Below are 57,671 nucleotides of genomic sequence, written 5' to 3'. Positions count from 1 at the left end.
CTTTAAAAAATAATTAAAATATTCAGATTCAGTCTCAGCTTCTACCAGTTGAAACTCCTCCTTGGTGTTATAAATGTTATATAAAAAATATAAATTTATAAACGCTATCCCAATATTCATTAATGCTGTAGGCAGGGAATGGATTAAAAATCCAAACGTCGCAAACAATATACACCCCACAAAGTTAATCCATCTAAGTTTAATGATTGAACTCATAGTTAAAGATACAAGAACTACCAATGAAGCTAAGTAACCAAACCAGTCAATCCAGTTAATTTCCACCTAATAACCTCCTATAAACAGTTTTTATATTATACTAAAATTTAAAGAGCAAGTCAAAGCTATTCCACCTATTCACGCAAGATTTGATGTCATAAGTGCACACTAATGAAATTTCAGCTCTTATTCTAAACAAATAATACTGTTTAAAAACAAAAATAAAAAGGACATGAGTCCTTTTTATAATTCGATTTTTAAAATTACGAATGTCATATCATCTATTTGTTCTTTTTCTTCCACAAAATCATTGAGGGAAGTCAGTAGTTCAGCCTTTATTCCTTCGGCACTGAGATCATAATTCTTTTCGATAACTTCTTTCAGTCTTTCGGTTCCATAGAGTTCTTTCTTTGGATTTTCAGCCTCTGTCAGTCCATCGGTATAATATAAAAGAACATCTCCCTTCTCTAACTTTATCTTCCCCATCTTATATTCATAAAATTCCAAAAATCCTATTGCTACCCCTTTGACATTTTCCTCTAAAACCTCTCCCGTTCCGGCTCTATACAAGATAAGGGGGTTGTGCCCTGCATTGGAGTAATAAAGTGTCTTAGTTAAGAAATCATACTGGCTGTGAAAGATAGTTACAAACATATCTTCACTTATATCCGGATAGATAATATCGTTTAAATCTGTTAAAACTTCAAGCGGGTACGAATCTTTATATTCCAATGTTTTCAGCACAGACCTTATTAAGGCCATCAAAAATGCAGCAGGAACTCCTTTCCCGCTTACATCTCCTATAGTTATCCAGAGTTTATTCTCCCCTGAAAGGGAATAATCGTAATAATCTCCCCCCACTTCCTTGGCCGGATTAAAATACTGGGCTATCTCCACACCATTTATATCCCCCAATGACTGGGGTAATAATTTTTTCTGAATATTTGAGGCAACTTCCAATTCATTGTCCAGACGTTCCTTTATTATCAGTTCTGAATATATTAACGCATTATTTATAGCGATAGCTACCTGGATAGCCAGAGCTGAAATTGTAGCTTCATCACTATAGCTTAATTTATCTTTATCTTCAACTATATAGATTACTCCCAGTTCCTTACCCTTTACCACCAGATCGGAAATAACTATACTTTCATCCTCTGTAGCTTCTATAGATTTAGATATCTGGGCATATACGTTTTTATAATCACGTCTATTATATTTAGCTAACTCTTCCAATGAAAAATTTACATTCCCTGTATTTATAAACTTACCTTTAGTCTGTTTCAGCTCTAACTCCCCGTTTTTCCACAGGTATATAGCTATTTTTTTTACCCCTGTCAGAACAAAGTAGGCATCCAGGATAACTCCTATTATCTTATCTAATTCCAGGGTTGACAGGACAGTTCTTGCCACTGCATTTATATTGGACAAATTAGCTACTTTTTTTTCCAGTTCCTCATTGGAATATTCCAGCTGGGCTGATTTTTTTAAGAGGGAATCATAGGTAGCGTTCAGTTCTTCCTTAAATTCCTTCAGCTCCTTAACCGAGTTATTTAATTGTGCCTCTTGAAACCTTATGGTTTTTACCGTTTCTTCATAGGATTCCTTGAGCTCATCCATTATTTCCGAATAATCTTCCCTCTTACCTATTTTTTCTATGAGGGTGTGCATCTCATCTATACTTTTTCTTTCAAGTTTTTTCAGCAGGATCAGTGATAACACTCCCGCTATAAAAACAATTAAAACATATTCCATTATTTTTCCTGCCTCTCTTTATAAGATTTTGGGTTTAAAAAATCATCTATCAAAATTTCTTCATCTACAGTCAATAAGTCTTTTAAGGATACCTCTTTCACCTTTATCTCCAGATTATAACCGTTATAATAGCTAATCCTGTATTTTCCCCCGTAAAAAAAGATATACTTTCCAGCTGAAACTGTATAACCATTGTATAATCTATTTTCCACTACTACAATTTTCGAATCAAAATTTAACTGGTTCCCCATTATTTTTTTTACATCTCTATCCTCTACATCACTCAGGTAGATATATCCCTGTTCCTTGAAAACTTTAGGAGTTAAATCTGTACTCCTGTCTATATAGACATCTTTTTCCTGCCAATATTCATTTTCATCATGGGAATAGGGATCCTTTATCTTTAGAATTAAATTTAATTCTACCTGCTCTGCTACTTTAAATAGTTTTTTCCTCTTATCTTCCATCTGTAAAATAAGTTTTTCCTTATCTAACTCTGTATAAGTTGCCTCACTGTTAAATTTCTCATCACTGTTCATTATTTTTTTCCAAAAATAAACCTGTTTATTCAGGTAATATTGAGTTCTTCCGATTTTTTCATCCAATTTTACTGCCACTTTTTCATCTATACTGTCTCTGTCTACCTGTGACAGTTCCGATGCAGATTTTGAAAATGCTGCCTCTTCCGGGAGGATATAGCTGTTTTTCAGATGGATAATATCATCTTTAAATTTTTGAGAATACATCATATTTATCGTTGAATCATAAACCAGTAATTTCCTCATGAGAATATCAAAATCATCATAAAATTTTATTTTTTCTTCATAGTTCTGGGGATAATTAATACTATAGAGAGTCAGCTCATAATCTCCTTTTTTTATCTCCTTTTCAAATGGTGCCCTATGATATCTTTCCTTTACCTTGGATACTCCTGTACAGGAAGCAGTGCTTAAGGCCAGTACTAAAAGCAATATATATTTATACACTATTTTTCTCCTTTCTTAATTTTTTATAATTTTTTAGCTATAAAGCCTTTTAGGCGTTCAGTAAGTTTAATTTTTTTTCCAATTGTCCATCGTTATCAGCCTCTACCTGTTTTTTTATCTTCTCGGCTAATTCATCTATATCAAAGGGTTTCTCTATAAATCCCTGGATCTCTACTCCCAGGTTTTCAACGACCCCCTCCAGGTGACTAAATGCAGTCAAAATAAACACCGGAGTATCTGCTAACTCCCTTAACTTTCTCATGGCATCCAGCCCATTCATCTGCGGCATCTGGATATCCATTATAATCAGGTCAAATTGCATCTCTTCCAACATCTGTAAGCCCACTATGGCTGTCTCTGCTTCAAAGACCTCCATATCTATGTCTTCAATTATCTCTCTCAGTAACAATCTAATACTCAATTCATCATCTATAACCAATACCTTTTTCATCTCTCTCCCCCTTATTGCCTTTAGCAAACTTATAACTTATTAATTAAAAACTTAAAAAGGTAAATTCAAAACACTTTTTCATCGCAGATTTCTCAGATTAACTCTGATTTTTTAGTTTTTAAATCCATGAAAATTTGTGTAATCTGTAACAAAAGATTTTTTCACCTTTTTTTAGTTATTGTTTTTAATCTTTTTCAGCTGCCTTGCTATTCTCTCTGGTACTACTTCTAATAATTCTTCCAAAGTTGCTTCCTTTATCCTTTTTACCGATTTAAATCTTTTTAGGAGATCCTTTTTTCTTTTTGGACCTATCCCCTGTATTTCATCTAACTCACTAGATATTACCCTTTTTTTACGTAAATTTCTATGGTAGGTTATTCCAAATCTATGAGCCTCATCCCTTAACCTCTGTAATATCTTCAGAGATTCTGAATTTTTAGGAAAGATATAGGAGCCTGTTTCCCCGGCTTTAAACACTTCTTCTTCCCTTTTGGCTATACTGATTATATCCACCAGATGATCCTTTCTCAGCCTGAAAAAAACTCCCTCCACTGCATTCAGCTGCCCTAATCCTCCATCTATCAGGATCAGATCGGGCAGATCTGTCTGGGCTAATTTAGAATACCTTCTTTCTACCACTTCTCTCATCATATGGTAGTCATCAGGAGTGTCCTTGGTTTTTATTTTAAACTTTCTATAATACTTCTTAGCCAGTCTTCCTTCCACAGCCACACTCATTGCTCCTACAGCATCCTTTCCGGAAATATTAGATATATCAAAACATTCTATTTTCCGGGGAAATCTATTTAAATTTAAAGTTTCATAGAGAACTTTCATCCCCTCTTCCAACACATTTTTTTGGTTATGATATTTTTTGATCTCTTCCTCCAGGTTAAGATATGCCATCTCTAAGAGTTTTTTCCGCCTGCTCTTCAATATAGGAAAATATAGTTTTAAATTTATATCCAGGAAACTTTTCCCCCATCCCTCTAAAATTTCTTTTTTCCCTATGAACAAACTGTCTAAGATTATATTTTTAGGCATTTTTTCATTGGAATAATATCTCAAAAAACTCTCGACCAAAATATCATCTTCTATGAGTATATCTACCTTTAAGTTATTTACCCCTATGATCTTCCCATCCCGGATTTTTAATATAGTCAAAAATAATATATCTCCATCCTGTCTGCATACAAAGACATCCTCATCTATATCTTTCAAAACTTCCGTTACCTGTGTTTTCAATGAATTTTCAATGGCTGTAATCTGTTCCCTGTACTGTATGGCTTTTTCAAACTCCATAGAGGTGCTGAGTCTATTCATCTCCTCTTTCAGCTGTTTTAACAGTTTGTCTCCCCTGCCCTTCAAAAAGTATTTTGCATTTTCAACACTTTCTTTATATGTTACCTCTATATCTTTATAAGCACAAGGCCCCATACACCGGTTCATATAATACTTTAAACAGGGTTTAGGATAAGTTTTTTTCATATCCCTCTTACAATCCCTTATTTTAAATATCTTTACAAGGGTCTTTAATAAAAAACCACTCCCATTTGGATAGGGTCCGAAATAATCTCCAGTTTTAACATCTATATCCCTGCTCCTCCTGATAATGGAAATCTTAGGAAATCTTTCTATGGATATCTTGATATAAGGATAGGTCTTTTGATCTTTTAGGAGGATATTATATTTCGGCAGATATTTTTTTATTAAATTATTTTCTAAAATAAGTGCATCTAATTCACTCTTGCACACTATAAATTCAAGGTCTTCTATATGATCTACCAGTTCCATTGTTTTTTTATCTGTATGAATCTTCTTAAAGTATGAGGAAACTCTTTTTTTTAAATTTTTAGCTTTTCCTATATAGATTACTTCTTTTTTCCCTCTCATTAAATAAACTCCAGGAAGATCTGGAATCTCATATTTATCTATTAAAGGTTCCATTTCTCCTGCTCCCTATGATTTAATAATACCTTAATATTTTCCTTTTGACTAAAATATTCATAAAGTTTCCTGGCTATAGTCACCGATCTGTGTTTTCCCCCGCTGCATCCTATTCCTACAGTTAAATGGGTCTTCCCTTCTTTTATAAAGTGGGGCAGCAAAAACTCCAGCATCTCCTCTATCTTCTTCAGGTATTCTTTACTTCCACTTCCATTCATTACATATTCCTGAACCACACTATCATTTCCATTTTTAGGCCGCAGTTCATCTACATAATACGGATTCCGCAGTGATCTTGTATCAAACATCATATCCAAATCTATAGGTGCTCCATATTTAAATCCAAATGTAGTTATGGTTAATACCAGATCCCTTATCTTTTCATCTTCCAATCTTACCTTTAAATTTTCAATCATTTTTTTCGGGGTAAAATCACTGGTGTCTATTATTATATCCGCTAATTCCCTTATTTCGGACAACATCCTTCTCTCTAAAGAGATATTTTCAATCATAGAATTGGATTTTTCCAAGGGGTGGTATCTTCTGGTCAGGTTATACCTGTTTAAAATCACTTCATCCTTGGCATCCAAGTAAAGGATCCTGTAAGAAACCCCCTTCCCTTTCAGGCTCTCTAATAGTTCTAAAAATTCATCTGTACTTTCAAAGGACCTTATATCCATCCCTATGGCGATTTTTTTTATCCTTTCTTTATATACAGACAGCTTAAATCCATCTATAAAAAAACACGGCATATTATCTATGGTCATATACCCCCGGTCTTCAAAATAATTAAGTGCTGTTGACTTTCCGGCACCACTCATCCCCGTTATAATTAATATTTCCACTATTTCACCTCAAATAATTTTATACCTATATACTATCAAAATAAGGCTCAATTTAATAGATAAAAAAAAAAGACCTCATAGAAGTCTTTAAACAAGCCCTGACCTACAGCCCTCTGTATAGTTTTGGTCGCCTGGTTCAAAAAGTGGTAGTCAGATATATACAATATACAGTATCCGTAGGGGCTCGTTATACCCTCGTGATTTTTCTGATCTATCATACACAGCGCCAACCCCGGCGACGACATTAGGCCCAAAACATCAAGATGGTCGCTAATAGGTAAGGTCTCTTGTTAATTAAATAATACTACAAGATATAGGTGATGTCAACAGTTTTCTTAGAGGTTTGTCAGGGGTTAAGTCTTTTTTATATACCTAATAGGATTTTTTAATTTTCCCAGTAAATTATATTTATATAAGCAAAATAAAAACAGTTTAAAATTGATGTTTCATGCTTACTAAGCACATAATAATATTAAGATGTAATTCTTATTTATTGATTAAAGTATAAAAGGTCTCTAAATATCACTAGATTAGTATCATTAGCATTATTGCGGTTAAAAAAAGTTAGACAAGATAGAAAAAAAGGGGGGGATTTCTATGAAATTAATATATACTAAAAATAATATTTTAAGGGGAATATTGATCTACTCTGCCGGGGATACCATAGCAACTCTCATAAGAGGGGAATTTCATCCCCTGAGGATATTGGGGATGATGCTGCTTGGAGGAACCATCTACGCCTTTGAAATCCCAAATTATTTTATCTGGATCGACCAGAAAGTTACCCATTTCAAACATAAAAAAACCATAAAAACTGTCTTAGCTCTCTGTTATTTCAACCCCATTTGGATAGCCAGACATATTTTTTTCATCCGTCTTTTTTCCCATGAAAAAATTGGATGGTTTATTTTAAATATTGGGTTAAAAAGTTATATAGGAGCTCTGCCCATAAGTATTGCAGGTAATTTTATCATACAAAACCTTATTCCCATAAGATTCAGATTTTTTTCCAGTGCTGTTTTTTCCAGCCTGCTGGCTATCTACTATGCTCTCAGTGCTATATATTTTTCCTAAATCTTTTTTACTGCAATTTCACTAAACTAATAAAGACCTATTTTTCATATTCATTGCACCATTCTTAGTATTAAAAAAGCTGGAAAATCATTTTGATTTTCCAGCTTTTTTGTTTCTTCGAAGTTTATCTCTCGAGTTAATATAACTCAGGAAACATTATTCTTTCTACACCCTCTATGATAATGTGTAGGATCATCATATGGATCTCCTGTATCCTATCTGAAGTTTCCCCCGGAATGATAAATTCATAGTCACACATTCCCTTTAACTTTCCTCCGTCTTTTCCAAGGAGCACACAGGTAGTCATCCCCATTTTTTTGGCTTCTTCCACCGCTCTTATTACATTGGCAGAGTTTCCACTGGTAGATAATCCGATAAAGAAATCTCCCTTCATGCCATAAGCTTCTACACCCCTTGAAAATATCTCATCGAAACCAAAATCATTTCCCACACAGGTAATGTGAGATGAATCTGAAAGTGAGATGGCAGGCAGTGCTCTCCTGTTTCCCCTGAATCTTCCTGTAAATTCCTCTGCAAAATGAAGGGCATCACAGTTACTCCCACCATTTCCACAGATAAGCACCTTCTTTTTATTTTCAAAGGCTTCTGTCAGTTTTTCAGCTACCTTCTCTGTCAGTTTTTCTTCTTTTTCCTTCTCTATAAAATCTTTCAATAGATTTAATTCTATCTCATATGATTCAATTAAATTCATTCTTTTCTCCTTTTCTTATATAATTTTAAAATTTTTCGTGAAATTTATAAATTTAATTATTTCCAGTAAGCTTCTTTTATCCTTTGTGATAGCTATTTGATATCCATCTGATACTTCACTTACCTTTTCGATAACCTTAAATTCCCCTGATTTAACCTCATCATAAACCGTATAAAAAGGCAGTACTACATTTCCTACTCCTTCTCTGACGAAAGACTTGATCACACTTAAACTTCCACTAATTGGAATTTTAGTTTTAAATTCTATTTCATGGTTATTTTCTATGGCTGTTACCGCCTCATTATGTTTTAATATTTGTTTACGTACAATAAGGGGAGTGTCAGCAACTTCCTTGATATCCCTATAATCCCTTGCACTGACCAAACACAGCGGGAACTTCCCTACATCTATAATTTCTAAATTTACATCTGTTATATGAGTTTCATCGATGATAGCTACATCTATATCTCCGTCTCTTAATTTTTCCAAAATTTCCTTTTTTGAGGCTATCACAACATCATATTCTATTTCCTGATATATCTTAGAAAATTCCTTCATCAATTTTGGCAGCAATGGTTCTCCTATAACAGTGGTAGCACCAATACTTATCCTGGCTCTGTCTACTTCTACTATTCTTGCCATTTCTTTCTCTACCCTTTTAACTTTCTGGAAGATATCCTCACTCATCTTATACAAAACTTCTCCCGAATAAGTTAATTTTATCTTTTTTGAACTTCTGTCAAACAACTTAGTTCCCAGCAATTCTTCAAACTTTTTTACCTGTATAGAAACTGCCGATTGATTTATGTATAAATTATGTGCCGCTTTTGTAAAACTACACTCTTTGGCAACTTCATAAAATATTCTTAAATAATGTAAATCCAATTTTCCCCACCTCAATAATTTAATTATATTTCAGTATACTACACATCTATATTCTTATTCAATAATTAATTTCAATAATACAGGGCTCTTTATTAAGTTTTCCTAAAGATGTTTTTTTCTTTTAAGTTTCCATGCATTTTTTTCAATAAAATGATATAATTTATTTAATACCAATCATTTAGGAGGAGAGTTCATGAAAAACTCAATATTTTTCTTTTTTTTCTTAATCCTGATAAATATTACTGCCTTTTCCAACGGGACAATTCCCTCTAAAGGTATTAAAATCATTGAGATCAAGGGACAGTATATCGATCTTACCATTTCACCCTATGGTGGAGAAAATATAGTATTAAATCAGCTTTCGGACAAAAAAAACCCCATAATAAAAAACAATATAACTAAAGATAGTTTACAATATAATTTAAACAACGATAAAAAAAACAGTTTTTTTAAAACCAAGGTTAAATTCGACCTTTTGATCCCCCAGAATACTAATTTTAAATACCTTATAAAAACTACAAACAGTTCTATCTCTGTACATGGAATAAATGGAAAACTTTCCATAGATAACTCCAGGGGGGAGGTTGCTATAGATAACCTGGTAGGAGATCTGGACCTTCTGAATTCAAATAAAGATATTACATTATCCAACATTGTAGGAGATATTTCTGTAAAAAGCTGGTTCAGCCGGGTAACTACTAAAAATACCCTGGGCACCCTCAATATCCGAACTACCAATAAAAAAATTAAGATAAAAAATGCTGAAAAAATAGGAGAGATTTCCACGTCTAATGCCCCTATTTCAGCTGAATTCCGGAGTATTACCTCGGATTCAAAAATAGTTACATCAAATCAGAGTCTCACTATAAAGATACCTAAAAAACATAATTTTAATTTTTCTATTTTCGGTGACCTGATCCATGTAAAAAATGAATTTGCAAAATTAAAGACCAATAAATTTTTAATCCTGGGAACATCCAACGGGACTATAAACATTGAAAAGGAGTAGAAAATGGAATTTATCCGTCTTCCGCTTCTTTTTTTTACCCTTTCGCTTTAACTCTCACTGCCAGAGTTTCATATGGTCTCAGCCTGCCATTTTTTTCTGTTTCATTATAATTTGAGATAATTATTTCCCCGTCTTTCACCCCTGTCATCTCCGGGATCACTATACCTTTATCTGTCATATTGGAAAAAACATAGAGTTTTCCCCCCCTATATTCCCTGACATATGAAAAATGCTCCTTAGATTTTTTATCTATCAGATCAAAGGTCCCATTTTTAATAAGATCCATTTTTTTCCTTATTTTTATCAGCTCCTTATAAGTATAAAATATAGAGTTTTTATCCCTGAGTGCACCTCTGACATTTACTGTTTTATAATTTTCATTGACTACAATCCAGGGCTTTCCTCCTGTAAATCCGGCATTTTTGCTGTCATTCCACTGGACAGGTGTTCTTGCATTATCCCTGGAAATATTACCTATTTTTTTGAGTACCTCTGCCTCATCTTCTTTTTCTGCTGCCATCTCAAAATAATTTATAGCTTCCACATCCTGCATCTCTTCCCTGGTCCAGGATCTGTTGGTCATTCCTATCTCTTCCCCCTGATAGATATAGGGGGTTCCCTCCATCAAATAAAGGAGGATTGCCAGCCCCTTTCCTGAAATCTCCCTGAATTTCTCCCTGTCATCCCCAAATCTGGATATTGCCCTGGGCAGATCATGGTTGTTATAAAAAAGTGAGTTCCATCCCTTTCCATGCAGTCCTTTCTGCCACTTTTCAAAAATCTCTTTTAACTTCAGCAGATCGATAGATGATTTCCACTTATCTATTCCAAACATGGTGTGTTCAAATGTAAAGATCATTGAAAATTCACTGTTATCCGGATTGGAGTATTTTTCAGCATGCTCTAAATCAGCCGACCAGGTTTCCCCCACAGTAAAACTATCATCATAATTTCTGTAGGTAGCATCTGCCATCTCCTCTATATATTCATGGAGTTTCGGCCCATTGGACATCTCACACCTTTCCCAGACCTTGCTGATCATGTCTATTACATCAAATCTAAACCCTTTCACTCCTTTCTCCAGCCAAAAATTCATCATCCTGTAGGTTTCTTCCCTTACTTCTTTGTTATCCCAGTCCAGATCAGCCTGGGTTTTATCAAAGTTATGCAGATAGTACAGGTCTAAATTCTCAATATACTCCCAGGCATCTCCTCCAAATATTGAAGTTACGGGATGATCCTTTACAAACTCCTTTCCCCTGAAGACATAATAATCCTGATGTTTTTTACTCCCTTCAAGGGCTTTTTTAAACCAAGTATGCTCTGTAGATGTATGATTAGCCACTATATCCATAAGGATTCCCAGCCCTCTTTTCTCTGCCTCGGATAAAAGCTCCTCAAAATCTTCCATAGTCCCAAAGTCCGGATCAATCTGGTAATAATCGGCAATATCATACCCATTATCGTTTTTAGGAGAGCTGTATACAGGGGTCAGCCATAGAAGATCTACGCCTAATTCTTTTAAATAGTCCAATTTACTTATTATCCCCCTGATATCCCCCATCCCATTTCCGGTGGTATCCATAAAACTCATGGGATATATCTGGTATACTACTTTATCTTTAAAATTTTCATTCATATTTTTTATTTCCTCCCTATGTTTTATCCTTGGTGCTATTATACCTTATAGACTAAAAAAACTTGTAAAAAAAACACTTTTTTTAATGTTTACAAGTTTTAGTTGTAGATTAAAATCATTTAGGACAGATCTACATTTTTACATCCAAACAGGTATGTAAGGATAAATCCGGAAATATATGCAACTCCTAATGCTGACATATACAGAATTATTGCTGTCAGCACCCCGCTCTTAGATGTCATAGCAAATGATCCCAGGATCCCTGAAGATCCAAATACAGTGTTTAATCCAAAGGTAAATCCTATCTGAGACATTATACCTATATATATTCCTCCAATGGCTCCTCCTGCCATAGATGTAAAGAACGGCTTTACCCTGGGCAGCGTCACACCGTAGATCAACGGTTCTCCTATCCCTAAGAAACCCGGTACAATGGCTCCCCTTATATTTTCACGCAGACTGGATTCTTTAGGAGATTTCACATAGAGTGCCAGTGCTGCTCCTACCTGCCCTGCTCCCGCCATAGCTAAAATCGGAAATAATGAGTTCATCCCAGTTGTCTGTAGTAATCCCTGATATACCGGCACAAACCCCTGGTGTATTCCCATCATCACTGAAGGAAGGAATAGTCCTGCCAAAATACCCCCTCCAATTGGATTCCCGTTTAGATTTGCAAAGGCATAGTTCATGAGACCGAATAGTTTAAAGGACAATGGCATGATCAGTGTATAAGCCAGGGTTCCCATGGCCAACAGGGTAATTATAGGAGTTGTAATTATATCTGTGGGTTCCCATGAAAATTTCTCCCTGATAAATATTTCAAATTTAGCTGCAATAATTGTAGTGAATAATATCCCTATCATTCCCCCGCGGGGTTCAATAGTCCGACCAAAAAACTCTGTCATACCGCTGTTTCCGCCATCACCATATCCAAGTAAGAACAGCCCCGATAACATCCCCCCTATTACTCCTGACCCTCCAAATGCTTTAGCAGCATTGAATCCTATCATTATATACATAAATTTAGTCAGTGATTTATTAAATACACTTATATAGTCAACCCAGTCACCTGTTATATTTAATTCCCTGCACAGCCCTGCTAATCCTGCCAGCATCCCTGCTGCGATAAATCCTGGAATTAACGGAACAAATATATTGGAAAACTTTGCCATAAATCCTTGAAACTTGCTTGTTCTCCTGGCTTTTACAGTACTTTTTTGATTTTTTACCGTCTCTTGAAAACTTTCTTTTTCACCGATTTGATTTTCAGCTGTTGATTTATAGAGTTCATCCAGAGCTGTATATGCTTTTTTGACCTTCCCAGGACCGAATATTAATTGCAGTTCATCACCATTTTGATTTAATCCCAATACCCCCTCGATAGCTTTTAACCCTTCCAGATCAACTTTCTCCAAATTCTTTACCGATATCCTCAGACGCGTCATACAGCTGGTATAACCACAAATATTTTTCTTTTCCCCTGCAAGCTTCATTATTTTTTCTGCAATTTTCTTATAATCCATCTCTTCCCCCTTTTCGCCTATGGCGAAATTAAAAACTTAATGAATCTGGGCAATTCGTGAATTTAAAACCTCTATTTCAAGACTGATTTAACTGTTTTTAACGCCTCTCGGATAAATCCTTTTTTTTCCGACAGGAGCATTTCAGCCTCCTCTGCCTCTAAACCTCCCAAGATCATGAGAATGGCGGTCTTACAATGCCCCCCTGTATCCCTTAAGGCATAGATGGCTTCTTCCCTGGTGCAATCAGTGGCTTCCATTACTATCTTTTTTTGTCTTTCCACCAGCTTTTCATTGGTAGGTTCTACATCTACCATTAGATTTCCATATACCTTTCCGATCTTTATCATGGATCCGGTGGTCAGCATATTCAATACTAACTTTTGTGCCGTTCCAGCCTTTAACCTTGACGACCCTGTCACCACTTCCCCTCCTACTACTGGAGAGATCGGGATATCTACAGATTCGGCCAGTATACTACTCGGATTACAGCTTAGGCCCACTGTGGCAGCTCCTAATTCCTTGGCATACTCAATTCCACCCATTACATATGGTGTTCTTCCGCTGGCTGCTATTCCTACCAATATATCTTTAGAATTAAAACCGATACCTTTTAAATCATCCACACACAGCTCTTTATTATCCTCGGCATTTTCCACCGCTCTCAGAATCGCATTTTTTCCTCCTGCAATGAGTCCTACCACTAATTCTGCCGGTGTTCCGAATGTAGGAGGGCATTCGCTGGCATCTAGGATCCCCAGCCTTCCAGATGTTCCGGCACCTATATATATGAGTCTTCCCCCATTTAAAAATGCATAGCTTATCTTATCGATAGCTTTTGCAATATTTTCCAATTCTTTTTCAACTGCCAAGGCAACTTTTTTATCCTCATCATTTATTACCCTTACCATCTCCATGGTATTCAAGAGATCTATATTCATGGTATTTTTATTTCTGCTTTCAGTTACCATCTGTTTTAAATTTAATTCCATAATTGCCTCCATTTATAATTATAAATTCCCGATGAGAGTTCCATCTTTTTCAGTAATAGATTATACTGTGATAAAAAAAAAATCTTTTAAAATAACAATGAGTTTTTTATTCCACAATAAATTTCTTATCACCTTGTGATTACCTGAAAAACAAGTTATACTAAAATAATAATAAAAATATATACGGGAGGAATTCAATGAAAAATGAAATTTTAAAATATATAAAATTATTTCTTGGTTTTTTTGTACATGCTTTAGGAATTGTTCTCATTATAAGATCTAATCTGGGGTTCTCCCCCTGGGATGTTCTCCATCAGGGTGTCTCAAAAATTGGACATATTACAATCGGTCAGGCAAGTATCCTTGTTGGAATAATAGTAATAACTGTAGATGTAATGTTAGGAGAACAAATAGGCAGCGGCACCATATTTAATATTATATTTATTGGAATTTTTATGGATTTAATTCTTTATTCAAAGATAATCCCCCTAAGTCATAGTGTTCTTACTGGTATTCCTATGATGTTTTTAGGGATATTTGTATTTGGGATAGGAACTTACCTGTATATATCTCCTGGTCTTGGGAACGGGCCGAGGGATGCATTGATGGTGGCTCTCACCAAAAAAACTAATTCTTCTGTGAGATTTATAAGGAGTACTATTGAAATTACTGTTTTAGTTATAGGATATTTTTTAGGAGGATATGCCGGAATGGGAACAATAATTACGGCAGTTTTAATCGGAGGTTTTATGCAGAGAATTTTTAATATGTTTGATTTCGACGTTAAATCTGTGGATCACAGGAATATAAAGGATGAAGCGATCCTTTTAAAAGCATATATTTCGAAAAAATAAATTTAAAAAAAATGTATATACGGGAGGCCTTTAATGAAAAATGAAATTTTAAAATATATAAAATTATTTCTTGGGTTTTTTGTCTGTTCTTTAGGAATTGTTCTCATTATAAGATCCAATCTGGGGTTTTCTCCCTGGAATGTTCTCCACCAGGGTATCTCAAAAGTTGGAGACATTACAATCGGTCAGGCCAGTATCCTTGTTGGAATCTTAGTCATAACTTTGGATATTTTATTGGGAGAACAAATAGGCAGCGGCACCATATTTAATATCATATTTATTGGAAGTTTTATGGATTTAATTCTTTTTTTAGAGGTAATCCCCCTAAGCCGCAATCCTCTTATTGGTGTTCCTATGATGTTTATGGGATTATTTATCTTAGGTATCGGCTGTTATCTCTATATCTCTACCGGTCTTGGCTGCGGTCCCAGGGACGCACTTATGGTTGCTCTCACGAAAAAAACTGATTTTTCTGTGAGATTTATAAGAAGCTCCATTGAAATTACTGTTCTAGTTATAGGATATTTTTTAGGAGGATATGTAGGAGTGGGGACGGTCATCACAGCAGTCTTCACCGGAACTTTTATACAGGGAGTTTTTAAGATCTTTGATTTTGACGTTAAATCGGTAACTCACAGGAATATAAAAGATGAAGTGATCCTCCTAAGAACATATATTTCAAAAAAAGCAACGTGACGTTGCATCCAGATAGGCATAATCTAGACTTTTATCTCAAGATTCTTAGATTATGTAATAATCTCTATCTCAAAATTCTATGTTTACAGAGTAAACTACTAGCATTTTGGTGATGCCACTTGCTGGTATAATTTTCCAAACTATAAAAATGAGGCTAAAAGGATCGGCCTCATTTTTTATTTAAACCTATTTAATGTAAGTTAACCATGAATTATATTTAATGTTTTTCCCCTCGGTCATCTCAAAGAAAGCTTCTTGAATTTTTTCTGTAATAGGCCCCCTTTTACCAATTCCAATTTTTATCTTGTCCACACTGGCTATTGGTGTTATCTCAGCTGCAGTCCCGGAAAAAAAGAGTTCATCTGCCGTATATAGTGATTCTCTGGAGATTGTTTCTTCCACAACTTCGTAACCTAAGTCACGGGCTATTGTTATCACCGAATCCCGGGTGATACCGATAAGTGCAGATGACCCCGATTGGGGAGAATATATCTTCCCGTTGGAAATCACAAATAAATTTTCTCCGCTTCCCTCACTGACATTCCCTGAATAATCCAGTGCTATCCCTTCATCGTACCCATTTTCCAGTGCTTCCACCTTAATAAGCTGGGAACTCAGATAATTTCCTCCGGCCTTGGCAGCTGTGGGCATTGTATTTGGTGCTAATCTTCTCCAAGATGAAACACAGACGTCCACTCCCTGAGTCAATGCCTCCTCCCCTAAATATGCTCCCCATTCCCAGGTGGCAATCATGGTTTCCACGGGGCAATTAGACGGATTTACTCCTAAAGAATTATATCCCCTGTATACCAATGGTCTGATATAGGCTGTTTTTATCCCGTTGATTTTTATGGTGTCAGATATTGCTTTTTTTATCTCTTCTTTGGTATACGGGATCTCTGTTCTGTATATTTTACAAGAATTGTACAGTCTGTCAATATGTTCATCCAGTCTGAATATAGCTGTTCCTTCCTCTGTTTTATATGCTCTTATTCCTTCAAAAAAACTGGTTCCATAGTGCATTACATGGGATAAAACATGAACATTGGCATTGTCATGATCGATCATCTCCCCATTCATCCATATTTTTTTAGTGTTTATCATCTTTCCTCCTAAATATATCATTCATTAAATATTTTTCACGATCAAACTTACCATCTCCTCGGTCCCAACTAATTTAGTTGAATCTGTATGGATATCCCTTGTCCTTATCCCGTCATTTAAAACTTTTTCTACCGCTTTCTCTATGGCTGTGCCTTCCTCTGGGAGTCCCATAGAATGCTTAAACATCATAGCAGCCGATAAAATAGTGGCTATGGGATTGGCTATATCCTGCCCTGCTATATCCGGTGCAGATCCATGGATGGGCTCATATAACCCGTATTTTTCTCCTATGCTGGCTGATGGCAGCATCCCAATGGAGCCCGTTATCATACTGGCTTCATCGGATAATATATCTCCAAACATATTCATAGTTAAGATAACATCAAACTGAGTCGGGTTTATCAGTAACTGCATAGCTGCATTATCTACATACATATGGTTTAATTCTACCTCTGGGTAGTCTTTGGAAACCTCTATCACAACTCTTCTCCACAACCTGGAACTTTCCAATACATTGGATTTATCCACACTTGTCAGTTTTTTACCCCTCTTCATGGCTGTTTCAAACCCCTTTACCGCTATCCTTTTTACCTCCTCCTCATTGTAGGAGAGGACATCATATGCTGTCCCGTCTTCCTTTACTCCTTTTTCCCCGAAATAAATTCCTCCGGTCAGTTCCCTGACTATACAGATATCAAGACCCTCTCCTATTATCTCCGGTTTCAATGGAGAAGCATTTTTTAGGGGTTCATATACTATAGCCGGTCTTAGATTTGTATAGAGACCCAATTCTTTTCTGATATTCAGCAGTCCCCTTTCCGGCCTGTCTTCCCCCTTGAGACTATCCCATTTGGGTCCTCCTACAGCCCCTAAGATTATCCCGTCACTGTTTTTGCACATCTCAATTGTTTCTTCCGGCAATGGTGTCCCATGATTATCTATGGCTATCCCGCCAATATCGGCATAGTTTATATTAAATTTATGGTTGTACTTTTCTTCTATTTTTTTTATTACCTTTACTGCTCCTTCTACGATTTCCCTGCCTATTCCGTCTCCCGGCATCACAGTTACTCTATATTCCATCTTTAGCCTCCTAATTTAATATAAATCTATTTAGATATAAATCCATTCTGTACAGCATAATTAAATATCCCGCCGGCTGTTATTATCCCCTCTATATCTCCTAGTTCTCCCAGGATATATTCTTTATCTGCAGTTATATTTTTTAATAAATTTCCTGTAATTTCTATCTCATCTCCGGTTTTAATCTCATCTATCAGTCTGTCTTTGCTTTCATAGGGGATCAAAAATCCCCCGTCTACAGAATTCCTGTAAAATATCCTCGCATAGCTCTCGGCTACCACTGCTTTTATCCCTGCCTTATCAAGGGCTAGAGGAGCATGTTCCCTGGATGACCCGCATCCAAAGTTTTTTCCTGAAATCATTATTGTATAGTCCGATTCATATCTGTCTCCCTCTATGAAGGTTTTTTTTACAGCACTGGGATCCATCCCGGACATGGCGTATTTACCGTAATTTTTAGCCTCTTCCTCTATATCTGTTCTATACACCAAATGAATAGCTGGAATTATCTGATCTGTATCGATATTATCCCCTACTACATATGCCTTTCCCCTTATCTTATCCATCTATTTCCACCTCTATTTTTTTTATGTATTTTCTCGGGTCTGTTATCTTTCCTGTCAATGCCGATGCTGCAGCCGTATAGGGAGAGGCCAGATATACCTTGGAATCCATAGATCCCATCCTCCCATGAAAATTTCTGTTGGTTGTGGATATAACCACCTCATCTGCGTGAGTTCGGCCAAAGGTATCCTCTGGTCCTCCTAAACATGCTGCACATGATGGAGGCCCTATCTTACATCCGGCATTTTCAAAGATCTCTTTCAGTGTTTCCCCGCCTATCCTGATCTTTTCAAAATTTCTTTCTACGTTCCTTGTAGCAGGGACTATAAAGGTTTCTATCTTTACCTTTTCCCCTTTCAGTATCTTGGCTGCTGCTACAAAATCTGTAGTTTTTCCCCCTGTGCAGGATCCTATATATGACCTGGTTACCTCTATATGGGATAAGTTTTCTGCCGGTTCTACATTCCCGGGGGAATAGGGTTTTGCAACTACCGGAATTATCTTACCGGCATCATAGGTATGTACAGAATGATAAACTGCATCTTTATCTGAGTTATGGATCTGGTAATCTGTTACTCCCCTTTCCTCTAAATATTTTTTAGTTATTTCATCGGCGGCTATTATTCCGCACTTTCCTCCGGCTTCTATGGCCATATTACAGATGGTCATCCTCTCTTCCATATTTAATCCCGAGACGGCATCTCCCCCGTATTCCATACATCTGTAGGTACCACCATCAAAACCTATGTCTTTAATTGTCTGAAGAACTACATCCTTTCCCATGATATAGCTTGGAAATTCGCCCTCAAACTGAAATTTTATGGATTCGGGCACCCTCACCCATAGTTTTCCCGTTCCCATAATAAACCCTGCATCTGTATTTCCTATCCCAGAAGCAAACTGCCCGAAGGCTCCTGAGGTACATGTATGGGAATCTGTTCCAAACAATACATCTCCCGGTTTATTGTGTCCTTCTTCTGCCAGAGCTACATGGCATACACCTTTGTAGTCATCGGTAAAGGGTTCATAAAAATGCACAATCTCCTGTTCTTTGGCAAATTTAGTCACATAGTCTATATTTCTCATGGCATATTTATCTTTTGTAAATATATAATGATCCGGTATTAAAACTATCTTTCCTTTGTCCCATACCCTGGCATCTTCACCAAAATTTCCCTTGAATATCCCCATGGTTCCCGGCCCGCATACATCATGGGTCATGAGGATATCCACATCTACCCAGATATTATCTCCAGGTTTTACCTGGTCTTTATTGGATCTGTCTGCTAAAATTTTCTCTACTATAGTCATCTATCTTCTCCCTTCTTCGTTAAAATAATTATTTATAGCTCCCATATATGCCATGATACTGGCTTCTACTATGTCGGTACTTGTATACCTTCCGTTATAATTTTTCTTATCTTTACCCAGCCTTATGAATACCTCTCCCTGGGCATCGCTTCCCTCTGTTACTGCCTTTATCACATATTTATTCAGTTTAAATTCCACATTTACAATCTTATCGATAGCCTTAAATGCTGCATCTACAGGTCCGTCTCCAATGGCTACATTTTCTATGCTTTCTCCATTTTTATCCATATTTATGGATACTATAGGAGTGATTGTATTCCCTGTATTTACAGTGTATCTGTTCAATCTGTAGGTCTTGTCTTTTATTTCCTTTGTGCCGTCTATGAGAGCTTCGATATCTTCTGTGGATACATCTTTTTTCTTGTCTGCCAGTTCTTTGAACCGTATAAAAATTTCTTCCATTTTCTCCCTGCTCAGTTCATAACCGCATTCCTTCAAATGGCTTTCAAAGGCATGTTTCCCCGAATGTTTTCCAAGTACCATCTTATTTTTACTCAGTCCTATGGATTCAGGGGTCATAATTTCATAGGTTTCTTTATTTTCCAGTACCCCATGCTGATGGATTCCCGATTCATGGGCAAAGGCATTTTCCCCTACAATGGCTTTATTGGGCTGTACCTCAACTCCTGTTATCTTTGTGATAAGCTGACTGGTTCTGTAGATCTCCTCTGTATTTATCCTGTTCTGTCCCGGGTAGATATCTTTTCTTACCCCCATGGCCATAACCACTTCTTCTAAAGCTGCATTCCCCGCTCTTTCTCCTATACCATTTATGGTGCATTCTATCTGGGTAGCTCCTGCCTTTACTGCTGCCAGAGAATTAGCTGCTGCCAGACCTAAATCATTGTGACAGTGTACAGAGATATCTGCCATGTCTATATTTTTTACGTTTTCCCTGACTCCTTTTATTATCTTATAAAATTCATCCGGGGTGGTATATCCCACTGTATCTGGGATATTTATAACTGTAGCACCTGCTTCTATAGCACCTTCCACTATCCTATAAAGGAATTCCGGCCTGGTTCTGGTAGCATCCTCTGCTGAAAATTCTATATCATCACACTTAGATTTTGCATATCTGACCATCTCTACAGCCTGTTTATAAACCTCTTCCGGGGTCTTTTTTAATTTATATTTCATATGGATATCCGAGGTGGCTATAAATGTATGGATCCTTGGATATCGAGCACCTTTTATGGCTTCCCATGTGGTATCTATATCTCCTTTTAATGCTCTTGCCAGCCCTGCCACCCTTACATTTACCACACTTTCTGCTATTGCCTTGACCGAATTAAAATCCCCCCTGGATGAAGCCGGGAATCCCGCCTCTATTATGTCCACTCCTAATTTTTCCAATTGTCTGGCAACTTCTATTTTTTCTCCTATGTTCATGCTGCATCCCGGTGACTGTTCCCCGTCTCTCAGTGTTGTATCAAATATCTTTATCATCTTTTCCATAGTTCAATCCTCCCGATTTTTATCCTTTAATGATTATAAAAAGCAACGTGACGTTGCATCCAGACAGGTACAGTCTATAATTTTTATACTTTTTTTTTATTTCATAAATTTTATGCTTCCTAGACTATAAAAAAAGCAGCTATAATTATAGCTGCCTAAAAAAATTTATATTTTCTTTTATAATTTTTTATAAAAAAAAGCAGCCAATAATATCAGCTGCCATCATAGTTATACTTTTCCTGCTTCTTCTAAAACAGGATGTTCAAAAAGTATATAATTTCCCCAATATCATTTTAAATCTATTCAATTGCTTGCAGTCTAATGGTAATAATAACAGCAGCAGTAACAATATATTTATAGATAAGATATTAGTTAAAATCATATTTTTTTCCTCCTTGTTTTGTGATTAAGAAAGATAATAACAGTTTAATTTTTTTATGTCAACAACTATTTTTAAAAATAAAAATAAAAAAACATACTCAATATCCGGACATTCGGATTAAATTATTGATACTGCTGGACTTAGAGAGTTTTTTTCATAAGATCAAAAAACTAATTTATTGCACTTTTATAATTTTTTAGTTAGACAAATTCTTTAGTTGGGAATTTTTTTTATCTAAAAATAGAATAAAAAATTCAGAGAAAAAGATATCGTAATAAAAAAATTTAATTTTACATAAAAAAAAATTTATGCTAGAATGTTTAAAAATTAAAACTTTAGTACTAAAAAAGTTTTATTCCAAGAAAAAAAATAAAAATAAGTGAGCTGATTAAGATGGTTAATTCAAGAATCGGACAATTAAATATGCTAATGATGATGCTTTGGTAGAGTTTGTAACTTAAATTTTTTAAATTTAAGAACAGACTCGTTTTGTAGTAACCTACGAGTTTGTTCACAAGCATCTTTAACCAGAAAGCCTGTGGGAAACTCCACAGGCTTTTTTATTTTACAGAATTAAAAAAAAATAACGTGATCAAAATAAAAGGAGGAACAAGATGAATTTAAAATTTGAGACATTGCAATTACATGCAGGACAGGTAAAAGATACCTTGACAGGAGCCCGGGCTGTACCTATCTACCAGACTGCATCCTATACTTTTAAAGACACAGATCACGGGGCCAGGTTATTTAACCTAGAAGAGAAGGGGAATATCTATACAAGGATAGGAAATCCTACAACCGAAGTATTGGAAGACAGGATAGCGGCATTAGAAGGTGGTGTAGGAGGGCTGGCAGTAGCATCAGGATCAGCAGCTATAACTTATGCCCTACTGACTATCGCCCGGTCGGGAGATGAGATTGTTTCAGCAAAGGGGATCTATGGGGGCAGCTATAATTTTTTATCCAATACAATAGAGGATTTTGGGATAAAAACAAGATTTTTTGAAACTTCTGATCTGAAGACTCTGGAGGACGCAATAACTTCTAAATCAAAGGTAATCTTCATAGAAACATTGGAAAACCCAACAGGACAAATAGTCGATCTGGATGCCATATCAAAGGTAGCTAAAAAACATGGGCTCCCTCTGGTTGTGGACAATACCTTTGGGACACCCTATCTGATAAAGCCTATTGAACATGGAGCTAATATAGTAGTTCATTCTGCTACAAAATTTTTAGGCGGTCATGGAACAACAATAGCGGGAGTTATCGTAGACGGGGGAAATTTTAATTGGAAAGATGATAAATTTGAATCATTTAATATCCCTGATTCCGGGTACAACAATCTGGTCTATTCAGATTTGGGGGAGCAGGCATTTATAGTAAAAGCCAGAGTAAGGTTATTACGGGATACAGGAGCAGCTCTTTCGCCCTTTAATGCTTTCTTGATATTACAGGGGATAGAAACACTTTCCCTCAGGGTAGAAAGGCATGTAGAAAATTCAAAAAAAGTAGCCCAATATCTGAATTCCCATCCAGAGGTAGATTGGATCACTCATCCGGAGTTTACAACAAAAGAACAAAAACAATTAGCCCATAAATATTATAAAAAAGGTGTAGGATCGATATTTACCCTTGGACTGCACGGAGGGAAGGAAAGAGCAAAAAGATTTATAGAAAATTTGGAGATATTTTCCCATCTGGCCAATGTAGCCGACGCCAAATCTTTGATCATCCATCCTGCAAGTACAACTCACGGCCAGTTAAATGACGAACAGTTAAAAGCAGCAGGAATAAAACCAAATATGATAAGAATTTCAGTAGGGTTGGAAAATATAGATGATCTCATAGCGGATCTGGAAAATGCAATAAAAAGATCCAGATAAACCGGCCTTTTATTCAATTAAACATATGTAAAGACCCACAACATTCAATAAAGGAGAGAAATTATGAAAATAAAAGATATATTTAAAAATAAAGATACCGTAATCTCATTTGAGATTTTTCCGCCAAACAATAAATTCCCCATAGAAAAAATATATAAAACCATCGATGAACTGGCAGAGTTAAAGCCGGATTATATAAGTGTAACATATGGAGCAGGAGGAACCACCCAGGGCAGAACCGTTGAGATCACCAATAGAATCAAAAATATAAATAAGATAGAAACCATGGCTCACCTGACCTGTATAGGGGCTACCGAGGAATCTATAAATGATACTCTGAAACAGTTAAAAAATAATGGAATCAAAAATATATTGGCCCTGAGAGGGGATATTCCCAGAGATGAGATCCATAATTCGCATTTTGCCTATGCCAGTGATCTGGTAAAACACATAAAAAAAGAAACGTTTTTTTCTGTGGCCGGTGCTTTTTATCCTGAGGTGCACTTTGAAAATAATGACCTGCTGGATCTTTTTCACCTGAAGACAAAGGTAGAATCCGGAACTGATTTTTTAGTCTCACAATTATTTTTTGACAATGAAGATTTTTATGCATTCAGGGAAAAAACCCAGAAATTAAATTTAACTGTACCCTTAGTTGCAGGGATATTACCTGTGACAAATTATAAACAGATTCAAAAAGTAAGGAAACTGTGCAATGCAAGGATTCCCAGGAAATTCCAGGCCATATTGGACAAATTCAAAGATAACCCAAAAGCATTGGAAGAAGCTGGAATAACCTATGCCACAGAGCAGATCATTGATTTGATAGCTTCCGGGGTAGAAGGGATCCATATCTATACAATGAATAAGGTCCATGTAACCAGAAGAATCTTGGAAAATATAAAATATATCCGGGAAGGAATTAGGGAGGCAGAGTAAAATGTCTATTCTATGCAATAATAATTTGAGAGGGATAGCAGAATCTAAAGACAGCGGCATCATCTTTAAAAATAAAGGTGATACTGCAGGAAAAATAAAAATAGGAATTATAAACTTAATGCCCTTTAAAGATGAAGTAGAATCCCAGTTTTTTAATATCTTAGGCCGATATAATCTGGAGGTAGAGATCGAATTTCTGTACCCGGATAACCATATTTCAAAAAACACCTCCATGGAATATTTAGAAAAAAACTATATCCCGCTGAGTAAATTAGAGGAAAGGAACTATCAGGGATTGATTATAACAGGTACTCCCATAGAGAATATAGAATTTGAAGATGTGAAATATTGGAATGAATTAAAACCTGCCTTTAATTTGAATATTCCCAGCATCTATATCTGCTGGGCCAGCCAGGGAGCACTATACCATCGTTATAAAATTTTAAAACATCCACTAAAAGAAAAGATGTTCGGGGTTTTTAACCATAGAGTCAATAAAAATAAGTTGATCCAGTTGGATGAATTCCATGCCCCCCATTCAAGGAACACCTACAACAAAAAAGAAGATATCCTAGGAGCAGGACTCATGATAATCGCCGAAAATAAAAGAGCCGGAGTGTATATGGCAGCTACAAAAGATTTAAAAAATATCTATATCTCAGGACATGGTGAATATCAAATAAACAGGCTGGATAAAGAATACCGGAGAGATAAAAAAAATATTCCCGAAAACTATTATAGGGATAACGATCCGGATAAAGAGATATTGTTTACCTGGGATAAACACAGGGATATTTTTTATAAGAATTGGCTGAAGATGATAACTGTATAAATACGATAAGAAGGAGGCCTGATAAATATGGACATAAAAGATCTTTTAAAAGAAAAAATAATGGTTTTAGACGGTGCCATGGGAACATCTATACAAAACTATAACTTAACCGAGGAGGACTTCAGGGGGGAGAGGTTCAAAAATTTCCCTTCTAAATTAAAGGGGGCTAACGAACTCCTCAACCTGACCAGACCTGATATTGTAAAGGAGATCTACAATAGTTATATAGAGGCCGGAGCAGATATCATAGAAACCAATACCTTTAACGGCAACACCATATCTATGGGGGATTATTCTCTGGGAGATTTGGCATATGAAGTGTCTTTGGAAGGAACCAAGCTGGCAAAATCAGCGGCTTTAGAGACCGGAAAAAAAGTATGGATAGCAGGATCAGTAGGCCCTTCAAATAAAAGTATAGGTCTCGATTCGTCGGAGATCAATTTTGATGAATTAAAGGAAGCCTATAAGAAACAAATCAGGGGAATCCTTCACGGGGGTGGAGATCTCCTCCTTATTGAAACTATATTTGACGGTTTAAATGCAAAGGCAGCGGTTGTCGGAGCAGAAGAGATCTTTTGTGAGGAAGGTAAAACTCTTCCAATTATGATCTCAGCCACAGTGGATAGATTCGGGAGACTCCTGTCCGGGCAGACCATGGAATCATTGGTTATTTCCCTGGACAGAGACTCTATCCTGTCCTTTGGTTTGAATTGTTCATTTGGAGCTGCTGAGCTCCTGCCCCTGATTCATAGACTGGGGAAATTTACCCATAAACCGATCTCCATATATCCCAATGCCGGATTACCCAACGAAGTAGGGGAGTACACCGAGACTCCTCAGGAAACGGCAGAAATTTTAAACGACCTCATAAGACATTCTGGAATAAACATCATAGGAGGATGCTGCGGTACAACTCCTAAACATATAGAGCTCATAGCAGAGGCAGTAAAAGATCAAACACCTCGAATTTTGAGGGAAAGATCTTTAGAATTTAATATATCGGGAAATGAAGTCTTAGATGAAGAGGGATTTTTAATTGTAGGAGAAAGAAATAATGTAGCAGGATCCAGAAAGTTTGCAAGACTGATAAAAGAAAAAAAATATGATGAGGCTCTGGAAATTTCAAGAACCCAGGTCAAGGCCGGAGCTCATATCTTGGATCTCAACCTAGACGATGGACTGATAGATTCCAAAACAGAGATGAAAAAATATATAAAACTGCTTTTATCTTCTGCTGATACTGCTAACATTCCCATTATGATCGACTCTTCTGATTTTGAGATAATAGAGGAAGGATTAAAAAACCTTCCATCTAAGGGAATTGTCAATTCACTCAGTCTCAAAGACGGGGAAGAGGAGTTTATTAGAAAAGCTGAAATAGTAAAAAAATATGGTGCAGCTCTGGTAGTCATGGCCTTTGATGAACACGGTCAGGCAGATACCTTCACAAAAAAGATAGCAATTTCCAAAAGATCCTATGATCTGCTGCTGGGAATAGGTTTTTCTCCTGCTGATATTATCTTTGATACTAATATTTTAACTATCGGAACGGGGGAAAAAACAGACAGGGATTATGCAAAAGATTATATAAACTCCATAAAATGGATAAAAGAAAATCTGCCCCATGCCAAAACAAGCGGGGGACTCAGCAATGTTTCATTTGCCTTCAGGGGAAACAATCCGTTAAGACATGCTATTCATCAGGTATTTTTGAGATTAGCCAGAGAAAATGGGCTGGATATGGTGATAATGAACCCTGCAGAAAAAACAATTGAGATAAAAAAATCTCTGGAAGATAAGATCTGCAGTTTAATAATGAATACAGAAGATGTCTTAGATTCATTGTTGGATGAACAGATAGAAAAAATTATATCTCCTAAAACAGCAGAAAAAGAATCCGATCCAAGGGTTCAGATTACAGATAATCTGATTAACGGGAATAAATTAAATTTAACAACCCTTATAGACCTGTTGTTAAAGGAGTATTCTCCCATCTCAATAATACAGGATATATTGATGGAAGGGATGGAAAGAGTAGGAGAACATTTCAATAGCGGAAAGTTATTCCTGCCCCAGATAGTTAAAAGTGCTGTGATCATGAAGGAGGCCGTAACTTATTTAACCCCCCTGATTAAAAATGAAAAAATTAATATGGAGCACAGGGGAACTATTGTTATGGCAACTGTAGACGGCGATGTCCATGATATCGGGAAAAATATAGTAAAAACAGTTTTAGAATGCAACGGGTATAAGATCATCGATTTAGGAGTCATGGTTTCTATGGATAAGATAATAACCGCAATAAAAAATGAAGAAGTCCATGGCCTGGCCTTAAGCGGACTCATCACCCCTTCTCTCCATGAGATGGCAAGGGTAGCTAAAGAGATGGCAAATGAAGGAATAAATATCCCCCTTTTCATTGGAGGAGCTGCTACATCCAGCCTTCATACTGCCATAAAAATAGAACCCAATTATAGGGGTCGTGTATTTCATCTTACAGATGCTTCCAATACCGTAATAGTACTGGATAAAATCCTGGGAGGAGACCTGGAATATAAAGAGGCTGTATTAAATTCACATGAAAAATTGAGAAAGGCCTATAAAAAAACTGAAGAAGACAGGTCTTATCTGAGTTTAGAAGAAGGTTTTAAAAAAAGGGAAAAAATAACCAACAAGGTAATAAAACCGTCCAAAACAGGAGTTTTCGATATAAAAATCACTGTTGCAGACATAGAAAAATATATCCACTGGGATATATTTTTACACGATTGGAAGGTAAAAGACACCTTTAAAGAGGAAGATATTTTAAGGGAGGCTGAAAAATATCTAGAAATATTGAAAGATAAAAAATTAAAAATATCTGCAAGGTATGGAATTTTTAATGTGGAGAAAAGACCCATGGATATTTTAAAAATTAATGGTCTGGAACTTCCCATGGTGAGAACCCAGCAATGGGAAAGTTCACTGTCCCTGGCAGATTTTGTAGAAAATGAAGATTATATAGGTACCTTTGCAGTATCCATAGATACTGTATCCGGGAAAACAGAATATGAGGATATCATGTATAAATTACTGGGAAACAGACTGACAGAGGCTGCTGCATATTATTTAGAGACTAAAGCAAGTGAGGTAATTCAGGTTAAGATAAGACCGGCAGTAGGTTATCCTATTTTACCCGATCACTCCATGAAAAAAGAGATCTTTGATCTTATGAATATCTGGGAATTAGGAGTAACCCTTAGTTCCACTTATACCATGACACCTGTTCACACTGTCTGCGGTCTGCTGTTTTTCAGCGAAAATGCCAAATATTTTGATCTGGGAAAAATTGATGAAAATCAGATAGAATCTCTGGCGGAATTCAGAAAAGTTGATTTTAACAAAATGAAAGAAAATTTAGGTATTTCTATTTGTTAATAAATAGGATTCCTCCATTAAATAAAACCAGGGATTCCTAACCGGAATTCCTGGTTTTTATTTAGATTTTCCTAGCCTTACTTCTCCCTTAAGTCGCATCTTTTATCTCATTGTTTTTTCCATATAAAATCTCCTAACTTACTCCTTCTCTTTCTCCCTATTCAGGTTTGCATTTAAAATTGACTTCTTTCAACATATACATTATAATTTACGAGCACTTTCCATTAATTTTATATTAAAATTTAATTGAAAAAAGCTGTTGTGGAAAACAAATTCATTTTAATAGTTACAATAATCGTTACTTTTATTGGTTTCATTATAGATGAAACCATGACAAAGAAGGATATAACAAAAGGCAGCAATGGAAACATTGTATAATTTTACAATAGATGATGAATGGCTTCAGATAACTCAATAAAATTAAGTTTTTTTTAACTGCAACAATTTGACTCTATCTTTATACATTAAAAAATGGACAAATAATAAAACCGTATGTTATATTTAATCTTAAGGTAATAAGAGAGATTTTTAGTAACAGATTCTCCTAAAAATTATATCTTATCTATAAAAATTTTAAATAAAACAATTTAATTAATTCCTCGTGATAATCCGAAAAGGCAAAACAATGGAAACACTGTGACGCAAAGCTAAAGGGCCTTAACTATTCTTATTATGGCAGCCAGTTATCGAAATAATTTCAGAGTCAATGTAGGGAATTCTAAAAGATTATCTTTTAGTATCCTTTTTTTTTTGCAAATATATCTTTTTGAAAAATTAAGATAATAAAAAAAACATATAAACTAGGAGGAACATTTAATGAAACAAAGGTTCAAATTACTGTTAAGTTTGACAATTTTTTCTCTGGGAACGGCAGTCTATGGCCAGGGAGACACCTTGTTAAAACATGAGAAAGGTCTGATCTATAAGATTACAACGTATATCTTAGTTATAGTTATCATATCTTTACTGGCAAAGTACCGATGGATAAAAGACCTTTATCAAAAAGCATACTTTGATGAACTCACCACAGCTAAAAACAAGACCAGGTTCAGAAAGGAAATGGGAAGGTTAAACTTTGAAAGTAACAGAGGGCTGGGGATGTTTTTAGACTTAGATAACTTTAAGCGGATAAATGATACCTATGGTCACCATATGGGAGACCTTGTTCTCAGGGAAGTGGTGAAAAGGCTGCATAAAATATTCGATCACAACAGTATCTATAGATTGTCTGGAGATGAATTTTTTATACTGCATAAGAATATCGAAGAAGATGATATAGAAAAAAAAGCAGCGGAAACACTTAAGGAACTGAGAAAACCTCTGGAAATATTAGGATCAACTCTGAAAGTTCACGGGAGTATAGGGATCTGCCCTATTAGCCCAAAGATAAAAAGTACCTCGGAATTTCTGCACAGAGCCGATGTAGCTATGTACACAGCTAAAAAAAATGGGAAGGGGACCTTTGTAGTGGCAGACGACCAGATGATAGAAAAATTTGACAGATATCGTCAGCTGGAAAAAGATTTCATATATCACCTTGAAAACAAGGAAATTTTCCCATACTTCCAGCCAAAGGTTGAACTTGAGACTGAAAAAATAGTGGGGGTCGAAGCCCTGGCTCGTTGGATCCATCCAGAGGAGGGCTTTATACCACCAGGAGTTTTTATCCCCATAGCTGAAAAAAATGAGGTGATCGCCGATCTTGATTTTCTCATTGCAGAATCTGCAATAAAATCATTAAAAACCTGGATAGAAGAGGGGATAGTTGGAGATGACTTCAATTTATCCTTTAATATTTCAGTTAAAACTTTAGAAGGCCTGGATGTGTATGACCACATCGAAAATATGTTAAAAAAATACGGTGTTCCAGGGAATAGAGTACAGATAGAAATAACGGAAAGTATCTTTATAAACAACATCCAGAAGGTGCTCTACGAGATGAACCTCTTAAAGGAACGTTTGGGTATTTCAATAGCTTTAGATGACTTTACAGCGGGACATGCATCCCTGAAAGGGCTGGGAGTTTTAGAAATAGACACACTTAAGTTTGACAGAAGCCTCCTTCAGATAGTCAAAGAAAACGTAGATAAGGGGCAGAGGATATACAGCACCCTAATTGATCTTTCAGACGATATGGGATACATATCTGTTGCCGAGGGGATAGAGGACGCAGCTGAGAGTGAATTTTTGAAAAAAGAGGGAGTCAAATATGCCCAGGGGTACCACTTTGGAAGACCTATGCCTGAAAATGACTTGGTTGCGGTCCTGATAAATGAAAGGTCGGAATTAAAACTTAAAAAAAATACCTGCAGTGAATCGGAAATAGTAGCTTAGGTAATATTTACATAATATTGGGAGGAAAAATGATTAAACTTAACAGGAAATTTCTATTTTCTTTAATGTTGGTTTTTATTAGTTTAATAGTTCAGGCCACAAATTATATATCTTCAGGTATCTATTCTGAGGATGAAATCAATTATATAAAAAGTCTGCAAAATTCTGGAATACGGATGGGGGTTCATACAGGAAGTCCTTATATCGATCTTGAAAATCCCGATGACAGTTTGGTATATAAATATAAAGATCTCCTTGAAGAGTTTTTCCATATGGACGTTAAGGTGGAGACGGATTCCTGGGAAAATCTTTATGAAATGCTGGAAAGGGAGGAGATCGATCTTCTGCTTAACTTTACCCTGTCTGAAGAAAGAAAGGATAAAATTAACCTATCCATTCCGATACACAGCGACAAGCTCTATGTTATCACTACAAATAAAAATATTCCTTTGAGATCCTTTGATGATCTGGAAGGAAAGGAACTTACAGTTATTTCTCCATCTGCATACAGTGAGTATTTGAAAAAGTTTAAAAGGGAAAAGAATTTAAATTTCAGGTTAAGAGAGGTCCATGAGACTGCTGAAGGTTCTGCCTCTGACTATATTGTCGTTTCCAAGGAAGATATCTATGATAAAACCGAACCTATATTTGAATTAGGAAGAATAGACCCAATTGGATTGGGGATAGCAAAGAGCCAACCCATGCTGAAATCGGTAATCGACAAGGCACTGGAGTTTTCCCATAGAGAAAAGTTTTTAAAGCTGCTGGAGTATGAAAAAAACAAGAGGAGAAAGAGAGTTTTTCATAATTTTTTAAACCAGCAGGAGATTGATTATTTGAACAATAAGAAAAGTCTTAAGGTGATTTTCCAGAGTGATTTTTACCCTACTTCATATTATGATGGAGCTCAAAAAAAATATGACGGATCCTTCGTTCAAATGATGGAGGAAATCTCACAATTTTGGGGGATACCCCTGGAAGTTTCAAATGAAAATTTAAATAGTGAGGAAGCTGATCTGAGAGGGATGCTGTTCACTGAAGAAAGAGAAAATATATATAAATTTACCAAGTCATTGACCTACAAGGATATCCTGATTGTGGCTGCAGGTCCAAAAAAGATAGGAGTTGAGAAAAAAGTAAATAAGGTTGGGGTTGTAAAAACCGATATCTCAGCTGCTTCAATCCGAAAATACCTGCCTAAAGATACAGAAATAACTGAATTTCCCCACTCTCAAACCATGGTAGATGCCTTGAAAGATAAGGAGATCGACAGCTGTGTTATGGATGCCGATATGTTCCGTTACCTGCAGCAAGCGCGGTTTGATATTAATTTTTATAAAGTAGATATTTTAGATAAGCTACCCTTTGCAATAGCAGTAAAAAAAGATGACGAAATCTTAATTGGCATATTAAATAAGGTAATGGATAACTTCTTAGACTATAAGAGGGTAGAAGATGAATTTTTAAGTGAGATGTCTTTTTTTAAAACGATAAAAGCAGATGAGCAAAAAAAGAATAGAAAATCTCTTTCTCTGGTGATCTCATTATTCGGTTTTTTCACAGCAGCTTTTTTTACTGGATTTAAATACAGAACCAATAAAAAATTGAAAAATTTAGCCTATTATGACCACCTTACTACAGCCTTAAACAGGGTAAGCTTTAAGGAAGCTATGAATAAGATAGACTTTAAAAGAGACAGGGGTCTGGGTATGTACATAGATCTCAATGACTTTAAGGTGATAAACGATAACTATGGACACCATGCAGGTGATATGATCCTCAAAGAGTCAGTTTCCAGACTTCAGAAAATATTTTGTAAGGATACCGTCTACAGGCTGGCAGGAGATGAATTCTTTGTATTTCACAGGGATGCTTCTGTTGATGAAGGAATAAAGCTTGCCGAAAATGCCCTGGCGGAGCTGAATAAGTCAATAAATATCCTGGAAACAACCTTTAATATAGGTGCAAGTATAGGGATATGTGAGCTCCATGAAAAAATTGATAATATGGATTATTTTCTACACAAAGCAGATATAGCCATGTTTGCGGCCAAAAAGAATGGAAGCGGGTCTATAGTTGTTGCCAGCAAGGAACTGGTAAGGGAATTCGAGGAAAGTAAAAATCTGGAAAGAGATTTTAAGGTAGCACTGCAAAAAAATGAGATTATTCCTTATTTCCAGCCAAAGGTCAATCTGCAGACAAACAAAATAATTGGTTTAGAAGCCCTGGCACGTTGGGTACATCCCCAAAAGGGCATTATTTCTCCAATTACCTTCATCCCCTTGGCTGAGGAGATCGGCTTGGTATATAAGTTGGATATGAAAATTGCGGAACTCACCATAAAAACAGTTAAAGATTGGCAGGAAAGAGGGATTATAGATAAAGGTTTTAAGGCATCCTTTAATGTCTCTGCACAGACCTTTGGTGAAATAGATGTATATGAGCAGATAAAGTACCTGCTGGATAAATACGATGTACCTGGAGAAGCTGTTGAAATAGAGCTTACAGAAAGTGTATTTATAAAGAAATTCAGTAAAATACTTGGTGAACTAAACTCCATTAAAGATAAGCTGGGTACATCAGTGGCACTGGATGATTTTACAGCTGGTTATTCCTCACTGAGGGAGCTGGGGAAGTTAAATATAGATTCCTTAAAATTTGACAGAAGCCTGCTGGAGTCGGTTAAAGAAAATTCTGTTAAAGGTAAAAAAATATATCGTACCCTCATAAGGCTATGCAGCGATATGGATTATATTTCAGTGGCTGAAGGGATAGAAGAAGCCAGTGAAAGTGATTTTTTAAAGAAAGAAGGGGTTACCCATGCCCAGGGATTCTTTTTTGGAAAACCTATGCCAGAAAAAGACTTTGTTAATCTATTGAATAAGGGATTGTAATAAATCCTGCTTACTCAAAAAGGATCACAGATGAGCTTCTAAGTTCATCTGTGATCCTTTTTTTCTACGATCTTAACTATTCCGCTGGATCCGTCAACTTCCAGTAAATCTCCATCCTTAATAATTTCTGTAGCCTTATGGATGCCGCTTACACAGGGAATTCCATATTCCCGAGCTATTATTGCCCCGTGCTGGAGAGGTCCGCCGATTTCCATGACCACCCCCGATGCATTTACAAAAATAGGAGTCCATGCTGGTTCTGTAGCTCTGGCTACTAAAATTTCTCCTTTTTCCAGGGATTTTTCATAGGGAGAATTAAGTACCTTGGCTCTGCCACGGATAACTCCAGGCGAGATAGGATCTCCTGCCAGATCTCCCTCTTCCGATTCCCTTATATACCTGAATATCTTCCCCCGGCTGTCTATAATCTTCGGCCAGTCTTTAATGTGTTCCCTGGTTTTTCGTAATTTCAGATTTTTTTCAATTATACCCTGTAAATTCTCTTTATTGTTTTGAGCCTCCCTTACCTGCTTTATAGTCAGATCAAATATCTGATCTTTGAATTTTAGTCTTCCTTCATCTTTAAACTGCCTGCCTATTTCAAGGGCCACCTTTCTGAGAGCATCGTTGATTATCACATAGAGATATTTAGGATGTTCCCTATACCCCATGGTTTCATCGTATATCCCCGCATATTTAATAAACTTTTTCTTTTTTCCTAATTCTTTTGCTTTCTCCAACAATTTATTGTAGGCTTTTTGCTTTCTTTCCTTTACCGTCAGCACTACATTATCATGGATATTTAATGCCTTCAGCTGGATAAAGAATTTTTCCGGATTTTCGTAGGACCGGGGGGCTGCTATATCTATCTCCTTAAATCCCCTGGCTCCGTATCTGTGGATATACTCCTCATAAAATGCCGTAAATTCTTCGGAGAATTCATTTCTAGAAAGTTTTTCTGCAAACTCCTTCCCCGTTGATATCTTTTGAACCTCATCAAAAGAAGCCAATCTTAACATCTCACGGCCCATTTTACTGGTTGGATTCCCCTGAAGATCCATACTTAAAGAGATGATTTCATCATCCAACCCCATCCCCTTAAACATCTTCTTTATCTTAGAATAATTGGATATTCCCAGCATAATTATATATGCCGGTTTTATCAACCCTTCAAATTCTTTAAAAACTTCATCTACTACCACATCAAAGGGCCGGTCATTTTTTACCTTGGTTACAGCATATTGATATACCTCTTCCCCCTTATCCACATATTCCTGAAGTAATTTTTTTTCCTTATACAACCCTTTTATAAAAAATAAACTCATATTAAATATTTGCCTCAATATAGCTTTTTTTACCCCCTTCATTTTGGGAGTTAATGTTTCAGCCTCATATTCTTCCTTTAAATTTATACTTTCAAAGATCATCCTGGTAGGTTTATCATAATTCCCCCATAACTGGGTAGTTCTATTTCCTCCCATGAGTTTTAAATAATTGGATATATTCATATACTGTCTGCCGTGGATATTTATTACCCCTCCATCTTTACCAACAGGCATTACCCCGCCCTTGGCAGCATCTAACATCTTCCCCCATATTTCTAAACCCAGGATAGAAATATTTTCTGAAAACCCCTGGGTTAGTACAGTCAAATCCAGATAGAGAATCTTTCTTTCCCCCGGTTGTGTCATCATCTCCTCATAGATGGGCAGATAACTGGTTACGGGACGAGCCTGTAATAGATAAAGTTCCCCTTCTGCCATGGCCCACTCTATATCCATTGGGAAACCGTAATAATTTTCACATTTTGACACAAAATCCGACACCAAAAGGATCTCTTCATCTGTCAATGCTGGAGCATTCCTATCTTCGTTTTCTCTTTCTACTATGCCACCATCTTCTTCTAACCACAGCCCTGTTTTCTTTTCCGCAATAGTCTTTTCTATTATCTTTCTCTGAACCTTTTCTACAACATATGTATCCGGTGTTACCTGCCCGGATACAATGGTTTCTCCCAACCCAAAACTTGCATTGATATATGCCTCATCATAACAGTTATTCTGCGGATTCAATGAAAATGCTATCCCGCTGATTTCAGAATATATCTGTCTTTGAACTATTACTGCTATCTCAGGATTTTCTATGGATATCCCCTGTATTTTTTTATATTCCACCACCTTTGTATCCAGCATAGAAGCAAATGCTGTTTTTATGGCTATTTTTAAATTATCTGCAGTTATCCCCAGACTGGTCTCATACATCCCGGCAAAACTAATCCCTTCCAAATCTTCTTCGGGAGAAGAAGAACGAACTGCAAAAATAGAATCTTTTGCATACCTCTTTTTTGCACCTTCTAAGATCTTCCCTTGACCTTCTTTAAATTCAAACTTATCAGCTATTTTTTTTAATTTATCACAGCTTTCCCTGGAAGGATTTTTTAAAAACTCCTCCCATATTTCATTTTTTTTTAGATCTTCTGTCCAGGGAGTAAAAAATTCCACAGTCAGAATAAATCCATCGGGTACATTTAAACCAATCCTTGTACTCTCTATCAAAGACTTGGCTTTGCCTCCTACTTCCGACAATTTTACAATATCCTTGGTATCCAAATGATATATTAATTTTTTCATCCTTCCTCCTTATTTTACCCCCCCTAAATCTATATTTTTTCTCTTTATTTTATACCTGTTTACAATAACAGTTCCTTCAACGTCTATAAAGACCTAAAAAAAGAGGAGAAATAAATCCTCCTATTCTGATAAATTATTATTTAGTTCTTCCAAAAATTCAAGCAGACTCTCGCTGGGATTTTTATTTTCCGAAGTAAAAGTTTTAATCCCTCTTTTTTCTAAGATTAAATCTTCTACAGGGTTGGAATCCACTAAAAATATGTAAGATTTGGGTCTCGAGCTCGATTGGTTACTATTTTCCCAAAGTTTATTCAGCTTATAGAGGAGGTATCGAAGATTGATATCATGAAGACTGTATCCGATAAATAAAATTGATTTACCCAGTATATCCGACCTGAGTTTAATATCCAGCGGTGTTTCAAAGTCCAGCCTTTCAAAGTAGCTGGATTCAGTCAATACAATGGATTTTTCATCATCAAAATCCCCATGAAATTTAATAATCTGGGTAACCATACCATTTAAATTCACCAGATCTCCTACATTGGTTATTTTCTTATATTTTTTTTTGTAGCAGTCGTATGTTCTTTCTATCCACCTGTCATAGTTTGTAGTATATATAATGGGAAAATCCAGATCAAATATTAATTTATGTATTTTGGAATTCTCAATTTTTATATGATTGCCATGCCAGTTTCTATCCATCCAGCTCCTCAGCGGGCCGATACCACCGTTCTTTATTTTATAATATTCTGCCAATGTCAGTGCATTTCCAAAAGATTTAAAAACTTCAGGTTCATATTTTAATTCCTCAGCAATATAATCCAGCAGTGAATTCCACGAAGGCAGCCCCAGGTTCATCGATACCCCGGCACCAATAAATAAAATAGCATTTTTATCCTGAATTGATTCAATTAATCCCCTCATAACTCCCCTCTCCTTTTAAGGTATTCAGACTTTTTTCAAATAAAAAAACTCATCTGTAATGGATCACTAAAAATATCCATTAAATCTTGAATATATTTTAAATATCCTACCTCTAGTATACCTCCTTTTTCCCCGATTTAAAAACACAGAAAAAAAAATAAAAAGAGATAAAAATACAATTTTTTATCTCTTTTTATACCTACTTTTTTAACTATTTATATATCTGTCCGGATAGATATCGGGGGTCATATTTTTTAAAGCCTTAGAAACATCCTCTTTATCCTGCTGATAAGTTACTCCATGCCATTTTTCCACAGTTTTTATTACTTTCACAAAAGCTTTTTTTGATTTAATTAAATTATCTACAAGGCTGGGAATATAAAATTCAGATTTTAACTCCCCTAGATTTTCATCTAAAAAATTTTCAAACCCTGATTCTAATTCCTTAAAAATAGACGGCATAAACCCCCAAATATTCATAGATACAGGAGTATTTCCTTCTAATTCTATTTTTATAAGTTCTGTTTTTTCTGCTAAAGAATTATATTTATCTTCAAAGGAATAGATAGTTCCTGAAACTTCCTCTATTTTAGTCTTTTCTTCCACTGTAACCAGGTGGCTATCTTTATCCAATGTACATATTCCCCTTGCTACACTGCCATTTTTACTGATGGTTTTATCTAATTGGAAACCTACCATGGAATATCCATATTCATCTGTCTGGTTTGCAAGTTCATCATAAATCAGCTTAAAGGTTGTTGAACCATAGAAATCATCGGCATTTATAACTGCAAAAGGTTCATCTATCACATCTTTGCAGGATAAAACAGCATGCCCTGTCCCCCAGGGTTTTACCCTGTCTTGGGGAAGTTTATATTTCTTAGGGATAGATTTTATATCCTGAAATACATATCTGACTTCTATATCTTCTAATTTTGATATCCTGTCCCCTATTTTTTTCTTAAATATATCATAAAATTCTTCCTTTATAACAAATACCACTTTCCCGAATCCTGCTAACCTGGCATCGTAGATAGAATAATCCATTATGATTTCTCCATTTAGACCAACCGGGTCAATTTGCTTTAAGCCTCCATACCTGCTTCCCATTCCTGCTGCCATAATAACCAATGTAGGTCTTTTTTTCATTTTAATTCTCCTTTAAAAAATTTTTAATTTCCTAGTTAATAAAAAAGTATAACATAAAAATAACCCCTCTTAATAGAGGTCATTTTATTATTTATCTTTCCTTTATATTTAGTTATCCAAATATACCACAGGTAATTTTATCCGGAATTTTTCTATGGTTTAAATTGCATTAGCCATCTTAATTTGGTAAAATTTGTAGGCGTGTCTGAAACTCGTTCTTTTAGAACTATTACAATACAACAAAATAAAAGGGGAGAAATTGCCAGATTATGATTTCGACTGGGCATCCCAGAAAAAAAATATAGTTAAAAGATGGAAAAATACAGTTTCAGGAAAATAATAAAAAACTAAGATTAAGATATAGTTAAAATAAAATCAAGACACAATTAAGATAAAACAAGATATTCAATTGCAATCGTTAATTAAATTTGATATTATTTAATGTAATCGTCTAAAAATTTTACTATTAGATTTATTATAAAACATTACTAGGAGGAATTATATGAAAAATTTAACAAAAATTTTAAAATTAGTACTGGCACTCTCACTTCTATTGGCTGTAGCCTGCGGGAAAGAAGAAACAGAGACTACTCAAACTGTAACTAAAAGTAACGAGGTGACTGTATATTCATCACACCCATCTCAACTTCTAAACACTATTACAAATAGTTTTACTGAACAAACAGGAATAAAGGTTAATATCGTTGCAGCCGGGACTGGAGAAATCCTTAAGAGAATTCAAGCTGAAAGTACAAATCCTTTGGGAGATGTTATCTGGGGTGGAGGAGCAGAATCTCTTAACTCATTCAAGGAATATTTTGCACCATATAAAACTACAAGTCACGATAAGATAGACCCTTTATTCAGAGATCCTGAAGATAAATGGTTTGGTTTTGCACTACTGCCTATGGTTATTATCTATAATACCGATCTTGTAACCGGAGACGATATCCCTACTTCTTGGGCCGATGTAACTGATCCTAAATGGAAAGGAAAGGTTGCTATGGCTTCTCCTGTTAAATCCGGATCTTCTTATACTATAACTGCTACTCTGTTGACTGCCTTTGGAAAAGATACAGAAACCGGTTTTGATTTCATCAAGAAATTTATAGCTAACCTGGATGGTAAGATTTTAGGAAGTTCTTCTGGTGTTCCTAAAGGTGTTGTAGATAAGGAATATTCTATTGGATTAGCTCATGAAAAAGGGGCTGTTAAATATAAAAATGCCGGTGGGCATCTAGGAATAGTATACCCGTCTGAGGGTACTTCTGCTGTTCCTGATGCTGCTGCTTTAATTAAAGATGCTGTCAATGAAGAAAATGCTAAATTGTTCTTAGATTACATCGTAAGTGAAGAGGTTCAAAAAACTTTAGCTGATGAATTTAAGATCAGAGGAGTAAGAGACGATGTTGCTGCTCCAGAAGGTTTACTTCCTCTCTCAGAGATCAAGTTAGTTGACTATGATTTTGGTTGGGCTTCAGAAAGTAAAAAGACAATAGTAAAAAGATGGAAAAATATAGTTTCAGGAAAGGAGTAAGAAAAAAAATGGGTGTTAATATTAAAGACCTAACTAAGAAATACGATGATTTTATAGCTGTTAATAAAGCTGATTTAGATATAAAAAGAGGTGAATTTTTTACCCTCCTTGGACCTTCCGGCTGCGGAAAAACCACTCTCCTCCGGATGATTGCAGGATTTAACGAGATCACCTCCGGGGATGTTATTATAAGCGGGAATAAAATAAACAATACTCCTGCTCATAAAAGAAATATAGGAATGGTTTTTCAAAACTACGCCATCTTCCCTCATATGAGTGTATTTGAAAATGTGGCTTATGGATTAAAAGCCAGGAAGGTCTCTAAAACAGAGATAAAAGAAAGAGTTTTAAATGCTCTTGAGATGGTTGAGATGGGAGACCAGGCGACAAAAGAACCTGCTGAACTTTCCGGTGGACAGCAGCAAAGGGTAGCTCTTGCCAGAGCTATCGTTATCCATCCTGAGATCCTTTTAATGGATGAACCCCTGTCTAACCTGGATGCTAAACTCAGAGTTAAGATGAGAGCTACCATAAAAAAACTTCAGTCTTCTTTGGATATCACAACTATCTATGTAACTCATGACCAGGAGGAAGCACTTGCTGTTTCAGACAGGATCGCAGTTATGAATAGAGGAAGAGTTCAGCAGATCGGAACTCCTGAAGAGATATATTCCTCTCCTGCCAATGCATTTGTTGCTAATTTTATAGGTACCTCAAACTTTATCTACGATACTGCTCTTACAGGAGATCCTGCAAAGCTTCTTTCTGTAAGACCTGAAGATACTTTAATTGTAGAGAAGGATTCTGGAACTATCAATGGAGAGATAACTTTGACTACATTCTTGGGTGAATGTGTCTCCTACGAAGTTAAATTAGAAAATGGTGAAGAGATAGAAGTAAAAGTATTTTCTAAAGATACGGGTATTAAACATATGGGAGAAAAAGTTGGAATTCTTTTCCCTGAAGATAAAAGAAAACATTTTGATAAAAGTGAGGAAAGTTAATGAAGATAAATAAATATTTAAACTTCTGGAATATAATTTCCATAACATCTCTGGCACTTATATTTTTGTTTTTGATCTATCCTTCATTTTCCCTGGTAAGTGAAAGTTTTATAAGTTCTACAACAGGAAAATTGACTTTAGAAAACTATATAGATTTCTTTTCCCTGCCTTATTATTTCAATGCGTTAAAGCATAGTTTAGCAGTTTGTTTTGCTACAACTGTCTTTGCCACTTTAATAGGGATTCCTGTGGCTTATTTTATGAGCAGGACCAATATATATTTCAAAGGATTTTTAGATCTGGTTATCATGATCTCCCTCCTGTCTCCTCCATTTATCGGGGCATATTCTTGGATCTTGCTCTTGGGGAGAAACGGATGGATCACTAACCTGCTGAGCCCCTTTGGAATAGTTATGCCTACTATCTATGGATTTACAGGGATAGTAATTGTATTTACTCTAAAATTCTTCCCCTATGTATATATCTATACTTCGGGAGCTCTAAACAGTATCGACGCTTCTTTGGAGGAGGCTTCTGAAAACTTAGGTATGAGCAGATTGCAGAGATTATTCACAGTAACTTTTCCTCTGGTTATGCCTTCTATCACTGCCGGAGCTCTTATGGTATTTATGACATCCCTGGCTGATTTTGGAACGCCTATGCTGATCGGTGAAGGATATAAGGTTTTACCTGTTATGATCTATGATGAGTTTATGAGTGAAATGGGTGGAGATGCCACTGTTGCAAGTACTATCAGTGTTGTGGTTGTAGCCTGTTCTACCATTGTACTTTTCCTTCAGAAATATCTTATTTCCAGGAAAAACTACAAGATGAATGCCCTCAGGCCGCCGAAAACATCTATACTTAAACCCAGCAGCAGAGTTTCAGCTACTGTATTTGTAGGAGTTATATCATTTATAGCATTCCTGCCCCAGTTAGTTGTTATCTATACTTCGTTTTTAAAAACCAACGGGCCGTTATTTGTTTCAGGATTTAGTTTAGACAGTTATTATGAAATTATGAATAAACTTTCATCTAATATCTATAATACATTCCTGTATTCTATTATATCTATATTGATCATGTTATTATTAGGGCTTGTCCTCTCTTATATTATCTTTAAGAAGAAAAACAGATTGGCTCCTATCTTGGATATTTTAATTATGTTTCCCTATGTTATTCCGGGATCGGTCCTGGGAATAGGATTATTGGTATGTTTTAATAAAAGACCATTACTTTTAAGCGGAACAGGGTTTATCCTTATAGTTTCCTATATTATCAGGAAATTAGCATATACAGTGAGATCGGGAACAGCTATCCTGCACCAGATAGATCCCAGTATAGAAGAAGCTTCTATAAATTTAGGAGTTTCTCCTATGAAGACATTCTTTAAGGTCACAGCTGTCATGATGGGTCCCGGTATATTTTCCGGATTGATCCTCAGCTGGATCTCAACTATAAATGAACTGAGTTCAACAATTATATTATATACTGGAAAAACAGGAACTATTGCTGTTGCAATATATACAGAAGTTATTCGTGATAGTTTTGGAAGTGCTGCTGCCCTTTCAACTATCCTGACAATTATATCTATTCTTTCTATTCTTATGTTTAAATTCTTTTCCAGGGGAAAAAAATTAAACATCTAAGCAACGCGATATAACATATAAAAAAAGACCGGGAAAATATCAAATTTTCCCGGTCTTTTTTATTCCCCTCAATGCCTCTTTCCATCCGCCTTTTTCTAAAATCTCAATTCTATTAAAATTTCTAATCCATAAAATTAAAAGGATTTTTTTGTTTTTAGTTAATATATCTATAGAAGTTTTTTTTATTCACAAAAATGAGGAGGATGCTAATGACAAAGATATTGATCCTATATTACAGCATGTACGGCCATGTGGAAACCATGGCAAAAGCCGTAGCCAAAGGTGCTGGTAGTATTGATGAGGTTGAAGTAACTATTAAGAGGGTGCCGGAAACTATGTCTGAAGAAGCCGCACGTAATGCAGGGGCTAAATTAGATCAGGAGGCTCCTATTGCATCGGTTGAAGAGCTCCCGAAATATGATGCCATTATTTTTGGAACCCCTACCAGATTTGGGAATATGTGTTCCCAGATGAGGAATTTTCTGGACCAGACAGGAAAACACTGGATGGATGGAGCTCTAATCGGAAAGGTAGGAAGTGTATTTGTCTCTACTGCCTCTCAGCATGGAGGCCAGGAGACAACAATAACTTCATTTCATACCACCCTATTCCATCATGGGATGATCGTTGTAGGAGTTCCTTACTCATGTCAGGCAATCCTCAACATGGAGGAGATCAGCGGCGGTACTCCCTATGGGGCTACTACCCTTGCAGGGGCAGATGGAAGCCGGAAACCATCGGAAAATGAACTAAAAATCGCACGTTTTCAAGGGGAACATGTAGCCAAGGCTGCAAAGAAAATGGCTGCTTCATCCATTGAATCAGACTGCCCAAGCGATACATCGGGCATACATTAGGGAATCTATCAAAAACTTATACAAATAAAAAAAAATTGTTTATAAATAGGGAGGTAAATTAAATGGGGACAAGAGGTAGAGAGATTGTGAATTTAGATGTGGATGAATTAATAAAGTTATTAAATGAGGCATTTGCAGATGAATGGCTTGCATATTATCAATATTGGATAGGGGCTCAGGTTGTAAAAGGACCCATGAGAGAAGCTACAGTTGCAGAACTTTTACAGCATGCTACTGAAGAACTTACACATGCACAGTGGATTTGTGACAGGATAATTCAGCTTGAAGGGGATCCATTACTTTCACCGGAAGCTTTACTTAAGGAAACTTCTTGCGGGTATACAACCCCGTCAGATTCCTATGTGGAAGAAATATTAAAACAAAATATAGCTGGAGAACAATGTGCCATTAATGCATACAAAAATCTAATGGATTTTACAAAAGATAAAGATGTGGTAACTTACAACCTAGCTCTTAAAATATTGGAGCAGGAAGAAGAACATGAAGAAGATTTACAGGCAATTTTACAGGATATTAAGATTATGATGGAAAAAGTTAAAAAATAGTATCAGGAGGAGATAGATATGGAAAGGTGGGCATGTACAGTCTGCGGTTATGTATATATCCCAGAAATAGGGCATAAAAAGTCAGGAATTCCAGCTGGAACAAAATGGGAAGATATTCCAGAAAACTGGAGCTGTCCATTGTGTGGTACAGGAAAAAATCAATTTGAAAAATTATAAATAAAATATGATTATTCCATGAGAAAGTTGGAAAAACCTGAATATTTTTTAAGGCATAAAAAAAGCAACATGACGTTGTATCTAGATAATAATAAAGCTGTCCCAGCCATTGAATTTACTTTCAATGACTGGGACAGCTTTGCTTTAAAGTTACAATAAATTAAAAAAAATCACAATTATTCTACCTTTTCAAAATCTTCCTTTGGTGCTCCACATAGAGGGCACGTCCAGTCTTCAGGTAAATCTTCAAATTTCACACCTGGTTCTATATCACCAGCATCATCACCAATTTCAGGGTCATAAATATAACCACAAGGTACACATAACCATTTTTCCATATTTTTCCTCCTTTTTTTATAAGAATTTTGCTAAATCACTATCCACATCACCAATACCGGCAATGCCAAAATTCTTTACCAATACATCTGTGACATTTGGCGATAAGAATGCCGGAAGTGTAGGTCCTACATGAATATTCTTTATACCCAAAGATAGTAATGCCAGCAACACCAGAACTGCTTTTTGCTCATACCAACCTATATTGAATACAATGGGAAGATCATTGATATCTTCTAATTCAAATACTTCCTTTAACTTGAGAGCTACTACAGCAAGGGAATATGAGTCATTACACTGCCCGGCATCCAGCATTCTGGGTATTCCTCCAATATCTCCTAAATCTAATTTATTATATCTGTATTTTGCACATCCGGCAGTAAGAATTACTGTATCCTTAGGTAATTTTTCTGCGAATTCAGTATAGTATTTTCTATCCTGCATTCTGGCATCGCAACCGCCCATTACAAAGAATTTCTTTATAGCTCCAGATTTGACTGCTTCCACTACTTTATCAGCAACAGCCAATATTTGGTTATGGGCAAAACCGCCAGTAACAGTACCAGTTTCTATTTCTATAGGAGGAGCACATTTTTTAGCATGTTCTATAATTGCAGAAAAATCTTTTTTACCATCTGCATCTTTAAGGATGTGTTTACATCCGCCTAACCCTGCTGAGTTAGTGGTATATACTCTATCCAGATATTCTGTCGCCTGTCCTCTGGGAGGGACTATACAGTTACTTGTGAATAATACTGGTCCGTTAAATGAAACAAAATCCTTAGTCTGATGCCACCAAGAACCTCCGTAGTTTCCAGCTAAATTATCATATTTTTTAAATGCAGGATATGAGTTAGCAGGTAACATCTCAGAGTGAGTATATACATCCACTCCGGTACCCTTTGTTTGTTCCAATAACTGGTGTAAATCTTTTAAATCGTGTCCGGATATTAATATACCTGGATTATTTTTCACACCAATATTTACCTTCGTTGCCTCAGGATTGCCATATGTACTAGTATTTGCTCCATCCAGAAGTGCCATGGCTTCTACACCATATTTTCCTGTTTCCAATGTGAGAGCTACCAATTCATCTACAGACAGATCATTGTCATCCAGATCTGCCAATGCTCTTGTCATAAAGCTGTATATTTTACAGTCTTCCTTACCAAGATTCATAGCATGCTCTACATAAGCACTCATTCCTTTCAGACCATAGGTAATCATCTCTCTTAAAGATCTAACATCTTCATTTTCAGTTCTGAGTACTCCTACTTTTTCTCCTAATTCAATCATACTTTCTTTAGAAGAAATATCACAAGCACGGTCTAAGAGCGGATTATTCTCATTTGGCGTAGAAATTCCTTTCTCATCAAATTCTATACTATCGTCTTCAGAAGTAATACGATAAGTACATTTTAAAAATTGACGGTATTTTTTAGGTACTTCTAGTCCTAATTCTGCTACCTTTGCCTCTAATTCTTTTTTATAAGAATCTCCTTTTTTGATTTCTTCCATAATAGCATCATCATCAAAATTTGAATTGGTTATAGTCATAAATAAAGAATTTACAACCCATACGTATTTATCTCCCGATACATCTGCTTTATCCTCCAGCATATTACAGTATGCTGAAACTCCCTTAGCTGTATAGATTAATAGGTCTTGTAATTTAGCTGTTTCAGGGGTCTTACCACATACACCCCTTACAGTACAGGCTTTATTCATTGCTGTTTCTTGACACTGATAACAAAACATTGACATATAACAACTCCTCCTAAATATATTATGATATAAAAATTATTCTACCGGGGCTATGCATTCCACAGGACAGACTCCTGCACAGGCACCACAGTCTATACACACGTCTTCATCAATTCTTCTTTTACCGTCTGCCACCTCAGAGATACATTCTACCGGGCATACCGGTTCGCAAGCACCACAGGCAATACACTCATCCTCATTGATTCTATAAGCCATTTTTTTCCTCCTTTTTTATTTTATAAATTTACATAAAGCATATACCGATCATTTTAAATTTTTCCTTTATTTAGATTGAAATAAAAATTGAAAAAATCTGATTTAGATGGTAATCTTAAAACAGAAAGACTAAAAAAAAATAATAATTAGGGGGGAATAGGTATGGACAGATGGATGTGTATACTATGTGGTTATGTTTATGATCCAGAAGCAGGAGATCCAGATTCTGGAGTTGCACCAGGAACAAAATGGGAAGATGTTCCAGAAGACTGGATTTGTCCATTGTGTGCTGTAGGAAAAGATCAATTCGAAAAAATGTAAATAAAATTATGCTTGTTCAATGAGAAAGTTTGGGAAAATGTATTTATCCCTCTCAATATGGAGGAGATGTAATACCCCTTCCAGGGGCAGATGGAAACCAAAAACCATCAGAAAATGAATTGGAAATCGCACGTTTCAAGGTAAATATGTAGCTAAGGTTGCAAAGAAGATAGCGGTCTCATAAAATAAAAAGCTATGGAAATTGAACTATTAATCCATTTTCCCTAGCTTTTTTATGTTTTATATACAATATTCTTAGCTTTTCTAATTTAGTTATTAAATTGTATCTTTAATTTTAGCTTTTCTATATCTATTTTCAATTCATCATCCATTAAACAATCCTTTATAAGTTCTTTTAAATCTTTATCAAAATTTTTAAAACTTAATTTTTTTAATTCCTTTTCCTTAATTAATTTTTTATTCTTTAATAATTTTTCTTTATATCTATACCCGTTCATTACAACGAAAATAATAAATACACCTGCAAGATATTTATCTATTTTTTTAATTTTTTCGTATATCTTTTCAGGATTATTTTTAAGATAAAATAAAGAATCATTTTTATTTAATTTTTTGATTTCGAAATTATATATAAATATGTCCATTACTTGTTTTTCATTTTTTATAATTTCTTCATCTAAACAAAGGTCTAAAAAATTCATATCAAAATAACCTTCCATCCATTTCACTTTATCTTTTTTTATAAGATCTAAAATCATTTTTAATAATTTTTCTTTTATAGTTTTATACATTTCTTTATCTTGAGAATTGCAACCAATTTCTCCAAACCTTTTTCCCAATCTATCAATATATAAGATCATCTCTCCTACAATAAACTGATTCATTTCTTTAATTTCATCTAATTTTTTTATAGTTTTTGTATCTTTTTTTATCCCTTCTATTAACAATCCCCAAAATATAGCCACATCTATTTTTTCTAATTCCCCTGCATTTAACATCTCTATAAAGAAATTATTCTCAAATAATTCTTCATATAATTCCCTTGGCATTTTAGAATTTCTTGCCTCTCTAAAACTTCTAATAAATCCACTAGATTTTTTTTCTAAAATTTCTCTCCATTTTGTCTCTTCTAAAATTTTTTTTTTTTTCATATCATAAAATTCAAATAAATTTCTACCTATTTCATAATCTACTCCATCTGGAAAAACATCTTTCTTTGAATCAATTCTTTTTAACACTAGATTCAATTTTTCCTGATCATCCATATTACTATAGTACAGCGGTAAAAACATTAAATTTAAATATCTTGAAGGATTTTCACCAGAATTTTTAGAAAATTTATCTCCATAAATACCTTCTATTCTCTCTCCTATTCGAAATATCCTTTCTACAAACTCTTCATATTCGTCAGTTAACTTATTATCATTTTCCAAGGTTCTAAATTTATTTATTATAGCTTCTTGATAAGAATAAGTAATTTCAAAATATTTTTTCTGCCTTGCCTTCTCTATATAATTTTTATACAATTCTTCTAATTCCAAAATTTCTTCTACCTTATAAAATAAATTCTCATAAAATTCAATCGGCATTTTAATAGGAGTTTTATCAATTATTTCTTTATATTTAAAATATATTTCTTTTTCATATATATTTACATTAGTCTGACCTAACGAATATATACTTTTTATTTCTTCCCAAAACTCTTCTTCATTCATTTTCTCTTTTAATAATTTCATCACACTTATATTAATTTTTATCTTTCTAGTTAATTTATAATCTGAAATTTCTAATTCCCTTTTATGCTCCTCTTTAAATTTTATTTTATTTTTCTCATCCTCTAGTATAGAAGATATAAAAAATTTAGATTCTATTATATCTTCTATATCTTGGACTTTATCTAATTTTTTATAAAAATCCTCCACTTCTTTTTCATAATCTACATTTTTTAATTTTTCTTTAATCTCTTTATTTTTTTGTAAAAGTGGATAATACATACTTCCTGTTATAGAAATAATCCCCACTATTTCTTTAATCTCAATTTTATTTAATAGTAATGGATTTATAGAACATACATACCCCAATATTTTTAATTCTTTTATTTTTTCAAATTTAAAATCTTTAATACCTTTAAAAAACTTGTTGAAATTATCTGGATCCTTAACAAAAAAATAATTCAACCCATCCAGTATATCTATTAAAATAATTGGATCTATTGTTGGTATAAACCCATCTTTCATTTCATATTTTCCTGTAAATATTGAATCAATTGAATTTATTATACCTAACATTATCTTTTGAAGTATTTCGTAGTCTATTAATTCTATATTTCTCTCTAAAAATCTATCAAATGACTCTCTGGTAAAATATTTAAATTCTAAATTACTATTTTGCTTTTCTATTGCAAATATTTGTTCATATAAAAATTCTTCATTTTTAATTTTTTTTAATAAAACCTCAAAGATTTCAACTATTAAATAATCGTTATACCCACCTTTTCTTCCCTCAATGAAATTAAATATTTTCTTTAATCGATCCTCATCTATTTCTTCACTCAATCTAACTATTGTTTTTAAGTTCCAAACATCTAAATTTTTATTTTTATTCATATTTTCCCATACTTCATCTATAAACTCTTTGCCTTTATATTTTACAAAGACTTCTAAATAAATATCTTCTACTTTTCCTTTAGATTTTGACAAAATTGATTCCCTCTCAGAGTATAAAGTTACTAAATCATCTTTACTAATCTTTGGAAGATAACCTTCTAAATATCCATCTCTTAATTTTAATGCCAACCCTCTCACCATTTCTTCATTTTTTAACCTCTTTTTTAACTTTCCTATATCAAGATCTTTAAGCTCATCTAAAGTACTTTGAGAAATCAAGTTTAAATTTGCTCCGATTAATTCATCAAAATACTCTGGTAACTTTGCGTGATCATTATAGGGTAAAATTTTAATTCTTCTATTTTTATAGCACTGATTATCAAGATCTATGGTTGTATTTAATTCATTTGTAGGAATATCTCCATAATATTTAAATATATAAAAATCCGTTCTTTCATATTCTTTTTTTAATATAGCTTGAAGTATTTCTGATTCCAATCCTTTTCCTAAAAAAATCACTAGAGAAGAATCTCCTACTAATTTATTTAATTTATTATTATTATCTTCTTTACTATAAAAATCAATATACTCCATAGGAGTAAAAACTATCTCTTTCTTTTCTATACACCCATGAAGTTTTTCTATTTTTTTATTTTCTGATATATCCTCTAATTTTATAGAAACTTCTTCTTCACCTAAATACACTTCTAATAACTTATCTATATTGGTTGTAATATATTTTATATTATCGTATTCATCAATTTTTTTTATACTCTCTAAAATAAGATTTTGCTTCTCTTCCACTTTCCAAAGTTCACCTTCTTTTCCTAAATAACACTCTTTTTCTATTATTTTATAATATCTTTCATTCTTTTCATCATCTTTTTCTAATATTTTTTTTATTGTAGTTATCTTATTCTTTGGATCTTTTCTCTTTAAAATAGTCATTCCTAATTCACTTATTTTGTCTGTTTTGTAAGCTTCTTCAACCAAACAATCAGCTAATTCATCCCATGACTTCAAACCATAAGCTATAGATATCCCTGCTCCCAATATAAATACTAGTTTTTCTTTTTCTAAATCTAAATTTTTTAATTTTTCTTTTATCTCTTTTTCATTCTTAAGAATTAAGTCATTTACATCTTTATTTATTCTACATTCTTTTATTCTTTCTCCTATATCACTGATTATATCCATATGTTCACCACCTAAATTTTGAATTACATTAACTACAACTACTTATTCAATGTAACAACAATAATCCCTACTCCTATACCTTTATGAATTTTATAAGAAAAACGAAGGTAAAGTTTTTAATCTCATTTAGAAAAAATGTTAAAAGTGAAGTTCATAATCGTCACACTTCACAGTAATTCTCTTACGAGTTTCGTCTCACCCCATATGTCCTTCTGGAACCCCTAGAAGAAACTGGGATCCTTGACTTACTTACAAAGATATTTATGAACTTCTTGAACTTTTCGGTTCCATTTTCTTTCAAGAGAAAAGGAACTCGTATTAAAGACGAAAACTTTAGACATTCTCACTAAAAATCATTTACCTCAAAAAAAAAGAGGGATAAAATCCCTCTAATCTCTATTTATGTCTTCTACCTTCTTATAATTTCTATCTTATATCCATCTGGATCTGTAATAAAATAATATCTGGGCTTTTCCCCTGGAAGTCCCTTAAGATCAGTTACTTCTAATCCCATATTTTTATGAAATTCATGGGATTTTTCCAAGTCACTTACAGTCAGTGCAAAGTGACTGAATCCGTTTCCTAATTCATAAGGTTTTTCAGTATCATAATTATGCGTTAACTCTATCTCAAAATTCCTATTTTCATCACTTAGATACACTAAAGTAAATTTGTACTCAGAATAATCCAGTCTGTTTACTTCCTCCAAAGACAGTGCTTTTTTATAAAATTCCAACGATCTTTCCAAATCCATCACTCTGATACAGGCATGTTCTAATTTATAATTCATCTATTCTCCTCCAATTAATTGCTTTTATTCAAAAATTTTACTATAACTTTATGAATTTTACAAGAAAAGAAAGGTCAAATTTTAACTCCTGAATTACACTGTATCTATAACTCTTTATAAATAATTTCAAACGCTTTATCACCTTTTTTATATCCTGTTCTTGGGCTATCAAATTTTTCCTCCATAACTTCTAAATTGCTTATTTTTGAGAACTTTAGGAGCATCCAGTCATGATGTTTTTTGGAAGCGTGACTTCCTTTTATTTGAAAACAACGTAATGTTTGATCCCCCTTAGTTGATACACCACATGCATGGGGTTCTACAATTCTGTCCAAACTATCATAGGTCAATGATATCAATCTTTTTTCTTCTATAGCCCTTACTATTATATTTTTCATCTTCCCTCCTGACTGCATTTTTATTTTTAAAATCTATTATTATAACATATTCCGAATTTCCACTATTAAGTATACAACAAAATATCAAGGATTAAAAAATATAGAAAAAAAAAACAGGGAATCCAAATGGATTCCCTGTGTTTTTTTCTTATCTGGATGCAGCGTCACGTTGCTTTCTTACTTAAATGCTTTTAAGTTTTCAGTTAATTTGTCTAACTTATCCTGATATTCTTTTTGTATCTTTCTTTCTCTCTCTAAGATGTGTTCAGGAGCCTTAGAAGTAAACTTCTCATTGGAAAGTTTACCATTTACCTTAGCCAGATCCTTCTCTATCTTAACCATCTGCGCCTCTATCTTCTTGATCTCAACCTCAGGATCTAATAGTCCTGCTAACGGTACATATAGTTCAGAATCTTTTACTACTCTGAATCCTGCACCTGTAGGTTTTGCTACATCTCCAAATTCTAAAGTTTCTAATTTAGCTAACTTAGTCAGGAATGTTTTATTATTCTCTAAAGTTTTAATCTCAGATTCATTGCTGGTTCTTAAGATTGCCTTTACTTCCTTTGCAGGAGATATATTTATCTCAGCTCTTATATTTCTAAGGGCAGAAACCACAGATTGTAAATATTCAAAAGATGCCTCTGCTTCTTCATCCACTAAAGTTTCATCACAAGTAGGGAATGTTTCTAACATGATTGTTTCACCTTTTGCTCCTAATTTTTGCCATATTTCCTCTGAAATAAATGGCATAAACGGATGTAATAATCTTAATCCTTCTTCTAATACTGTCCATAATACATATTGAGCAGTCTTCTTAGATTTTTCATCTTCACTGTTATATAGTCTGGTCTTAGCTAACTCAACATACCAGTCACAGAAGTCTCCTCTTAAGAACTCATATGCTCCCTTAGCAGCTTCATCCAATGTGAAACTGTCTAAATGTTCATTCACTTTTTTAGAAGCTCTATTCAATTTAGAGAAGATCCACTTATCCACTAATTCTAACTCTAATTCATCTTTATTTACACTGTTGATATCGAAGTCTTCCAAGTTCATCAATACGAATCTAGATACATTCCAGATTTTATTTGAGAAGTTTCTTCCCATTTCGATTAATTTTTCAGAGAAATGTACGTCCTGTCCTTGAGATGTGTTATATATCATAGTAAATCTGATGGCATCTGCACCATATCTATCTATCAATTCTAAAGTATCAGGAGAGTTTCCTAATGACTTAGACATCTTTCTTCCCAATTCATCTCTAACTATTCCATGTAAGAATACATGTTCAAATGGGATTTCCTTCATCTCATACATTCCCATCATTACCATTCTAGCAACCCAGAAGAATAATATATCTGCTCCGGTTACCAGTGTATTTGTCGGGTAGAATCTTTCTAATTCTTTCTCTTCCGGTAATCCTAATGTTGAGAAAGGCCATAAAGCAGATGAGAACCATGTATCCAATACATCTGTTTCCTGAACTAATTCAACTTCTTTTCCGTAATGTGCAAGAGCCTGGGCTGCTGCATCTTCATCTGATGTTGCTACGAACAGGTGGTTATCAGGTCCGTAATATGCAGGTATTCTGTGTCCCCACCAGATCTGTCTGGATATACACCAGTCTCTTATATTTTCTAACCAGTTATAGTAAACTTTTTCCCATCTCTTTGGCATGATCTTAACATCACCATTATATACTACTTCCAGTGCATCTTTAGCCAATGATTCCATCTTAACGAACCATTGATTAGATATTCTAGATTCTACAGTTGTATTACATCTATAACATCCACCGACTTTATTGTTGTGATCTTCTATTTTAGCTAAGTATCCTTCTTTTTCAAGATCTTCTACAACTGCTTTTCTAGCTTGGAATCTGTCCATCCCTTCATATTTCCCGGTAAGAGCATTCATCTTAGCATCTGGAGTAAATATATTCATGATCTCTAAGTTATGTCTCTTCCCGATCTCAAAGTCATTGGGGTCATGAGCTGGAGTCATTTTTACTACACCAGTCCCGAATTCCATATCTACATAGTCATCAGCAATAATAGGAACTTCTCTTCCTGTAAGAGGAAGAATTACCATCTTACCTATTAAATCTTTATATCTCTCATCGTTAGGGTTTACAGCTACTCCAGTATCTCCTATCATCGTTTCCGGTCTGGTAGTCGCTACTACAAACTCTATATCGGAATCTTTTACAGGATACTTTATATGCCACATATGACCTTTGTGCTCACTGTGTTCTACTTCATCATCAGCCAAAGCAGTTCCACATTGCGGACACCAGTTTACCATATATTCCCCCTGGTAAATTAATCCATCATTATATAACTTTACAAATATATCTTTTACAGATTCAGAACAACCTTCATCCATTGTAAATCTTTCTTTTTCCCAGTCTAAAGATGCTCCTAATCTTCTTAATTGATTAGTGATTATCCCGCCATATTCATTCTTCCAGTCCCAAACTTTTTCTATGAACTTATCTCTTCCAAGATCATCTCTAGTTAAATTATCTTCTGCTAATTTTCTCTCTACCCTATTTTGAGTAGCGATCCCTGCATGGTCTGTTCCTGGCATCCAAAGGGTATTGTATCCGCTCATCCTCTTCCATCTGATAAGGGTATCCTGGATACTGTTATTTAAAACGTGTCCCATGTGTAATACACCTGTAACATTTGGCGGCGGCATAACTATGGTATAGTTAGGCTTTTCATCATCCATTGTTGCTCTAAAATACTTATTTTCTTCCCATGTTTTGTACCACTTTCCTTCGATCTCCGTCGGAGAATATATCTTGTCTAATTCCGTCATAACTGACCTCCTAAGTTTATTTTACAAAAAAATAGTAGCTATCTTATTAAAAATAGCTACTTTAATCTCTTTATATTATTCAAGGGTTTATAAAAATTCAAAACCATAGCTATCACCTATATCAATTTGATTAAAATGTGATTAACTCTGACTTCTACTCTTTTCATAAATATGTTTCCTCCCTCTAAATTTATTCATAAATACTATCATTTTTTTAGACTTTTGTCAATTTACAATTTACATTAAAATTTAGTTATTAACCCCAGTTGCCACCTTATAAGACATTTAATTCTTCATCACAAAGCAACCGCAAGGATCATAAAACTTTGAGAAAATCAGATAAAGAGCTACACTGACGATCGTGCCTTACCTACTAAGACAACTTATAAACCTTCTTGATCTTCTTTGGTTCGTTTCTTGGATCAAGCTAAGAAATGAACCCGTATTAAAGAGGGACTCTTTAGAACCTTCTTTTTTACAAGTAACAACTTAGGTTATCTAACTTCTGTTTTTATAACTGTTTCACCCTTTTTAAATGATATATCCCCTCTTATAGTTATTAGTTTATCCGCTACTATGATATTCTCATTTGTAATTTTTGGATATATTTCCTGATACTGACCCTCACTTTTTTTGATCTTTATCGGTTTTAAATCAGTTATTTTTAAAGGAATAGAGAAATCTTTTTTTATAACCTTATCCAATTTTAAAAACTCCAATCCAACTATATTTACTTTGGCTAATTTCAAGGATAATATCCCTGTTTTATCATCTAAAACAGGTTCCAATTTTCCATTAATAACAGCATCCAATGTACTTCCATTGAGATTTAAATTAAGATTACCCTTTACATAGATCTGGTCTTTTTTTAAATCTACTACCATATCGTTTATACTATACTGAGCCATTGTTTTTTGATCTAAAACTTTAATTTCCTTTCGAAATTCCAAGGGGCTTATAGCTGCTGCAAATGAATTTATGGCCTTTTCAGAAAGCTGAACACTGATATCACTAGCCATACTCAAACTAAAAAATATAATAAACACTAAAACTAATAATTGTTTTTTAATCTTAATCTCCTCCATTTTGTTTTTCTTTATTCTCTGAATCTACATAACCAGGTTTAAATAGATTTATTTGGTCATAATATATCAATGTTCTTCTGTATAGTTTATAATAGCTTATATACAAAGTTATAACAACTATTTTTTAGGAGGAATATGAATGAATTTATCGGTAGTTACTCAAGGATTTGGAGTTGGAATTAGTTTAATTGTAGCCATAGGAGCACAGAATAGTTACGTTTTAAAAAATGGAATATTAAAAAAACATGTATTTATAACAGCGTTATTGTGCTCTTTCTTAGATATGGTGCTCATTACAGCAGGGACTTTAGGTTTAAGTTCTATAATAGACGGAAATAAGACTTTGATGCTTCTTTCCACAGCTTTTGGGGTTATATTTCTTGCTTATTACGGGATATCATCTATCATAAAAGCCGTTAAAAGCAGTGAAACCTTTGATGTTGGAAATGATAGAACGAGTGATTCATTGAAAAAAACAATAGTCACCATACTAGCACTGACTCTTTTAAATCCCCATGTATATTTAGACACCGTTATTTTAATAGGAAGTATTGGATCAAAATTTGCCGAACATCAACAGATTGATTTTATTATAGGAGCCTGTTCGGCGTCCTTTGTCTGGTTCTTTGGCTTAGCTTATGGGGCACGTATTCTTATTCCTATTTTTAAGAAAGAGATTACTTGGAAAATTTTAGATATAGTTATCGGTTTAATCATGCTTAGAATTGCGAGTAAATTAGTTTTCTTTGCAATGGAGAGTCATTTATTAGGGTAGAGGGTCAAAAAGAAGAATTGGAGGAGCTAGTCAGCTCCTCCAATTCTTCTTTTTTATAGTTTTTTCCTCTTCATATAGGGCAGCATAAATAATATCCCGATTATAAGTATATTCAGGCTGCTCATGGCTGCACTCTCTAAAAATAATTTATTGGTATAAAGGTTATAGTTTACCACCGATGAAAGGGGGAGGTATCTTCCCAGCTGCATAGTATAGGTTATGGTAAATTCTGCATAGATCACAGCAAAAATCTGCAAGTAAGTCCCCGTGAGAACTTCCTTTAATATGGGCAGTTCCACATAGATAAAAGTCTGGAATTTATTTGCCCCATCTATACTGCCGGCTTCCAATATCTCCATCGGAAACTTCTTTATATACTGGTACATAAATGAATATGCCAGGGGAACCGTGGTCAGAAAAAATCCTCCTATAAGTAAGACTATATAGGGAATATCATAGATTATATTTGTATAAACCAGGGTTATTCCCAGGAACCCGCTGGAGATCCCAAAGGTCGAAAATATTATATAGGTGCTGAATCTACTGGTGGATTTCAGCAGCAGATAGGTAAATATTACCACTATAAAAGCTGTCACCATGGCTATCATCCCTGAATTTATAATAGATTCAACCACCGGGTATTTCTGGTTGAACTCTGGTGAGAGGATATCTATAAAGGCTCTTATGGAAAACTTCTTATCATAATAGTTGTAGAAGGAAAAAATTAAATTTATCCCTACTATCCCAAATTCAAAGAGAATAAACAGGTAACTGTATATCACTGTAATCAGCGATACCTCTCCGGTTTTTTCATCCTCCTCCAGTTCATATCCGGTAATTTTTTCCCCGATAATATTTACCCCGGTCAGGATTAAAAACTGGACTATCCCCAGGGCAAACATCCTGGAAAAATCAGCACTTCCCATGAGGGAATTTACTATTTCCACTTCCAGGGTAGAAAATCTCAGTCCCCCCAAGGATAGCACTATCCCGAAAGAGGTAAATGAGTAGGTAAATACAAGGAAAAAACCTCTGAATATCTGGGGTAAGATAAGAGG

Annotated in this window: 47 protein-coding genes and 1 riboswitch (2 of these 48 cut by a window edge); of the genes, 19 read left to right on the top strand and 28 right to left on the bottom strand. The window is 34.9% G+C overall.

Annotated elements, in window-relative coordinates:
- The 6 genes from DYH56_RS03060 to rapZ all read right to left on the bottom strand — a co-directional run.
- Positions 1 to 282: the beginning of a hypothetical protein gene (locus DYH56_RS03060; RefSeq protein ID WP_114641384.1), read on the bottom strand. The gene continues 333 nt to the left of window position 1, outside the view; only the first 282 of its 615 coding nucleotides appear in the window; the start codon lies at positions 280 to 282; its stop codon lies off the left edge, out of view.
- Positions 283 to 459: 177 nt separating this feature from the next.
- Positions 460 to 1,971, bottom strand: coding sequence for a SpoIIE family protein phosphatase (locus tag DYH56_RS03055; RefSeq protein WP_114641383.1), 1,512 nt, complete (start codon positions 1,969 to 1,971; stop codon positions 460 to 462).
- Positions 1,971 to 2,957, bottom strand: coding sequence for a hypothetical protein (locus tag DYH56_RS03050; RefSeq protein ID WP_114641382.1), 987 nt, complete (start codon positions 2,955 to 2,957; stop codon positions 1,971 to 1,973). The genes DYH56_RS03055 and DYH56_RS03050 overlap by 1 nt, the downstream gene beginning before the upstream one ends.
- A gap of 49 nt (positions 2,958 to 3,006) precedes the next feature.
- The gene (locus DYH56_RS03045; protein WP_114641381.1) at positions 3,007 to 3,408 is read right to left on the bottom strand and encodes a response regulator; all 402 of its coding nucleotides are present in this window, start codon (positions 3,406 to 3,408) and stop codon (positions 3,007 to 3,009) included.
- 171 nt (positions 3,409 to 3,579) lie between these two features.
- Positions 3,580 to 5,355 (bottom strand): excinuclease ABC subunit UvrC, encoded by a 1,776-nt coding sequence (uvrC, locus tag DYH56_RS03040; RefSeq protein WP_114641380.1) that lies wholly within the window; start codon positions 5,353 to 5,355, stop codon positions 3,580 to 3,582.
- Positions 5,343 to 6,200: an RNase adapter RapZ gene (gene rapZ, locus DYH56_RS03035; protein WP_233499987.1), complete on the bottom strand. Its 858-nt coding sequence runs from the start codon at positions 6,198 to 6,200 to the stop codon at positions 5,343 to 5,345. The genes uvrC and rapZ overlap by 13 nt, the downstream gene beginning before the upstream one ends.
- Positions 6,201 to 6,797: 597 nt before the next feature.
- Here rapZ and DYH56_RS03030 point away from each other — a divergent pair.
- Positions 6,798 to 7,274, top strand: a complete 477-nt coding sequence (locus DYH56_RS03030) for a hypothetical protein (protein WP_114641379.1) — start codon at positions 6,798 to 6,800, stop codon at positions 7,272 to 7,274.
- A 136-nt stretch (positions 7,275 to 7,410) separates the two neighbouring features.
- Here the strand turns inward: DYH56_RS03030 and gmhA are convergent, their stop codons facing one another.
- Together gmhA and DYH56_RS03020 are read right to left on the bottom strand one after the other, a co-directional pair.
- On the bottom strand, positions 7,411 to 7,986 hold the full coding sequence (gene gmhA / locus DYH56_RS03025) for a D-sedoheptulose 7-phosphate isomerase (RefSeq protein ID WP_114641378.1): 576 nt from the start codon (positions 7,984 to 7,986) through the stop codon (positions 7,411 to 7,413).
- A 15-nt stretch (positions 7,987 to 8,001) separates the two neighbouring features.
- On the bottom strand, positions 8,002 to 8,871 hold the full coding sequence (locus tag DYH56_RS03020; RefSeq protein ID WP_114641377.1) for a LysR family transcriptional regulator: 870 nt from the start codon (positions 8,869 to 8,871) through the stop codon (positions 8,002 to 8,004).
- 193 nt (positions 8,872 to 9,064) lie between these two features.
- Here DYH56_RS03020 and DYH56_RS03015 point away from each other — a divergent pair, with 193 nt between their 5' ends.
- Positions 9,065 to 9,880: a DUF4097 family beta strand repeat-containing protein gene (locus DYH56_RS03015; protein WP_114641376.1), complete on the top strand. Its 816-nt coding sequence runs from the start codon at positions 9,065 to 9,067 to the stop codon at positions 9,878 to 9,880.
- Between the two features lie 34 nt (positions 9,881 to 9,914).
- On the opposite strand, the gene DYH56_RS03010 is transcribed toward DYH56_RS03015, so the two are convergent.
- The 3 genes from DYH56_RS03010 to murQ form a co-directional block, all read right to left on the bottom strand.
- Positions 9,915 to 11,519: an alpha,alpha-phosphotrehalase gene (locus tag DYH56_RS03010; RefSeq protein WP_114641375.1), complete on the bottom strand. Its 1,605-nt coding sequence runs from the start codon at positions 11,517 to 11,519 to the stop codon at positions 9,915 to 9,917.
- A 119-nt stretch (positions 11,520 to 11,638) separates the two neighbouring features.
- The gene (gene murP, locus DYH56_RS03005) at positions 11,639 to 13,042 is read right to left on the bottom strand and encodes a PTS N-acetylmuramic acid transporter subunit IIBC (protein ID WP_114641374.1); all 1,404 of its coding nucleotides are present in this window, start codon (positions 13,040 to 13,042) and stop codon (positions 11,639 to 11,641) included.
- A 71-nt stretch (positions 13,043 to 13,113) separates the two neighbouring features.
- Positions 13,114 to 14,031: an N-acetylmuramic acid 6-phosphate etherase gene (murQ, locus tag DYH56_RS03000; protein ID WP_114641373.1), complete on the bottom strand. Its 918-nt coding sequence runs from the start codon at positions 14,029 to 14,031 to the stop codon at positions 13,114 to 13,116.
- Positions 14,032 to 14,228: 197 nt separating this feature from the next.
- Here murQ and DYH56_RS02995 point away from each other — a divergent pair, with 197 nt between their 5' ends.
- Both DYH56_RS02995 and DYH56_RS02990 read left to right on the top strand, forming a co-directional pair.
- A complete protein-coding gene (locus DYH56_RS02995; protein ID WP_114641372.1) occupies positions 14,229 to 14,885 on the top strand; it encodes a YczE/YyaS/YitT family protein in 657 nt (218 codons plus the stop codon).
- A gap of 33 nt (positions 14,886 to 14,918) precedes the next feature.
- Positions 14,919 to 15,581 carry a YczE/YyaS/YitT family protein gene (locus DYH56_RS02990; protein ID WP_114641371.1) on the top strand — a complete coding sequence of 221 codons (663 nt, stop codon included), beginning with the start codon at positions 14,919 to 14,921 and terminating at the stop codon, positions 15,579 to 15,581.
- A gap of 186 nt (positions 15,582 to 15,767) precedes the next feature.
- Here DYH56_RS02990 and DYH56_RS02985 read toward each other — a convergent pair whose 3' ends face one another.
- Genes DYH56_RS02985 through DYH56_RS02965 form a run of 5 tightly spaced genes read right to left on the bottom strand, consistent with a single transcriptional unit; the run spans position 15,768 to position 21,161 of the window.
- On the bottom strand, positions 15,768 to 16,685 hold the full coding sequence (locus tag DYH56_RS02985) for a branched-chain amino acid transaminase (RefSeq protein WP_114641370.1): 918 nt from the start codon (positions 16,683 to 16,685) through the stop codon (positions 15,768 to 15,770).
- Positions 16,686 to 16,709: 24 nt separating this feature from the next.
- Positions 16,710 to 17,768, bottom strand: coding sequence for a 3-isopropylmalate dehydrogenase (leuB, locus tag DYH56_RS02980; RefSeq protein WP_114641369.1), 1,059 nt, complete (start codon positions 17,766 to 17,768; stop codon positions 16,710 to 16,712).
- A 26-nt stretch (positions 17,769 to 17,794) separates the two neighbouring features.
- Complete coding sequence (locus DYH56_RS02975; RefSeq protein WP_114641368.1) at positions 17,795 to 18,334, bottom strand: LeuD/DmdB family oxidoreductase small subunit; 540 nt, start codon at positions 18,332 to 18,334, stop codon at positions 17,795 to 17,797.
- Positions 18,327 to 19,643 carry a 3-isopropylmalate dehydratase large subunit gene (locus DYH56_RS02970; protein ID WP_114641367.1) on the bottom strand — a complete coding sequence of 439 codons (1,317 nt, stop codon included), beginning with the start codon at positions 19,641 to 19,643 and terminating at the stop codon, positions 18,327 to 18,329. Before DYH56_RS02970 ends, DYH56_RS02975 begins: the two co-directional genes overlap by 8 nt.
- Entirely contained in the window at positions 19,644 to 21,161 is a 1,518-nt protein-coding gene (locus DYH56_RS02965) for a 2-isopropylmalate synthase (RefSeq protein ID WP_114641366.1), read from the bottom strand.
- 996 nt (positions 21,162 to 22,157) lie between these two features.
- Here DYH56_RS02965 and DYH56_RS02960 point away from each other — a divergent pair.
- The 6 genes from DYH56_RS02960 to DYH56_RS02935 all read left to right on the top strand — a co-directional run bounded on the left by DYH56_RS02960 (position 22,158) and on the right by DYH56_RS02935 (position 33,845).
- Positions 22,158 to 23,429, top strand: a complete 1,272-nt coding sequence (locus DYH56_RS02960; protein ID WP_114641365.1) for an O-acetylhomoserine aminocarboxypropyltransferase/cysteine synthase family protein — start codon at positions 22,158 to 22,160, stop codon at positions 23,427 to 23,429.
- 63 nt (positions 23,430 to 23,492) lie between these two features.
- Positions 23,493 to 24,368, top strand: coding sequence for a methylenetetrahydrofolate reductase [NAD(P)H] (gene metF, locus DYH56_RS02955; protein ID WP_114641364.1), 876 nt, complete (start codon positions 23,493 to 23,495; stop codon positions 24,366 to 24,368).
- A 1-nt stretch (position 24,369) separates the two neighbouring features.
- Positions 24,370 to 25,200: a homoserine O-acetyltransferase/O-succinyltransferase family protein gene (locus tag DYH56_RS02950; protein ID WP_114641363.1), complete on the top strand. Its 831-nt coding sequence runs from the start codon at positions 24,370 to 24,372 to the stop codon at positions 25,198 to 25,200.
- A gap of 27 nt (positions 25,201 to 25,227) precedes the next feature.
- Complete coding sequence (metH, locus tag DYH56_RS02945) at positions 25,228 to 28,617, top strand: methionine synthase (protein ID WP_202922751.1); 3,390 nt, start codon at positions 25,228 to 25,230, stop codon at positions 28,615 to 28,617.
- Between the two features lie 606 nt (positions 28,618 to 29,223).
- A riboswitch (cyclic di-GMP riboswitch) is annotated at positions 29,224 to 29,308 on the top strand.
- 125 nt (positions 29,309 to 29,433) lie between these two features.
- On the top strand, positions 29,434 to 30,951 hold the full coding sequence (locus tag DYH56_RS02940; RefSeq protein WP_114641362.1) for a putative bifunctional diguanylate cyclase/phosphodiesterase: 1,518 nt from the start codon (positions 29,434 to 29,436) through the stop codon (positions 30,949 to 30,951).
- A 29-nt stretch (positions 30,952 to 30,980) separates the two neighbouring features.
- A complete protein-coding gene (locus DYH56_RS02935; protein WP_114641361.1) occupies positions 30,981 to 33,845 on the top strand; it encodes an EAL domain-containing protein in 2,865 nt (954 codons plus the stop codon).
- Positions 33,846 to 33,889: 44 nt separating this feature from the next.
- Here DYH56_RS02935 and DYH56_RS02930 read toward each other — a convergent pair whose 3' ends face one another.
- From DYH56_RS02930 to DYH56_RS02920, 3 genes are all read right to left on the bottom strand, one after another.
- Positions 33,890 to 36,475, bottom strand: a complete 2,586-nt coding sequence (locus DYH56_RS02930; RefSeq protein ID WP_114641360.1) for a PEP/pyruvate-binding domain-containing protein — start codon at positions 36,473 to 36,475, stop codon at positions 33,890 to 33,892.
- Between the two features lie 120 nt (positions 36,476 to 36,595).
- Positions 36,596 to 37,399 carry an SIR2 family protein gene (locus DYH56_RS02925; RefSeq protein ID WP_114641359.1) on the bottom strand — a complete coding sequence of 268 codons (804 nt, stop codon included), beginning with the start codon at positions 37,397 to 37,399 and terminating at the stop codon, positions 36,596 to 36,598.
- 207 nt (positions 37,400 to 37,606) lie between these two features.
- Positions 37,607 to 38,548, bottom strand: coding sequence for a nucleotidyltransferase family protein (locus DYH56_RS02920; protein WP_114641358.1), 942 nt, complete (start codon positions 38,546 to 38,548; stop codon positions 37,607 to 37,609).
- A 502-nt stretch (positions 38,549 to 39,050) separates the two neighbouring features.
- Between DYH56_RS02920 and DYH56_RS02915 the strand changes: the two genes are divergently transcribed.
- The 6 genes from DYH56_RS02915 (at position 39,051) to DYH56_RS02890 (ending at position 44,338) form a co-directional block, all read left to right on the top strand.
- Positions 39,051 to 40,085: an ABC transporter substrate-binding protein gene (locus tag DYH56_RS02915; protein WP_114641357.1), complete on the top strand. Its 1,035-nt coding sequence runs from the start codon at positions 39,051 to 39,053 to the stop codon at positions 40,083 to 40,085.
- Positions 40,055 to 41,089 carry an ABC transporter ATP-binding protein gene (locus DYH56_RS02910; RefSeq protein ID WP_369927760.1) on the top strand — a complete coding sequence of 345 codons (1,035 nt, stop codon included), beginning with the start codon at positions 40,055 to 40,057 and terminating at the stop codon, positions 41,087 to 41,089. Before DYH56_RS02915 ends, DYH56_RS02910 begins: the two co-directional genes overlap by 31 nt.
- Positions 41,089 to 42,738 (top strand): ABC transporter permease, encoded by a 1,650-nt coding sequence (locus DYH56_RS02905; RefSeq protein ID WP_114641355.1) that lies wholly within the window; start codon positions 41,089 to 41,091, stop codon positions 42,736 to 42,738. Before DYH56_RS02910 ends, DYH56_RS02905 begins: the two co-directional genes overlap by 1 nt.
- 209 nt (positions 42,739 to 42,947) lie before the next feature.
- On the top strand, positions 42,948 to 43,595 hold the full coding sequence (wrbA, locus tag DYH56_RS02900) for an NAD(P)H:quinone oxidoreductase (RefSeq protein WP_114641354.1): 648 nt from the start codon (positions 42,948 to 42,950) through the stop codon (positions 43,593 to 43,595).
- A gap of 62 nt (positions 43,596 to 43,657) precedes the next feature.
- Entirely contained in the window at positions 43,658 to 44,161 is a 504-nt protein-coding gene (locus tag DYH56_RS02895; protein ID WP_114641353.1) for a ferritin-like domain-containing protein, read from the top strand.
- A gap of 18 nt (positions 44,162 to 44,179) precedes the next feature.
- A complete protein-coding gene (locus tag DYH56_RS02890; protein ID WP_114641352.1) occupies positions 44,180 to 44,338 on the top strand; it encodes a rubredoxin in 159 nt (52 codons plus the stop codon).
- 176 nt (positions 44,339 to 44,514) lie between these two features.
- On the opposite strand, the gene DYH56_RS02885 is transcribed toward DYH56_RS02890, so the two are convergent.
- Genes DYH56_RS02885 through fdxA form a run of 3 tightly spaced genes read right to left on the bottom strand, consistent with a single transcriptional unit; the run spans position 44,515 to position 46,654 of the window.
- Complete coding sequence (locus DYH56_RS02885; protein WP_114641351.1) at positions 44,515 to 44,676, bottom strand: rubredoxin; 162 nt, start codon at positions 44,674 to 44,676, stop codon at positions 44,515 to 44,517.
- Between the two features lie 16 nt (positions 44,677 to 44,692).
- Entirely contained in the window at positions 44,693 to 46,438 is a 1,746-nt protein-coding gene (gene hcp, locus DYH56_RS02880) for a hydroxylamine reductase (RefSeq protein ID WP_114641350.1), read from the bottom strand.
- Positions 46,439 to 46,474: 36 nt separating this feature from the next.
- Positions 46,475 to 46,654, bottom strand: a complete 180-nt coding sequence (gene fdxA, locus DYH56_RS02875) for a 4Fe-4S ferredoxin (protein ID WP_114641349.1) — start codon at positions 46,652 to 46,654, stop codon at positions 46,475 to 46,477.
- 162 nt (positions 46,655 to 46,816) lie between these two features.
- Between fdxA and rd the strand changes: the two genes are divergently transcribed.
- Together rd and DYH56_RS16335 are read left to right on the top strand one after the other, a co-directional pair.
- The gene (rd, locus tag DYH56_RS02870) at positions 46,817 to 46,975 is read left to right on the top strand and encodes a rubredoxin (protein ID WP_114641348.1); all 159 of its coding nucleotides are present in this window, start codon (positions 46,817 to 46,819) and stop codon (positions 46,973 to 46,975) included.
- A 29-nt stretch (positions 46,976 to 47,004) separates the two neighbouring features.
- Positions 47,005 to 47,127: a hypothetical protein gene (locus DYH56_RS16335; protein ID WP_255414667.1), complete on the top strand. Its 123-nt coding sequence runs from the start codon at positions 47,005 to 47,007 to the stop codon at positions 47,125 to 47,127.
- Positions 47,128 to 47,244: 117 nt separating this feature from the next.
- Here DYH56_RS16335 and DYH56_RS02865 read toward each other — a convergent pair whose 3' ends face one another.
- The 5 genes from DYH56_RS02865 to DYH56_RS02845 form a co-directional block, all read right to left on the bottom strand.
- Positions 47,245 to 50,739, bottom strand: coding sequence for an SIR2 family protein (locus tag DYH56_RS02865; RefSeq protein WP_114641347.1), 3,495 nt, complete (start codon positions 50,737 to 50,739; stop codon positions 47,245 to 47,247).
- A 409-nt stretch (positions 50,740 to 51,148) separates the two neighbouring features.
- Positions 51,149 to 51,529, bottom strand: a complete 381-nt coding sequence (gene gloA, locus DYH56_RS02860) for a lactoylglutathione lyase (protein WP_114641346.1) — start codon at positions 51,527 to 51,529, stop codon at positions 51,149 to 51,151.
- A gap of 104 nt (positions 51,530 to 51,633) precedes the next feature.
- Positions 51,634 to 51,927 (bottom strand): WYL domain-containing protein, encoded by a 294-nt coding sequence (locus DYH56_RS02855; protein ID WP_114641345.1) that lies wholly within the window; start codon positions 51,925 to 51,927, stop codon positions 51,634 to 51,636.
- Between the two features lie 177 nt (positions 51,928 to 52,104).
- Positions 52,105 to 54,753 (bottom strand): valine--tRNA ligase, encoded by a 2,649-nt coding sequence (locus DYH56_RS02850; protein WP_114641344.1) that lies wholly within the window; start codon positions 54,751 to 54,753, stop codon positions 52,105 to 52,107.
- 494 nt (positions 54,754 to 55,247) lie between these two features.
- Entirely contained in the window at positions 55,248 to 55,838 is a 591-nt protein-coding gene (locus tag DYH56_RS02845; RefSeq protein WP_114641343.1) for a hypothetical protein, read from the bottom strand.
- 139 nt (positions 55,839 to 55,977) lie between these two features.
- On the opposite strand from DYH56_RS02845, the gene DYH56_RS02840 reads away from it, so the two are divergent.
- The gene (locus DYH56_RS02840; RefSeq protein WP_114641342.1) at positions 55,978 to 56,613 is read left to right on the top strand and encodes a LysE/ArgO family amino acid transporter; all 636 of its coding nucleotides are present in this window, start codon (positions 55,978 to 55,980) and stop codon (positions 56,611 to 56,613) included.
- 53 nt (positions 56,614 to 56,666) lie between these two features.
- Here the strand turns inward: DYH56_RS02840 and DYH56_RS02835 are convergent, their stop codons facing one another.
- On the bottom strand, positions 56,667 to 57,671 hold the 3' portion of the coding sequence (locus tag DYH56_RS02835) for an ABC transporter permease (protein ID WP_114641341.1). It continues 501 nt past the right edge of the window; the window shows 1,005 of its 1,506 coding nt (coding positions 502-1,506); its start codon lies beyond the right edge, outside the window; its stop codon occupies positions 56,667 to 56,669.

It is taken from the genome of Psychrilyobacter piezotolerans (assembly GCF_003391055.1).
Classification (GTDB): domain Bacteria; phylum Fusobacteriota; class Fusobacteriia; order Fusobacteriales; family Fusobacteriaceae; genus Psychrilyobacter; species Psychrilyobacter piezotolerans.
Note: the sequence above shows the minus strand (reverse complement) of the source record. Positions and strands in the feature narration are given on the sequence as shown.

What these genes read in the sequence shown, in the direction of transcription:
- DYH56_RS02910 (WP_369927760.1), top strand. Translation starts at nt 40,055, where the DNA reads ATGGAAAAATATAGTTTCAGGAAAGGAGTAAGAAAAAAAATGGGTGTT.
- DYH56_RS02965 (WP_114641366.1), bottom strand. Translation starts at nt 21,161, where the DNA reads ATGGAAAAGATGATAAAGATATTTGATACAACACTGAGAGACGGGGAA.
- DYH56_RS02855 (WP_114641345.1), bottom strand. Translation starts at nt 51,927, where the DNA reads ATGAAAAATATAATAGTAAGGGCTATAGAAGAAAAAAGATTGATATCA.
- gloA (WP_114641346.1), bottom strand. Translation starts at nt 51,529, where the DNA reads ATGAATTATAAATTAGAACATGCCTGTATCAGAGTGATGGATTTGGAA.
- DYH56_RS02935 (WP_114641361.1), top strand. Translation starts at nt 30,981, where the DNA reads ATGATTAAACTTAACAGGAAATTTCTATTTTCTTTAATGTTGGTTTTT.
- DYH56_RS03055 (WP_114641383.1), bottom strand. Translation starts at nt 1,971, where the DNA reads ATGGAATATGTTTTAATTGTTTTTATAGCGGGAGTGTTATCACTGATC.
- DYH56_RS02905 (WP_114641355.1), top strand. Translation starts at nt 41,089, where the DNA reads ATGAAGATAAATAAATATTTAAACTTCTGGAATATAATTTCCATAACA.
- DYH56_RS03010 (WP_114641375.1), bottom strand. Translation starts at nt 11,519, where the DNA reads ATGAATGAAAATTTTAAAGATAAAGTAGTATACCAGATATATCCCATG.
- DYH56_RS02890 (WP_114641352.1), top strand. Translation starts at nt 44,180, where the DNA reads ATGGAAAGGTGGGCATGTACAGTCTGCGGTTATGTATATATCCCAGAA.
- rd (WP_114641348.1), top strand. Translation starts at nt 46,817, where the DNA reads ATGGACAGATGGATGTGTATACTATGTGGTTATGTTTATGATCCAGAA.
- DYH56_RS02920 (WP_114641358.1), bottom strand. Translation starts at nt 38,548, where the DNA reads ATGAAAAAAAGACCTACATTGGTTATTATGGCAGCAGGAATGGGAAGC.
- DYH56_RS02840 (WP_114641342.1), top strand. Translation starts at nt 55,978, where the DNA reads ATGAATTTATCGGTAGTTACTCAAGGATTTGGAGTTGGAATTAGTTTA.
- DYH56_RS03015 (WP_114641376.1), top strand. Translation starts at nt 9,065, where the DNA reads ATGAAAAACTCAATATTTTTCTTTTTTTTCTTAATCCTGATAAATATT.
- DYH56_RS02915 (WP_114641357.1), top strand. Translation starts at nt 39,051, where the DNA reads ATGAAAAATTTAACAAAAATTTTAAAATTAGTACTGGCACTCTCACTT.
- metF (WP_114641364.1), top strand. Translation starts at nt 23,493, where the DNA reads ATGAAAATAAAAGATATATTTAAAAATAAAGATACCGTAATCTCATTT.
- DYH56_RS02925 (WP_114641359.1), bottom strand. Translation starts at nt 37,399, where the DNA reads ATGAGGGGATTAATTGAATCAATTCAGGATAAAAATGCTATTTTATTT.
- DYH56_RS02975 (WP_114641368.1), bottom strand. Translation starts at nt 18,334, where the DNA reads ATGGATAAGATAAGGGGAAAGGCATATGTAGTAGGGGATAATATCGAT.
- DYH56_RS02950 (WP_114641363.1), top strand. Translation starts at nt 24,370, where the DNA reads ATGTCTATTCTATGCAATAATAATTTGAGAGGGATAGCAGAATCTAAA.
- DYH56_RS02930 (WP_114641360.1), bottom strand. Translation starts at nt 36,475, where the DNA reads ATGAAAAAATTAATATATCATTTGGATACCAAGGATATTGTAAAATTG.
- DYH56_RS03030 (WP_114641379.1), top strand. Translation starts at nt 6,798, where the DNA reads ATGAAATTAATATATACTAAAAATAATATTTTAAGGGGAATATTGATC.
- DYH56_RS02940 (WP_114641362.1), top strand. Translation starts at nt 29,434, where the DNA reads ATGAAACAAAGGTTCAAATTACTGTTAAGTTTGACAATTTTTTCTCTG.
- leuB (WP_114641369.1), bottom strand. Translation starts at nt 17,768, where the DNA reads ATGGAATATAGAGTAACTGTGATGCCGGGAGACGGAATAGGCAGGGAA.
- murQ (WP_114641373.1), bottom strand. Translation starts at nt 14,031, where the DNA reads ATGGAATTAAATTTAAAACAGATGGTAACTGAAAGCAGAAATAAAAAT.
- wrbA (WP_114641354.1), top strand. Translation starts at nt 42,948, where the DNA reads ATGACAAAGATATTGATCCTATATTACAGCATGTACGGCCATGTGGAA.
- DYH56_RS02850 (WP_114641344.1), bottom strand. Translation starts at nt 54,753, where the DNA reads ATGACGGAATTAGACAAGATATATTCTCCGACGGAGATCGAAGGAAAG.
- gmhA (WP_114641378.1), bottom strand. Translation starts at nt 7,986, where the DNA reads ATGAATTTAATTGAATCATATGAGATAGAATTAAATCTATTGAAAGAT.
- DYH56_RS02865 (WP_114641347.1), bottom strand. Translation starts at nt 50,739, where the DNA reads ATGGATATAATCAGTGATATAGGAGAAAGAATAAAAGAATGTAGAATA.
- hcp (WP_114641350.1), bottom strand. Translation starts at nt 46,438, where the DNA reads ATGTCAATGTTTTGTTATCAGTGTCAAGAAACAGCAATGAATAAAGCC.
- DYH56_RS02845 (WP_114641343.1), bottom strand. Translation starts at nt 55,838, where the DNA reads ATGGAGGAGATTAAGATTAAAAAACAATTATTAGTTTTAGTGTTTATT.
- murP (WP_114641374.1), bottom strand. Translation starts at nt 13,042, where the DNA reads ATGGATTATAAGAAAATTGCAGAAAAAATAATGAAGCTTGCAGGGGAA.
- DYH56_RS02970 (WP_114641367.1), bottom strand. Translation starts at nt 19,643, where the DNA reads ATGACTATAGTAGAGAAAATTTTAGCAGACAGATCCAATAAAGACCAG.
- uvrC (WP_114641380.1), bottom strand. Translation starts at nt 5,355, where the DNA reads ATGGAACCTTTAATAGATAAATATGAGATTCCAGATCTTCCTGGAGTT.
- DYH56_RS02990 (WP_114641371.1), top strand. Translation starts at nt 14,919, where the DNA reads ATGAAAAATGAAATTTTAAAATATATAAAATTATTTCTTGGGTTTTTT.
- DYH56_RS02985 (WP_114641370.1), bottom strand. Translation starts at nt 16,685, where the DNA reads ATGATAAACACTAAAAAAATATGGATGAATGGGGAGATGATCGATCAT.
- metH (WP_202922751.1), top strand. Translation starts at nt 25,228, where the DNA reads ATGGACATAAAAGATCTTTTAAAAGAAAAAATAATGGTTTTAGACGGT.
- fdxA (WP_114641349.1), bottom strand. Translation starts at nt 46,654, where the DNA reads ATGGCTTATAGAATCAATGAGGATGAGTGTATTGCCTGTGGTGCTTGC.
- DYH56_RS02995 (WP_114641372.1), top strand. Translation starts at nt 14,229, where the DNA reads ATGAAAAATGAAATTTTAAAATATATAAAATTATTTCTTGGTTTTTTT.
- DYH56_RS02885 (WP_114641351.1), bottom strand. Translation starts at nt 44,676, where the DNA reads ATGGAAAAATGGTTATGTGTACCTTGTGGTTATATTTATGACCCTGAA.
- DYH56_RS02960 (WP_114641365.1), top strand. Translation starts at nt 22,158, where the DNA reads ATGAATTTAAAATTTGAGACATTGCAATTACATGCAGGACAGGTAAAA.
- DYH56_RS02895 (WP_114641353.1), top strand. Translation starts at nt 43,658, where the DNA reads ATGGGGACAAGAGGTAGAGAGATTGTGAATTTAGATGTGGATGAATTA.
- DYH56_RS03045 (WP_114641381.1), bottom strand. Translation starts at nt 3,408, where the DNA reads ATGAAAAAGGTATTGGTTATAGATGATGAATTGAGTATTAGATTGTTA.